Here is a 57,671-nt window from a genome sequence, read left to right on the forward strand (position 1 = left end):
TCTCCTCCAAAGTTGTCATAATGTACTACTTCCCTGTCTCCAGTATGTATGCAGTGTTTCTGGATATGCTAGTGAAAAGGAGGTGGGTCAATTGGCTAAAGACGTATTATGTGAAGTAACGAACTGTCATTTTTGGGAATCAGGTAATCAATGTGGAGCAGATGAAATCAAAGTGATTACACGAAAAGGTAGAAAAGCAAAAGACTCAGCCGAAACAGATTGTGGTACGTTCATTCCAAAAGGATAATTCACTGAGCAGCAGCCAGGTATTTATGCTTGGCTGCTGTTTAATTATTAGGCTAGACACTTATGTATCATTCCCCAGTTATTAACAGTTATTTCAACTTGAATGTAGCAGTACAGTGAGCAACTAATTCATCTTTCTCGTTGAATAATGTCCCTTCGACCAAAGCTGTAGATCGTGTTCTATTGATGACAGCAGCTTTTGAATAGACAGATTCCTGAACGACTGGCTTTAGAAATTGCGTTGCCATTTGTATCGTCATAACATCATTTGCACCCATCGAACGACAGAGCATTCCCATCGTCGTATCGAGAACGGACATATACATACCACCGTGAATGGTTCCGCGTACATTATCATAGTCTTGACGATAAGGTAAAAATAATTCCACATTGCCCGCTTCTAATTTTTGTGTTTGTAGACCTGCAAATTTCCAAAAAGGACTTGTCTCGAAATCTTGTCGAACTTGTTCCAAGTATTCCACTGTCGTATCGTTCATTTCATTACCTCCTAATGATGTAGTGATTGTTTTATATACCATATCGTAAAGATGTTCTGACGACAATTCAAAGCTTTTTGCCATCCGCAATAAAATTCCTGTTTTCTAATACTTTTCAGTAAAAAGTATATATTTTTTATACTTTTTCCTTTATAATGAAATCAATTTCATAAGTTTTTTAATTTAGGAAGAGTACCTGTGAGCATTATGCCAATCCAATCACCTGTTATGTAATGGAATAGAGACACTCTCTATTCTTATATCAACAAGCGAAACAGAGTAAAGGTCCCTCTCCAATCTGTCATGTTGGTATTATTTCATGTGGATTGGAGAGGGACTTTTTTATGCGTACAAGACTTTACACACTTTAGATAGAAAGGATGGATATTACGGTTGGAAAATAAGCTGAAGCTCTACGGCTTTAACAACCTCACCAAAACTCTTAGCTTCAACATTTACGATGTAAGCTATGCAAAAAGTAGAAGAGAGCAAAGTGAGTATATCGCCTATATAGATGAGCAATACAATTCGGAACGTTTAACGAAAATTCTCTACGATGTCACTGACATGATTGGGGCTCATGTATTGAATGTCAGTAAACAAGACTACGATCCGCAAGGTGCCAGTGTAACCTTGATGATTTCAGAGGAGAAATTCCCTGCATCACAAATTGATCCCTCTTGCAATCAAGGTGCGATTCCTATCATGCCCGATAAAGACTCCGTCGTCAGTCATTTAGACAAAAGCCACGTGACCGTCCATACGTATCCTGAGTATCATCCCGATAACTCCATTGCCACATTTCGTGTAGATATAGACGTGTCGACGTGTGGAGAAATTTCTCCATTGAACGCCCTCGACTACCTGATTGGAAGCTTTGATTCGGATATCATTACCGCAGATTATCGCGTACGTGGATTTACACGTTCAGTCGACGGAAAAAAACTCTTTATGGATCATGCGATCACATCAATCCAAGACTTCATTGACCAAAAAACATTGCAAATGTATGATGCGATCGATGTGAACGTTTACCAATCAAATATCTTCCATACGAAATTACTCATTAAAGAGATTGATTTGCAAGATTACTTATTCAACAAAGACGTTTCAGAAATACCGCCGAAAGAACGCCTTCTAATCTCTCATAATCTCCGCAAAGAGATGATTGAAATCTACAGCGGTTCCAATGTCTATGAAAGTGAGTGAGAAGAGACCATTGAAATTACCACAACATCGCGTTCCAATTATGGAAGCATTGCAGCAATATCAAGAAGCACGTGTCGTTCCTTTTGATGTACCCGGACACAAACATGGACGTGGCAATAAAGAACTTGCAGATTTCCTTGGGGAGACTTGCTTGCATCATGACGTGAATTCCATGAAGCCTCTCGATAATTTATGTCATCCTGTCTCTGTCATACATGAAGCTGAAGAATTGGCTGCAGATGCGTTTGGCGCGAAGCACGCCTTCTTGCTCGTAAATGGGACGACCTCTGCCGTACAAGCTATGGTTATGACGGCTTGTAAAGCAGGAGAGAAAATCATCATGCCACGAAATGTTCATCGCAGTGCAATCAACGCTTTGATCTTAAGTGGTGCTGTTCCCATCTATGTGAATCCTGGAGTCCAGGAAGACCTTGGCATTCCACTCGGCATGGCGGTAGATGAAGTAAAGAAAGCAATCGTGGATCACCCTGATGCCAAAGCAATTCTTATTAATAATCCAACTTATTACGGTATCTGCTCGAATCTGCAAGCCATTACTGATCTAGCACACGCACACGGTATGCTCGTGTTAGTGGATGAAGCACATGGTACACATTTTTATTTTAATGACAAATTGCCTGCTTCCGCGATGTCCGTCGGTGCGGATATGGCATCCATTAGTATGCATAAATCAGGTGGATCTTTAACGCAAAGTTCATTTTTATTAATTAATAATGAGGTAAGTGAAGGCTATACGCGACAAATTATTAACCTGACGCAGACTACGAGCGGATCTTATCTATTGATGTCGTCATTGGATATTTCACGTAAAAATCTCGCATTATACGGTCAGGAAATCTTCGATAAAGTGATTAAAATGGCGCAATATACTCGCGATGAAGTCAATCAGATCGGTGGCTATTACGCTTATTCCAAAGAGTTGATCAACGGTGATACAGTCTATGATTTCGATGAGTCCAAACTATCGATTCACACGCGACAAATGGGACTGGCCGGCATTGAAGTGTATGATATTTTACGTGATGAATACGATATCCAAATCGAGTTCGGAGACGTAGCGAATATCCTCGCCTATATTTCAGTCGGAGACCGCACGTTGGATCTTGAACGATTGGTTGCGGCACTAGCGGAAATCAATCGTCGTTATAAAAAGGATCCTAGTTCTTTATTTGACCATGAATATATCAATCCCGAAATTGTTCAGTCTCCTCAACAGGCATTTTACGCGGATAAGGAGATAGTATTGCTAGCTGAATCTGCTGGACGAGTCGCAAGTGAATTCGTCATGTGCTATCCACCTGGCATCCCTATTGTGGCACCTGGAGAACGAATCACAAATGAAATAATTGAATATATCGACTACTGCAAAGACAAAGGTTGTTTCCTAACTGGTACCGAAGATTCGAACGTGAATTATATTAACGTAGTAAAGGAGGACGTTTGATGAACCTATGGTTTACTGAAGATCATTCACCTCATACCCGCTTTTCCTTTCGCGTTGAAGAACATTTATATACTGCGACGAGTGAGTTCCAGAAAATCGATGTCTTTCAAACGACGGAGTTCGGTAGAATTTTGGCATTAGATGGCTATGTCATGGTGACGGAGAAAGACGAATTCATTTATCACGATATGATTGTTCACGTGCCAATGGCCACCAATCCTTCCATCCAGAAGGTATTGGTTATCGGTGCAGGTGATGGTGGCACTGTACGCGAATTGACGCGCTACCCTTCGATTAAACAAATCGATATGGTGGAGATTGATGAGCAGGTTGTGAAAGTATGCCAAAGGTTTTTACCGCAAACCGCAGCCCAACTGACGGATCCGCGCGTTACACTCTACTTTGAGGACGGTCTGAAATTCGTCCGTCAGCAAGAGAATGCCTATGATTTGATTATTGTTGATTCCACCGATCCATTCGGGCCTGGTGAAGGTCTCTTTACGAAAGAATTTTATGGCAATTGCTATAAAGCTTTGAACGAACAAGGCATTCTTGTGAACCAGCATGAAAGTCCCTTCTACGCTGAAGACGCGCGCGGTATGCAGCGAGCACATAAAAGTATTATGGGGTTCTTCCCCGTTTCTAAAGTCTATCAAGCACATATTCCAACCTATCCATCCGGGCACTGGCTGTTCGGTTTGGCTTCTAAGAAATATGACCCGATAGAAGATTTGGATGCCGATGCTTGGAATGCACTTGGTTTACAAACAAAATATTATAATACAAAACTGCATGTCGGCTCGTTCGCCTTGCCGAATTATGTTAAGGAGTTACTGATTCATGCTAAATAAAAATATAGAAACATTTTTAGGTTTCGATGCAGAATACGAGAATTCTTCATTCGTAATTTTCGGTGCTCCTTTCGATTCCACAACCTCTTTTCGTCCTGGCACGCGCTTTGCTAGTAAAGTGATGCGCAGTGAATCATTCGGTCTCGAGACATACAGTCCTTATCAAGAAGCCGATTTAACGGATTACTCATTATTCGACGGTGGCGATCTAGAACTGAGTTTTGGTAATACGGAACGTGCGCTGGAGCAAATTGAAGAGTTCACTTCACTTGTTCTGAAAGACGGAAAAGTCCCTTGCATGATTGGCGGCGAACATTTAGTGACCCTGGGCGCTGTACGTGCTGTTGCGGAAAAGTATCCAGACCTGCATGTTCTTCAATTCGATGCACATACCGATTTGCGCGAAGATTATTTGGATCAGCATCTGTCCCACGCCACGGTCATACGCAGAATTTGGGACTTGCTCGGCGATAATAAAATCTTTCAATACGGCATTCGTTCCGGTGATCGTCCTGAATTTGAATGGGCGGCTCAGCAGCATGTGTTCATGAATAAATTTAATTTTGATGGTCTTGAAAATACGGTTGAAAAACTACAAGGTAAACCCGTCTACTTGACGATTGATCTTGATGTACTGGATCCTTCCGTATTCCCTGGAACCGGTACACCGGAAGCGGGTGGCGTGAGCTTTATTGAATTGCTAAAAGCGATTTTGACAGTCAGCGGTTTGAATATCGTTGCCTGTGATATTAATGAGCTGTCCCCTGTCTATGATCAAAGCGGCGTATCGACCGCTGTTGCCTGTAAAGTGTTGCGTGAATTAACAATTGCAATAAATAAAAATAACGAAAATGGTGGTGTCTTTAATGAGTAAAGCATTAATTATTGGAGCAGGCGGCGTAGCAAGTGTCGTCGCGCATAAGTGTTGTGAGGTACCAGATGTATTTGAAGAAATCTGTATCGCAAGTCGTACAAAGTCTAAATGTGATGCGTTGAAAGAAAAGCTGGATGGCGGACGCACCAAAATCCAAACTGCACAAGTTGATGCGGATAATGTGCCCGAACTCGTTGCGTTAATCAATGAATTCAAACCGGACATCGTCATTAATGTCGCATTGCCTTATCAGGATTTGACAATCATGGATGCATGTCTCGAAACGAAAGTAGACTATCTGGATACTGCCAACTACGAGCCGCTTGATACAGCGAAATTCGAATATAAATGGCAGTGGGCTTATAAAGAAAAGTTTGAAGAAGCAGGTATTACAGCATTGCTCGGTAGCGGTTTCGACCCTGGCGTAACGGGTGTGTTCTCCGCTTACGCATTGAAGCATTACTTCGATGAAATCCATACGATTGATATCGTTGATGCGAACGCAGGCGACCATGGCTATCCATTTGCCACTAACTTTAACCCAGAAATAAACATCCGTGAAATCACAGCAAATGGACGCTACTACGAAAACGGAGAGTTCATCGAAACAGAACCACTCGAAGTGAAACGCGTCTATGATTTACCTGAAATCGGACCGAAAGACGTCTACTTGCTATACCATGAGGAACTTGAATCTTTAGCGAAAAATATTACCGGTGTAAATAAAATTCGTTTCTGGATGACGTTCTCCGAAAAGTATTTAATGCATCTACGTGTACTTGAAAATGTGGGTATGACGTCCATCGAACCGATTGAATTCGAAGGTCAACAAATCGTTCCGCTACAATTCCTAAAAGCTGTACTACCGGACCCCGCTTCTCTTGGACCGCGTACGAAAGGAAAAACGAATATCGGTTGTATCTACCAAGGTACGAAAGACGGCGAGCCCAAAACGTATTACGTTTACAATATTTGTGATCACCAGGAGTGCTATCGTGAAGTAGGATCACAAGCTATTTCCTATACAACAGGTGTACCGGCTATGATCGGTGCGATGATGATGTTAACAGGCAAGTGGAAAAAGCCAGGCGTCTTCAATATTGAAGAGTTCGATCCAGATCCATTCATGGATGCGCTGAATGAGTATGGTTTACCTTGGCACGAAGACTTCAATCCTACTTTGATAGACTGAGGAGAATAGTATGAACTTTGATGTACAAGCAGTCCCTTCACCTAGTTATGTTGTTGATGAAAAATTGCTAATTGCTAACTTAGAAAAACTGAAATCCGTTATCGATCAAACAGGATGCAAGATCCTACTTGCACAAAAAGGATTTTCGATGTTTGAAGTCTACCCGTTAATTGGACAGTATTTACATGGTGTTACTTCAAGTGGTCTATTTGAAGCGCGTCTAGGCTTTGAAGAAATGGGAAAAGAAGTACACACCTATGCACCTGCTTTCCACGAAGACGAGTTTGAGGAAATCCTTCACTACTCTGATCATTTGGTATTCAATTCATTTGCGCAATGGAAGCAGTTCAAGAGCCAAGTTCAGGAGCAGGAAAAACCCATTGAATGCGGAATCCGGATCAATCCTGAGTACTCGGAGATTGAAACTGACATGTACAACCCTTGCTTTTCGTACTCACGGTTTGGTGTCACATTAGAAAAATTTGAAGCAGACCAGCTGGACGGTATCACTGGCCTGCACTTCCATACGATGTGTGAACAGAACTCCGATACGTTATGGCGCACGATTCAAATTATTAATGAAGAATTTGGTCCTTATTTACAGAAGATGAAGTGGATTAATTTCGGTGGCGGTCATCATATTACACGTCCTGACTATGATATCGATACCTTAATCCGCTCTATTCGATTTATGCAGGATAAGTATCAACTTGATGTGTACTTGGAGCCAGGCGAAGCGGTTGCACTAAACACCGGCTTCCTCGTTGCCACTGTGCTCGATACAATGCATAATGGCATGCCAATTGCCATACTCGATACATCGGCTTCCTGCCATATGCCAGACGTTCTGGAGATGCCTTATCGTCCTGAGATTGTCGGAGCAGGCTTATCGGGTGAAAAAGCCCATACTTATCGGTTAGGCGGGCCAACCTGTCTTGCGGGTGATGTCATTGGCAATTATTCATTTGATCAGCCATTAAGACCTGGTGACCGTCTAGTGTTTTGCGACATGGCGCATTATTCGATGGTGAAGAACAATACGTTTAACGGAGTCAATCTGCCGTCTATCGTCCTCCATACTGCGAATAATGAGATCAACATTGTAAAACAATTTGGTTATGAAGATTTCAAGCAACGCCTATCTTGATAAAAGCCGATTCGCTATTTTTAAGCGAATCGGTTTTTATACTTATAACAAGAAAAATCCAATACCCATTATTAAGTAAGCTGAGAATAGCACAAGCCCTTCAAACCAATTGGACTCTCCATCTTGACAAATATTAACAACTAGTAATGTGGCAGTAATCATAGCAATCAATTCGGGCCACGTGAATACAAGCGGCATTGCGGTGGGCATCATTAATGAAATCAGCACAAGAACCGGAGCTACAAACATCGCCACCTGCAATGTAGAGCCTATCGCAATTTCCACCGATACATCCATTTTGTTCTTCATCGCCATCGTAATCGCAGATGAATGCTCTGCAGCGTTTCCAACAATTGCGACGATGATGACACCGATAAACAATTCTGACCAGCCAAATTTTTCACCTAGCGTACCAAATGTGTGCACGAGTTTTTCAGAAACAAACGCAACAGCTACCGTTGCAACTAAAAGTACCACTATGGACTTCTTCTTTGTCCACTCTGGTACTTCATCTGTCTCATGACTTTCAGAACCGAATACGCCACGGTGTGTAAATAATTTAAATACCAAACCTGCCAAGTAAATTAAGATCAGTATGATTGAAATCCCGACACTCAGGTTCAGTCCAGTTCTAGTATCCATCGTCATCGAGAAGACTTCGGGAATCACAAACGCCACGACAATCGCAAAAATTAATAATGCGGAATTAAATCGAGCGTCAAAAATATTGAAATTCTGTCTTTTATGCTTCAGGCCACCTGCGAAAAACGATAAACCTAGTACCAATAATAAGTTACCTAAAACAGAACCTGTCAACGACGCCAGTACGATCGCAATTAATCCGGCTTTTAACGTAAATATAGAAATAATAAGTTCTACCGCATTACCGAATGTTGCATTTAATAAACCACCAATCCGTGGTCCACTGACAATCGCTAAACTTTCTGTTGCTCTTCCGATGAATCCAGCTAGCGCAATAATACTGTAACAACATAGCGCAAACATCCATAAATCTGACCAATTCAAGAATGACGCTATAAATACTAGAGGCACGCCTGTAAACGCCATAATAGCAAATACTTTATTCAGTGTCTCCACCTCTTTTCATAATCAATTTGTTCTAATCTTTCCCTTATTCCATTGCAAATAAACTGGTTAATAAATGGTTGATCATTATAATATAAACGAATGAATCAACCAGCTTGTAAGCAAATGATCACCTAATTAGTAAAAAAAGATAGAGAGAAGTCTGTACATAAGACTTCTCTCTATCAATAGTAATTAGTAGGATCATTTCAGACATAATGAATAGCTTAACTCTTCATTTTCGGATCCAATGCATCACGTAAGCCGTCCCCCATTAAGTTAAAGCCTAATACAGTCAGCATAATGGCAAGTCCAGGGAAAATCATTGTCCATGGAGCATTTTGCAAATAATCCTTGGAGTCAGCTAACATCTTCCCCCATTCAGGATATGGAGCTTCTGCCCCTAATCCTAGGAACCCAAGTGCTGCTGCCTCAAGAATAGCTGTAGCAATCGCCAATGTTCCCTGCACGATGACAGGTGCCATCGAGTTAGGTAATATGTGCGAAAACAGAATTCTGAAGTCTTTCATGCCAATTGCCTTTGCCGCTGTAATATATTCATCTTCTTTAATACTCAGTACTTTGGATCGGATCAGGCGTCCGAAGTTTGGTACGTTAATGATTGCAATAGCAATTAACGCGTTACGTAAACTTGGTCCCAATACGGATACAATCGCAATTGCTAGTAAAATCGATGGGAAAGCAAGCATAATATCGAATATCCTCGAGATAATGGTATCGATCCAACGACCATAATAACCTGCAATGATGCCAAGGAAACTTCCCACTACAATTGAACCAACTACCGAGAAGAATCCAACAGATAATGAAATACGCGCACCATGAATAATGCGTGAGAAAATATCACGGCCGAAGTCATCCGTTCCAAACCAATACTCCGAAGAAGGAGGTTGCAGTCGATCTGTCATTAATTGTTCGTTGATGCCTTCTTTTGTGACAAGAGGACCGAATAGCGCAAGCAAGATAAAACCTATTACAATGACCGCGCCTACGACAGCCACTTTGCTCTTACGAAAACCTAACCAAGCTTCCCGCCAAGGCCCTGTTGTTTTTTCTAATTCTGCTTCTACTACTCCGTCTACCTTAGGCGTAAATTCTGACATGAACTGTTCCTCCTTCCTCAATCATACTTAATCCTCGGATCGATCAATCCATATAGTAAATCGACGATCAGATTAATCATGACAAAGATAAATGCCACGATGAGAATGCCTGATTGAATAACAGGATAATCTCTAAAGTTGATTGCATCGTAAATGTAGCGTCCAATTCCAGGCCAAGCAAAGATTGTTTCCGTTAGAATCGCTCCACCAAGTAGTAAGCCAATCTGTAGTCCAATAATTGTCAACACAGGAATGATCGCATTTTTTAATGCGTGCTTATAGACTACCCAGAACATTTTCTGACCTTTTGCTCGTGCTGTACGAATATAATCGGAACGCATTACTTCCAGCATACTCGAACGCGTCATTCGGGCGATAATGGCCATCGGAATGGTGGCAAGCGCTAGTCCAGGTAAGATCAAATGTTTAATGACTACCCATAATTGATCAAACCTACCTTGGATGAGCGTATCAATTATGTATAAATTGGTTATGGCGGATACAGGATCACGGACATTTTCACGTCCCGTTGTTGGTAACCATTGCAATTCAATTGCAAATGCCCACTGCCCCATTAACCCTAACCAGAAGATAGGCATAGAGACACCGATTAACGCCAATACCATTGCTGAATAATCAAACCAGGAGTTTTGGAACCAAGCAGAAATAATACCCGCGTTAATCCCTACAACGACCGCGATAATCATCGCAAATAATGCCAATTCTAATGTAGCTGCTAAATAAGGCCAAATTTCATCCGCCACTGGAAGGCGCGTACGCATGGATTCTCCTAAATCCCCTTTTAGAATACCACCAAGATAACTGAAGTATTGTGTATACCATGGTTGATCAAGACCCAGCTTGATCGTTAAAGCTTCCACCGCTTCTTTTGTAGCTTGTTGTCCTAAAATTACTTGTGCTGGATTACCAGGAATAGCTCGAATCAACATAAAAACTAAAAATGTCATACCAAGCAGGACAGGAATTAGCTGTAAAAGCCTCTTAATCGTATAGTTGAACAACTCTTTCACCCCTCCGGCTCTTATCATGTATTAATCAAAGAAAGGGAGAATACATGCTTCTCCCTCTTCTCCCATCATGCAATTTACGTAATACTTATTTGAATTCTACATTCGACAACAAATCAGAACCAGTAGGATGTGGAACGAATCCAGTTAGTTCTTTCGCTCCGCCTAACAATGGAATAGAGTGTGCAAGCGGAACCCAAGGTGCTTCTTCGTGAAGAATTTCCTGAGCTTGCTTATACAACTCGATACGCTTGTCTTCGTCTACTTCTGTTTGCGCTTCAAGGAATAACTTATGTGTTTCGTCGTTCTTGAAGTACGTGTAGTTATTACTTCCGATATTGTCTTCATCTAACAATACGTATAGGAAGTTGTCTGCGTCACCATTGTCGCCAGTCCAACCTAGCATGAATGCATCTGCTTCTCCCTTGCTTGCTTTATCGAGGTAAGTTGCCCATTCATAAGAAACGATTTTTGCTTTAATACCTACGTCCGCCAAGTTACTTTGAATCGCTTCTGCTACTTTTGTGCCGTCTGGCATGTATGGACGTGGAACCGGCATAGCCCATAGCTCCATTTCGAATCCATCTTCAAGACCTGCTTCTTTCAATAGTTCTTTCGCTTTTTCAGGATCGTATGCATAATCTTCTACATCATCGTTATAACCTGAAATTGATGAAGGCATAGCATTTTTCGCGACTTCTGCGCGCCCTTCAAAGAATGAATCAATGATTGACTGTTTATCGATAGCATAGTTCATTGCCTGACGTACTTCTTTTTTATCAAACGGCTCACGAGTGACCGTTAAACCAAGGTATCCTACGTTCATAGAAGGACGCTCGAATAACTGTAATGCATCATGGTCTTCAATTTTCACTCCATCAGCTGGATTGATTCCATCTGCTAAGTCAATTTCACCAGAAAGTAAAGCATTCAGACGAGCAGAGTTATTAGGAATTGCTTGGAAAATAACGCGATCTAATTTCGGTAACCCTTCTTGCCAGTACTCTTCATTCTTTTCAATCGTAATAGTTTCATTTGGCTTCCACTCTACAAATTTGAAGGGACCTGTTCCTACTGGGTTTCGCTCATATTCATCATCGCCCTTTTCAAACGCCTCAGGACTAGAAATAGCGAACATACTCATAGCAAGATTTTTTAAGAAAGGCGCTTGTGGACGCTTCAATGTAATAATCACTGTAGAATCTCCATCTGCTTTAACAGACTCAATTACATGATCTTCATCATCTTTAAATCCACCGAACATAGAATTGTAGTATGGGAATGTGTCTGCATCTCCATTAGCCCAACGCTCAAAGTTCTTTACGACTGCCTCCGCATTAAAATCGGTGCCATCATGGAATTTCACACCTTCTTCTAATTGGAATGTATACGTCAATCCGTCTTCACTTGTGTCATACTCTTTAGCAAGTCCAGGTTGAACCGTCGTATCCTGCTCCCCAAAGTTTAATAATGTTTCAAATAAATTCACCGTTACTTTAAATGTTTCTCCTTCTGTCACACGGGATGGGTCAAGAGATGTTGAATCTCCACCTCGTCCAAATACTAATGTTTTGTTTTCACTGCCGCCTTGATCCGCAGCATCTTTGTCCTTGTCGCCACTGCCTTCTTTGTCATCGCCGCCTGAACAAGCTGCCAGTGCAGTCGATAAGACAAGAAGCATGATCAACGCGAACGACCACAGTTTCCCTTTTCTCATACAGATCCCTCCAATTGGTTTTTTCTTTCTATATCATCGTTGCCTTCCGCAGTATAAAGATGGCAAGCAACAGAATGACCAGTTTTCTCCTCTGCTAATAGAGGGGTTACTTTCGTACATACATCCATTTTGAAGGGACAGCGAGTATGGAATGCACAACCGCTTGGCGGATTCGCCGGACTTGGCATATCCCCTTCAATAATGATTTGTTCTTTTTTATAATTGGGATCCGGTACAGGTACTGCAGACAATAACGCCTGTGTGTAAGGATGCAGTGGATTTGCGTAAAGCTCTTCACTTTCTGTAATCTCCACAATTTTTCCCAAGTACATTACTGCCACTCGATCACTGATATGGCGTACAACACCGAGATCATGCGCAATAAAGATATACGTCAAGTGGAATTCTTTTTGTAAATCTTGCATTAAGTTCAATACTTGCGCCTGAATAGATACGTCAAGTGCAGACACTGGTTCATCTGCAATAATCAACTTGGGGTTCGTCATCAATGCACGGGCTATACCAATTCGCTGACGCTGACCCCCACTGAATTGGTGAGGATAACGTTTTGCGTGGTATTCACTCAAGCCGACAATCTTTAGAAACTCTACAACTTTTTTGCGACGCTCCTTTGCATTGCCACCACCATGCACGATTAATGGCTCTTCTAAAATCTTGCCGATTGTATGACGTGGATTCAATGAAGCATACGGATCTTGGAAGACCATTTGGATATCTCGACGAACTGCTCGAATTTCAGTAGCAGAGAGTTGCGTCAAGTCTTTCCCCTGAAATTCCACGACACCCTCTGTAGGTTCTAGCAATTGCATAATGGTCCGTCCTGTCGTCGATTTCCCACAACCACTTTCTCCTACGATTCCAAGCGTCTCTCCTTCATTTACATGAAAGGTCACATCATCGATTGCTTTGACATGACCAACTGTTTTACCAATTAGCCCTTTGCGTATCGGAAAGTATTTTTTCAACCCCTCAACTTTTAGCAGTGGTTTGCTCATTAGTACTCGTCACTCCTTGTTGTTCGTCATATAAGAAGCATCTCGTTTGGTGGTTTTCGGAGTTCCGGTACAATTCTGGTGTTTCTACCCAGCATCTAGAGAAAGCGCTTTCACATCTCGCGGCAAATCTACAACCTTTTTCTATAGAACCTGGTTTCGGTACATTGCCTGGAATCGAATAAAGACGATCTTTTTTATCCCGCATATCCGGAACAGATTGGATCAATCCTCGTGTATAAGGATGACAAGGATTTTCAAAAATCACTTCGGTTGATGCTTCTTCGATAACCTGACCTGAATACATAACGACAACGCGTTCACAAGTTTCAGCCACAACTCCTAAATCATGTGTGATGAGTAAAATCGCTGTATTCATACGCTCATTCAACTCACGCATCAACTTGAGGATTTGTGCTTGAATCGTTACATCGAGTGCTGTTGTCGGTTCATCCGCAATGAGTACTTTTGGATCGCATACAAGTGCCATGGCAATCATGACACGCTGTCGCATACCACCGGATAATTGGTGAGGATATTCTCTCATAATTTCTTCAGAGCGAGGTAGTCCGACTAATTTCAACATTTCAGTCGCTCGTTCCCTGATTTGCTTTTTCGACCATTTTTTCTGATGAAGCGAAATGGCTTCAGACATCTGATTGCCTATTGTGAAGAGCGGGTTCAATGAAGTCATAGGCTCTTGAAAAATCATTGCGACATCATTCCCACGAATCTCCCTCATTTCCTTCTCCGTTTTTTTTAGGAGATCTTGACCTTCAAACAGGATTTCACCACCAGTAATTTTTCCAGGCGGACTTGGCACTAACTGCATAATAGATAAAGAGGTGACACTCTTTCCGCAGCCTGATTCTCCAACGACCCCCAAAACTTCGCCTTCTCTCACATAAAAGTCCACATGATCTACTGCCGGAATTTCTCCTGAATCCGTGAAAAAGGTCGTTTGCAAATCTTTAACTTCAAGTAATTTCTTTCTTTCGTTCATTTGCTCACCTTTTTCTTTTCTGAAATAACTAATTAATCATTATTATACTTTTATTCTGATTAAACGCAAGATGCTTTTTTGATAAAGTAATATAGTAAGAGAATTTTGTTGAAAACAAAAGAAGTGCAATAGGTTATGTCCTACCTACGCACTTCTTAAATGAATGAAATCTGTTTGAATATTATATTTATTCTTCCAACTGTATAATTATTTCATTCGCCAAATGACTTTTCCTTCCACAAAATCTGGGGCTTGTAAACCTAATAATTCATATACACTAGGTGCAATATCTGTCATTGTAATTCTTTTGCTGATTTGACCTGGTGGGATCATAGGGCCCGATGCATATAAAACCGGCCGTAATGTCGAACGTTCAGGATTTCCACCATGACTCCCTAATTCCTGCGTTGGTTCAACAGCAATTTCTGCATCTTTCCCCATCAAAAATCCTGGAGCAGCGGATAAAAACACATCTCCGCTATTATTATTATTTAAAGTAGCGTATCCCTCCTGGTCCTCTGTCCAAACAGTTTCGTATGGATACACTTCGGAATTCTTCTCGCCATATAAAACAGACGAGCTCGGATACATGTAGACCTTATCAAGTTTCTCATTTTTACTAGTAAGCCAACGTAAAATGGGATGTGCAAATTTTTCGGGGCCTTGGGAAAGACCAGTAAAAACGGCCTTATCTGTAAAGATCGATACGACTTCCTTCTTCACTTGTTCATATTCTTCTTCCTTCACGATTCCTTTTTTCTCTCTGCCCTTCAAATTTACATAAACATGAGCAATCGTTCCACTCGCTTCTGCATAAGCTTTTGTTTTAGATGCATCTATATTTCCCTCTTGATCTTTTACAAGTAGTCCTGCCTTTTCCAGTTCTTTATTCGGTGAAAGCCTTGTATGAATTGGTTCCAATCCATGATCTGACACAATTAGTACGTGATCATTGGGGTTTAAATTGTTTTTAATTCGACCGATTGCACGATCTGCTTGGTCAAATGCCCAGCTCACATATTCCTCTTTTTCTACTACATTTGCTAATTGATATCCAGGTTGAGAAGGTTCTCTTAATAGGAATTCATGTAGTTCAGTGTCTACTACAGGATAATGGTAAAATAATAAGTCAGGCTGATAGTTCTCTTTAATATAAAAACTGACATCTGTCACCCAGTTTGTGAATCGTTCGCCTACTTGTTCATATTCTTCTCGTGTAATATCTCCATTTTTAAACGCCTCTATTTCATCAGCTGCTGGATAAAATCCAAATTCAGATTGTATTTCTTCTGCAAATTTTCCGGGTCCTCTGTATAATCCACCCATTACAGTACCTTGAAACAACTGAAGTTCTTCTTTGTTCTCAGGATTTCTCTTTAGTTTCACGTAAAACCCTGCACTATCAAAGTTATGTAAGTGCAACGCGACAGCAATCCAATCATCGGGTGATACTTCTTCGCCCATATCTTTTCTATCCATAGACATATAATATTTTGGCTCTTTTTCATCTGTTCGCAAAATATATAAGTTTTTAGCAGGTGATTTTTTTATATCCAATGATATAACTGCCTCTTCTACTTGTATTGATCCTGCGTTTATTTGTTCAACGCGTTCATCATGTACTTCCGAAAACTTTAGGTTATGAAGCATCGAATCTGCTAAGGTCCCACCTGAATAGACAGCATAAGTAGCAGCAGATGCGTTTTCAGGATTCGAGTCAGGAAAAGAGACGGTTGCTGTGACTTTCCCTTGATTTCTTGCCTCTTTCCATATAGGCGTAACACCCAACGTCTGCGCAAAACCACTTTGGTCTTCTTTTACTTTCTCCCCTGATGAATGAAAATAATTACTGACAATACCTGTCTTTGAAGGTCCAGCACCCGTAGACATTGCTGCATGGGATGGTGCAGTCAATGATGGTGTAACTGTAACAAAATCTGTAGCATAAGCTGCCTGTTGCTGAAACTTTTCTAAGTTCGGCATGATTCCTTTGCTTATATAACGTTTTGCATCTTCATATCCCAAGCCGTCAAATGACACGACGCTAATTGTGCCTGTTTTTTCAGCAGCTTTACTAGCTGAATGATTAGTAGTGATAGTCATACTACATAAAATACTAATTACTATGAACATACTTATTCGCTTAAACATATTGTCACCCCTCGCTTTATAGACCTATTCCCTTCATGGAAATAAGGTAAACTTGCTAACTATAAAGCCAAAAATCTTTCTCTTTCACTTCTAATTTAAAGCAGAACGTTACTAGTCCTTTAGTTCTATTTATTATTTATTTTTCAAAAATCTCTTGCATTTTTATTGTTTCTTTATTAATGTTGCCTTAAGGAAACATTATTTCCTTAGGGAAACTTTTAAAGTTTCTCATCGTTTCTTTGGAGGTGAAAATTTGAAGCCATTTGTTCTTCCAGATTTGCCTTATGCAGTAGACGGTCTTGAACCGTATATCGATGCGCGTACATTGGAAATCCACCATGGCAAACATCATCAGACGTACGTCAATAACTTGAATGCGGCGTTAGAACATCATGAAGAGTTACAATCTCAATCTCTTGAATCTATATTGACTGATCTCAGTCAGGTACCTGAGGAGATTCGCACTGCCGTTCAAAATAACGGTGGTGGACATTACTGTCATAGCTTATTTTGGGAATCCATGACGCCAAAAAGTAAAGGAGAACCATCCGCAGACATTAAGAGGGAAATCGATAAGTATTTTACTACATTCGATAACTTTCAAGACGTCTTGTCGAAAGCGGCAATTAGTCGCTTTGGTAGCGGGTACGGCTGGTTAGTACTTTCTGATGGTGAGTTAGAAGTCATGAGCACGCCAAACCAAGATACACCATTAAAGGATGGAAAAACTCCATTACTAGTCATTGATGTATGGGAACACGCTTATTACTTGGCATACCAGAACCGCCGCCCCGAATTTGTGCAAAATTGGTGGCACACTGTGGACTGGGACATTGTGAATGAGCGTTTCATTCAAGCTGTTAAAACAGCGGCAAATTAATTTTTCTTTTTTCCTTATCTCCAGTTTTACCCTACATTCCAAAATTAGGGCTGCCGAACCGCGGAAACGGATCAGGCAGCCCACCTTTTTATCTTCATTAAAAAATCTCCCGCCACGTATATACCGTCTGGAAGATTTTCACGAATTTATGTTTGCGACAAAGACTTTCCTACTGGACTACCTTCAAGCCAAGCCAAACTATTGTCGAACAACTCATCTTCAAATGAATAACTCGAAAATGTATGATCTGCTTTGTCGATATACTGTTCAAACACTTGCTTAGTATCTACGCGTTTATTGAGTGAATTTGCGTATCGCACTGCATGTTCTTTCGGAATTTGCTCGTCTGCCTTTGCATGAATAATATGAGCGGGCCCTGTAAATGAGCGAGCCGCTTCTATAGGCTGATGCTTTTTCAAATCTTTCAAGAATGTTTGGCTGATCATAAATCCGTGGTAATCATAACTGCCCTTTCTCGTAATTTCATGAACCGCTTTCGGTCCGAGAATCCCAGTAATGTCTTCGTATGGCATACCTACCGGTGACCAGAGAATTAATTGCTTAATTCGGGTATCGCTTGCTGCTGTAAGTGATGCAACAGCTCCTCCCATACTATGCCCAACCAATGTAATGCGACGTTGATCTATTCCTCGGACGGAGCCTAGATAAGTTACTACATCCCGCACTTCATTCAATTGATTCGTTAACGTTACCTCCGCATAATCCCCATCACTTTCACCACAACCACTAAAATCAAAACGGAATACCCCATATCCACGCTCAGTAAAATATCGTGCAGCTTTAACAAACAGACGGTGCTCTCCTACTTTACTGCCTACGAATCCATGAACAAACAGTAGTAATGGTATATCTTCTTTTTTATAATGAGGCAGATGCAGTGCACCAGATAAATGATGTTCTCCAGAACGAATCGTGATCATCTTTTGCATTTCATCCCCACTCCTGTCAAAAATATATTATTCCAACATGTTTAATGGGTATTATACAATGTAGATAGATCTAAGTCAACTCAATCCATTGGTAACTCTTATTCTTATATAGAAAAAAGACTCCCCATTAGGAAGTCTAAGTAGTGTATGAAAGTGAGTGATTGGTGAGGAGTTTTGGGATTTCCCCTTCCAGAGAGGACGCGTTCCAGGAGGGTACCGTTCCCCTTTGCTCCACTACATTACTTCACAATCCCGAGCGTATTCAAGAACACCACAATAATAGTCAACGGCACTACCCACTTCATTAAAAAACGCCATAGCGAATAGAAACCTTTGAATTGCGTATTATACTGCGTAAACTCATCACGCACTAAAATCTGATCCATCTTGTGGACAATGAATAACGCAATCAGTAAACTTCCTGCGGGAAGCAAAATATTACTAACCAGATAATCTGTCGCATCAAAAACACTCTTATCGAATATCAACAATCCTGATAATGTACTAGAAGACAAGGCAGAAGGAATTGCGGCAATGAATACCACCGCACCAATCAACCAAGTAACAGACTTTCGCGTCCGCTTGCCACTCGCTGTCATCGCTGCCACAATGATCTCGTACAAACTAAACGAAGACGTCAATGTCGCAAACAAGAATAAAATCAGAAATAACGCCAAGAAAACTTGCCCGAGCGGGAGTTGTGAAAAGACTGCTGGTAACACCATGAATAGTAATTCAGGTCCTGCAGCAGGTTCTTGCCCGAACGCGAAGACCGCTGGGAAAATAGCTAATCCAGCTAGTAATGAAACAAATAAATTCATTCCCACTACGGAACTTGCAGAAGAAGTCAAACTGACGTCTTTCTTCAGATATGAACTGTACGTTACCATACAAGAAAACCCGACAGCCAATGAAAAGAATGACTGTCCAAGTGCATACAACACCGATTCTCTTGTAATACTAGAGAAATCAGGCTTCAAGAAGAACGACACGCCTTCCATCGCACCGGGCAACGTCAATGATCGAACAACTAAAATGATGAAAAATACAAATAATAAAGGCATCATATATTTATTCGCTTTTTCAATACCGTTTTGTACACCAGAAGATACGATCAATATGTTAATGATTGTAAATAATAGCAGACCAATTAACGTCGTGATTGGTGAACCTACAATTGAGCCAAATTGTTCCGAATAGGAAGCACCTTCACTAATAACCTTGCCACCAATAGATAATCCGCTATATACGAATACCCAGCCACCTACTACACTGTAGAAGGAGAGTAAAAGAAAACACCCAGCGACACCGAGCTTACCAATCCACGGCCATGCACTCGCTGGCGCTAGCTTTTTGTATGCACTGATTGCTTCTTTACCTGAACCACGCCCGATAATAAATTCAGAAACCAACATAGGTAACCCAATCAAAATCGTAAATACTACAAATAGCAGGAAAAACGCACCGCCACCGCTCATCCCCGTAACGTACGGAAATTTCCATATTGCTCCAAGGCCAATTGCTGCGCCTGCGGAAGACATAATAAATCCAAGCTTTGAAGACCATTGTTCTTTTCGTCGTTCCATCATTTCACCCATTTTCTTTACTTCTACTTATTACAGTTATACTGTACTGCTTCAGCAGAAACAAGGGAAAAATGATTTTCGTCTTCAGATTCTTTTGGATGATTTGTCTGCTTCCGTCTACTATTTTCACTAAAAAGAGCTGTAGCTAGACGTTCACAATTATGGTCATCAAAATAGTCGATGTACGCTGACGCTTTGTTAAAAAATGGATTTCCAAATCTTTTTTCTTTAATGAGAGTATCGAGATAATATACTACCTCTTCTTTATTACGTGCCTTATAGCCGAATAGATCAGTATCCAGATTCAGATAAGAGCCCCGGTTAGCTAAGAACTCCTGCTGATCAAACGTATAAAAGATGATTGGTTTATTCATATATAAGAAGTCCCAGCAAATACTGGAGTAATCTGTTATGAGCATATCTGCATCACGAAGTTCCTCCATAATCAGTATTTCATCAAAGCTGAAAAACGTAATCCGTTCATTGATTATGCCGTTTTCTCTGAAATACTTTTCATAACGCTTCATAAATGGATGTAGAATAACTCTAACTTCAAGCTTTTCATCCTGTATAATCATTTGAAACTTCTCACTCTTCAAAAGTCCCACTGTCGATAGAAAATACGTACTATCCAGAAACTCTTCTTCAGTCAAATCGAACAGCCACTCTCTCCAAGTGAACATCAGCAGAAGACGTTTCATTTCAGATGAAGGATGATCAGGAGTCAGACGATCAAAACGCGCCATCCCCGTTATAACCAGCTTATCATCAGGAATGCCCCATTCATTTCTTTTGATATCGTATTCGTATTCAGAAGCACAATTAAAATAATTACATCTTTCTAACAATGGAACATCTTCTTTTTGGATTAAAATCTTTTTGAAACATTCAATACCATGACTGATATGCAGCATCACAGTTTTTTTGTTTAAAAAAATGAATTTATCCATACCTGGCGCTAAATCATAGATGATTGAATGACCATGAACAGAGTAGCTTGCACGAAAGAACAATAAATAATTCCGGAAACTGCCAAGCGGCACAGCCTTCGGAATCTGGTGGTTTTTTACGTAATCGTATTGAGGATCATACATCCAGTAAATCTCCATTTGATCTGAGAAATGATCTGTAGCATAGCGATGAAATACCGCAGCGTTATCCTCGTATTTCTCTCCTAGATTTCCACCCACTAAAAGTATCGTCTTAGAGTCTTTTCTATAGAATAGTTTCACTGTAATATAAGCCAGTAAAATTTTTACATATATCCAACCTGTCTTCCATACTCCATCTTGTTTTAACCGCATATACTCACCTCCAGTAATCTGTCTATTTCCCTATCTTTCTTCATTATAAACCAATTTATGTTTCTCCTAGAGACTTTTAGGGTAAAAGATTATACCTAAGAAAGTGAAAAGAATAGAAGGGAGAAAATAGACATGATAAGAAAAGTATTGTTTATTTCTGATCATGGTGATCCGTTGGCGCCCTTAGGAAGTGAGCAAGCTGGCGGACAAAACAACTATGTCAGACAGCTGGCTTTAGCGTTAGAGAAAGAGGGGTACGCGGTGGACGTTGCAACACATTGGAATAGTATGGACACCCCTGAAATTGAATATTTTGGTACTTCCTGCCGAGTCATACGGTTCGCTGCAGGAAAGCATAAATTTGTGCCGAAAAATGAAATGTATCGTCTGATTCCTGAATTTTTTGATGAAATGTCAAAGGTACTTAATTTCAATAATTATGATGTCGTGCATACTCATTATTGGTTGTCGGGTCTCATCGGTTCGTTTATTAAGCAAAAATGGAATGTTCCATGGGTGCACACGAATCATTCACTGGGTATCGCGAAAAAGAAAGCGACTGGTAACTCGGAAGCTTTGCGCCTTCTCACTGAAAAAATGATTTTAACTTCAGCAGATCTAGTTGTGGTCACTACTCAATCGGAACGACAGTTGATTCGTGAATTTATAACCAATCCGGCGCCTATGAAAATCATTCCAATCGGTGTCGATGATGCATTTCAGTCAAATAGGCCTAAAACTACCACTTCGCCATATTTTGCGTTTGCAGGCAGATTGCAAACGTCAAAAGGTATATATACCCTTCTTAAAGCATTCGATTTACTGATTAGAGATAATCCTGAGATGGGCCACACTAAGTTGATTATTGCTGGAGGCAGTGATTCTTGTATTTCTTCTAAGAATCATTTACCGAAAAGCCGAAAGCTCCGTGCGGCAATTGAAGGTTTTGAGCATAGAGTGAAATTCCTAGGTCCACAAAACCAACGACAGCTGGCCCAATTATTCACGAATTCTGTAGCCACTATTGTTCCATCTCATTACGAATCATTTGGAATGGTCGCTGCAGAGGCACAAGCATGTGGTAGTCCTGTCATTGCTTCAAGTGTTGGTGGACTACAAGACATTGTCAAAGACGGTATGACTGGACTCCACGTGAAGCACAAAAACCCTAGACAGCTAGCACAGGCTATGTCGACATTATTGAATAACCCGCATCTGACAAAAAAACTTGGACGAAAAGCCGCCTCTTATGCACGGCAGGAATTTAACTGGAGTGTCCTGGCTCACAAAATGATCGAATTATATAAAGGAGTTTCCAATGAAACAAAAATCCTATCTACTAGTGACTGATCTGGATAACACGTTAGTCGGTGATCCAGAAGCATTGAAAAGTTTATTCACATTTTATGAAGAGAGAGATTTCAACCCTGGGTTGATTTACGTAACAGGAAGACATTTGCATTCAGCATTTTCGCTCATAGAACGAGAAAAACTGCCGTTTCCTGATATTCTTATCACCGATGTAGGGACAGCTATTTACCATGCCCCCGATTGGTCTGAAGACAAGACGTGGGCGGCTTGGGTAAGTGAAACATGGCTGCCTGAAGATATTTTATCACTTACTAAAAATATACCGGCAATTGTACAACAGAAACTGCCACATCAAAAACGCATATCTTATACAGTGCATTCTGGACAGCCGCATATAGTAGATGCCATTCAATCCACGTTAGATACTCATAACATTCCATGTCACTTCGTATATAGCTCGGGCCGTGATGTGGACATTCTCCCTGAACGTAGCGGAAAAGGAAAAGCTGTAGAATATGTCCTTCGCGAATATGCTAAAAAGGACGTGCGTCTTTTACTAGCAGGTGATTCAGGTAATGACGCCGAAATGCTATCTCTTGGATATCCGGCCGTCATTGTAGGTAACGCACAGGCAGAGCTTTCCAAGCTGCCTTCCCACACGCTCTTATACCGGGCAAAGGGATATTATGCAGATGCGATAAAAGAAGCCTGGAATTACTTCTACCCGACAGTTCAAAAATAAAAACCAATTGGAACGAGACCAATTGGTTTTTATTTTGCAGATTTTTCATCGATCAACTGGTGATATGCCTGTAGATCACGTTGATAAAGTCTATGATAGGAAGCCATGCTATGTTTTCGTATTGCATTAAAGTCGGTTGCATGAACCAATGTATACTTTTCGTTCAGCTCAGACGCATTGTCCCAAGCGGTTATTTCAAAAGCCAAGTTCATTTCATCTTCTTCAATCAGCATTTTCAGTAGAGCAGGCGTACGGAAAATTTCTTCCTTACTATAACTCTTTTTCATAGTGAAGATTTCAATAGTTCTTGCTAACGAGGCTTCTAACGCTGGCAAATCGATAGCGTGACCTAATTCATGCATCGTAATGGTTTTAATGTAGTCTTCAAATAGGCAAATCGTTTCAATCTCTCCGTAAGCAATTTTTAGCCTCTCCATGTCATATCCAATATATTTCCCTATAAAATTATAACTCATATTGATTCCATCGTGAACTTCACAGAGTTCCTCTTTCATATTCACAGTTTTCATGACTTCATTTATGCATTGAGGCACGTTTAAAGACAAAACCTGTTCATTCATTCTCATTCATCCCTATTTCATATATATTTTTTATGCCCCTCTTTATTGCTAAGCATATTATACTACGCCTAATACTATCAATCAATGCCGAACTATGAGCAATTACCCACTTAATCATATATTTAATTACTGATTTCACTCTTTAGACAAAATAACTATATTTCCATAAAAAAATACTCTTGAATCGTGAAGTCGATTCAAGAGTATTTTTCATTTTATCTTTTATTTTATTAATTTTTCATATCAACATACCGCTCACTGATTATGATCGCGCTGCCGCGCTCGTGCTTCGCCGCCTTTACGACCCGCTTCTTCACGGCTCATTTTTCCATTACTGTTGTTGCTGTAATTGTTCGAGTTGCCTGAGTTGTTTGAGTCATTCTGTTCGGCTCTCGCTTCTCCGCCTTTACGGCCAATTTCTTCGTAAAATTCTTTGTCATGGTTATCAGAGGTAGCCTCTCCACCTTTGCGACCGATTTCTTCGTAGAATTCCTTGTCATGGTTTTCAGCGGTAGCTTCTCCGCCTTTGCGGCCGATTTCTTCGTAGAATTCTTGATCATGATTTTTAGAGGTAGTTTCGCCACCTTTACGTCCCGCTTCCTCAAGACTCATTTTGTTGTCATTGTTGTTACGATTGTTTCGGTTAGCCATTGTACAATTCCTCCTATACATTGATCATTTGTAGCTATTTCTTCTATTTCAATTAGTTTTTCATAGTACAATATGGTTACTAGTTATTATCGCGTTGTCGTGCTCGTGCTTCGCCGCCTTTGCGACCCGCTTCTTCACGGCTCATTTTTCCATTATTATTGTTCGAGTTGCCTGAGTTGTTTGAGTCATTCTGTTCGGCTCTCGCTTCTCCGCCTTTACGGCCGATTTCTTCGTAGAATTCTTGATCATGATTTTTAGAGGTAGCTTCTCCACCTTTACGTCCCGCTTCTTCAACACTCATTTTGTTGTTATTGTTGTCACGATTGTTTTGGTTAGCCATTGTAAAATTCCTCCTATGCATTAATCATTTTAGCTCGTCGACAAGCTTATTAGATATATTCCCAGCAAATAGTAGTTTAAACAACAAAAATGTATGTAACGCTATATTTGTAGAAAAGCATTAGTTAATTCCTTTTTTTACCTAAAATACAGCCATAAACTCTCAACTTGGTTTTATTAAAATACACAATTCCTTAGAAATCATATCAAACCATTTTACTCCTAAGTTATTTACCATAATAAAGTTTGTATAATTTTCGTTTATTTAAGCCAACTTACAAAGAACTTCTTAGTAGAAAGGAGCCTGACCAATGGGACGCGATGAACATAGTAAAGGCAGCAACGCCTCTGGTTCTTTACCTCAAACACCAAAAAACCAGAAGATCGCTGCACGTGATATGAAGGAAGAAACTGCTCGTGAATTTGCTGAACTACGCAAAAGTGCTGCTTCATCAAAAAAACGTAAATCTTGAGTACCGTGCCATCGTATGATCTCATCAGAAAAGCCAGAGAAGATTCATTCTTCTCTGGCTTTTCTTGCTGTATTTAAATTCAAGTGGCTTTCGGAACTTTCAACTGCTTCTATTGATTGAAATCAGACAGATGATTGTTTGTCATTATGTTGACTGGCACGGGCTTCTCCGCCTTTGCGGCCAATTTTCTCGTAGAAATGTTTATCATGCTTTTCGGAAGTCGCTTTTCCACCTTTACTTCCAATTTCTTTATAAAATTCACTGCTATGCTTTTGAGCAGTAGCTTCTCCGCCTTTACGACCGATATTCTTATAGAATTCTTTGTCATGCTTTTTAGAGGTAGCCTGCCCACCCTTACGTCCTGCTTCCTCTAATGTCATTTTCTTTTCCTGTTCTGTAGTTTGCCGGTTAGCCATATATATTCATCCTCCTACTTTTCGTTTAATGTAGCTTAATGAATATATTCCCAGTTTGTAGCTTGCTAAACACACGCTCCTTTCAATTTCCAAGAGGATCTTGCTCATCGATTAGTTTTTCTAGCAGTTCATCCCACTCTTCTGTCAACGTGTTCCACACTCTCGTGAAGTAATTATTTTCTGTACGATTCCATATGTAAAACTCCACGCACGGAATTAGTTGGGTTTCGATCTCCTGAGGTGGTTCCATAGTGTTAATGACTTCCTGAAAAGCACCTTCGGTAATCCCTGCTCTAGCGGATAGAAGTGCAGTACGCATTTGTTCTTCGTCGATTGTCTCTGCTTTTTTCGTTTGGTTCTTCGTTAATCGGAACGCTTTTACTTTTTTTGTAAACATATTCTCGGGTTGTTGACACAGGATGGCATCATGGCATCCACTATAATAAAACTTCATTTCTCGTTTCTTTGGAGGGTGTTCATAAATTCCAGATTGCAATTGTGAGACTCCGGTCTTCGTCAACACATAGCTACCTACACGTAATTCAATCATTTGAGCCCTCTGCATTTTAAGAAATATATTCTCAACAAATAATGGCTCGACGGCCAGGAACTCCGCAATCATTTTTGATTCGGATACTTCAATTTTTTGTATCGTCAATAAAATCATTTTCATCAAGATATCCATTGTAGTTCGCTGAGTAGTGGTATATCGGATATTGATTAGTTCAACCGGCAATCCCCAGCTATCTGATTGTTGTATTTCGATGTCTGGCTGTTGTTGAAGTTCTTGTTGCAACCTATTTCGAAGCGAATCCATTTGCTCAGCCTCCTGAGATTTGTTTTATTTTGCGTAATCCACCCTGATGTTCTACGACTTCACGCAATTGTTTATACATCTCTTTTGTAGAGGCATTCTTTGTCTTGATGGTGAACATTTCAGAACTTCCGACGATTATAAGCAATTCTCGAGCACGTGATAACGCTACATTTAGACGGCGATAGTCTTTTGCGAATCCAATGTCACCATTCTTCTCCCCATGGTTTCTAACGAAGCTCAATATGATGATATCCATTTCCATACCTTGGAACTTATCTACGGAACCTGTACGATAATGCAATTGTTTCGGTCGGATCTCCTGTTGGATTAGTCGATCAATTCGCTTTACCTGTTCACCGTAAAAACTGATTACACCGACGCTCTTCTTTTCGTCTGGCTTCATTCGGCCATCTTTTTTAGCTTTTTCTGTCGCGTGTTCAATATCTATCAATAGATCTTGAATGATGGTTAGTTCCGCTTCATTGAAACGACTTGTCCCGCCTTTGACTTGGTCTTCGAAAAACGAAGGGATATTGGGTGTGTCGAGCCATAACAAATGGTCTTTCCTAGTAATTTTACTACTTTCAAGTAAATGATCTCGTGCTTCGTCTGAATTAGAAAGCCCGCATTGTAATTGGTAGTCACCATCTTTATAAAATGGTGCGATTGTTTCCATGATTTTTTCATGCATGCGGTACTGAATACTGAGCATCGTTTTGTTTTGCTTAGGCAACGTACGGAATAGCCGTTCAAATAATGACTCATTGAGTAGTTTTTTCATTTCACGTTGTACTTCAGGATCTTTTTGCTGATCTACCAGTTCATCCATCGTTTCTTGTCCTACTAGCGGCGGTAATTGATGATGGTCTCCCACTAAAATAACTTTTTTACCTTTAAGCATGGGCAATAGTAATTCTGGCGGTGTTGCTTTTGACACTTCATCGATAATGACTACATCGAAGACGGGGTATTCTTCCATGAATTTTTTGGAAGCTGATGCGACGCATGTCGTGCCGATTACATTCGCATGATCGATATAAAGCTTACGGATTTCATCCAAGTCATAATCGTTAGCATCACGCAGTAATTCTTCCCATTGCGCTTGCAGTTCTTGCAGGACTGGAAGCTGCTCCTGTTCTTTTACTACTTCTGCTAATTGGGGTTCAGCTTGCGCAAGCACCATTTCTACTTTCTCCAATTGCTCTTTTATATCTGGTTTCAATTGAACTGCGAGCTCTTCTATTTCCTGCTGTCGTTTCTGTTGTTCTTCTTGTAACTGCAAAGTTTTCTGTTCTACAGCTAGAGCTTCATTTTTTTCTTGTTCAAGCTGTTGTTTTGCTTGAGAACACTTTAATTCTGAAGTAGTTATGGACGCTGTTAATTGTGTTACATTTTTTATTTGTTGTCGGCCCTCCAAGATCTTCGTTTCTAGCTCATTCATTTCCTGTGTGAGTTGATTTTCCTCCCACTCTTTTTCAGGCGGCTCATTGGTTTCTAACCATTCTTTAATCTGCTTCTCCAATTCTACTTGCTTAGATTGCAGATGTTGCATCTGCTCTTCTTTTCGTTGTATATTGGCTTGTATTTCTTGAAGTGCTTGTTGTAAGAATCTCAGAATTTCGTGTTTCACTTCTGCAAATACTTCCTTTACAGAGTGGACTTTCTGTTGCTGAAGATCTATTCCTTTTGCACGAACGATCTCTTCTTTACCGTAAAACAATGACATACCTTGTGCTATCTTCTGGAGCACTTCTGTTTTGGCGGATGAAATTCCTTTGTTTTGCAGCACTTTTTTCGTTGTTGGATTGATTAGAAATTTCCCCAGGCGGTCAATCATTTCATGCATTTCTTGAATGGTTTTGAAATTATCGGTTGAGTGCTTCGTAATGGTCTCTATTGGGTAACGGTGTGTTTGCAATAGGGAAAGAGTTTTTTTGATAGCTGTTTGAAAACGTTCATGCAGTTCTTTCCATTCTTGAAATTCGTAGGAGTACTCTCCACTTTCAATTGACTTGATGATTCGCTGTAAATCGTTATTTCGCAATGTAATATGAATAGGGATTTCAATCTGGTTTGTAGCAAGCGTCATCTGGATATCTTTCATTTTGGTCTGAGACAGTACATCACGATGTGTAGCTTGTAGTATTTGTTCGCTGTCAGGAAGTGTCTTGTATTCCTCCATAATCTCTCGTTGCGCTTCCTTATTGCTCTGCAACTCTGCTAGCGAATGGATATATATTTGTGTCTGTCTTACTAGACGCTGCTCTTTTAACCATTCTTCTATTTGGGCTGACAACTCTTCTTTACTCGACTCTGAATTTAGCTGTTTCCGTAACTCTGCGATTTCTTTCATGCGTTGTGCAAGGTCTATTTCAGTTTGCTCAATTCCCTGTTGCTTTTGAGAAAGCCGACGTACAGATTGGTCAAGCAGGGATTTCTGAGAAAAGTATGTAGACTTTAGTTTTTTTAATTTCTCCTGCATAATATTTTGCATGTGTAGTTGCTCAGTTAAAGTGATTTTCCGTTCTGTGTTCTGTTGAATTTGTTCAGTTAATTGATCTGCACGTTTTTGCAATTCAGTATCTTTTCTTCGATAAATAGCACGTGTCGCTTTCACGGTTTCTATTGTTTCATTTCTCCAATGCAACGCTACATTTTCTTCCATGAAGCGCTTGCCCTCTTCTTCGATACTTTCTGAACGTCCATAACGTAAAATACGCGTCGCTGGATCTGTCAGTAATCGACCGAGTGCGTTATCTACCGCTAGATTTGATTGAGAAGCAACGAGTGTCCGCAAGCCCGCTTTGACGTTTTGATAGCATATCTCAGAGATTACTGTTGTTTTCCCTGTACCAGGCGGACCTTGGACTACAAATAAATCATGCGCTTTCATCGCACCGGAAACTGCCTCTTGCTGGTATTCATTCAAATTATTATGGAACTCCAGTTGTGGCTGTTTATTAGTAATTTGCACGACAGGCCGCTCTTCAAATAAAATCTTTTCCAAATTTGCATTTGCGGCTAGACCATCTTGTAAGTCTTTGAAACCTTTACGTAAACGACGAATTTGACTTAATTCTGCAAAGTTCGTCAGCACCAGACTTTTATTACGTGTTGGTAACCACTGTTCCGATCGCGCTTTCTTTTGAAAACGTTGATTTAGTTCTACAACAATAATCTTTTGACCTTTCTGTGCATCGACGATTTGACCGATTTCAGCAGAAAGTTCATCCACCTTCACACTAAACCCACGGAGTTGCTTCCAGTTTTTCGTTTGCAAATCTTTACACTGTAGACGTACCTTTGTAAAATCACTAGTGAAACTGGCTTGGCTAAATGTACAGGCGATATCCGCTACGTCCGCATTTTTCTCCGCAATTTGTAGATAGCCTTCCCAACTTTCAATTCTTTTCTTTACGTATTCTGAACGTTCTTCCGCGATCGGTAATTGGCGTAACTTCGTATAGAACTCGATTGGCAACGCTACTCCTGCGCGATGTAACCTAAACTTAATCGCCGTATGTAACCGCCGATTTGTCTGAACAGGTTCTCTTGCGCCTCTTACATGAAAGCCGGTTGCTAGCAGACCATCTGGTTTCAATACACATTCCATAACTGCCACACGTTGTTGAACTTCTTTGGCAAATCTTTTATTGGTTTTCGGATCAAAAAACAACGCATAGGATTGGTTCCCCATACGATTCTCCGGTTTCTTTTCAATATGTATATCAAAGACAGACTCTGAAGATACGAAGGCTTCTTCACTTAAAAACCACTGTTCCAAACCTTTTCGTGCATTTTTCGTTATTTCTAAACTGCAAAGAATCATTTCTATATTTTGTAGCGCACTCATATTCGTACATTCTTTTCAATATAGGGTCTTACTTCAGCAAGTATATTTGTCATGCTTCTCCCTGTTATTCCCTTGTTCAAAGCTCTCACCTCAGTTCTCTATTATAGATCATAAGCGCATATACCGCGAGTAAGAAAAATCTTGAAAAAACTTTTAAAATTAATTTTAAAAAGATGTTTAAGAATGGTTTGCATGGGTATACTAATAGTACAAGGCAAACTGAAGGAGCTAGTCAGGGAAGTAAACTGCTAGATCTGGAAGAGATGCACAGCCTTGGCGGAAAATTTTTCTTTACTGGCAAGTGGTACACTCGGTTTGGGAATCTGCTTTTAAGGTTCCAACAGGAAGACAGGTTTACCAGGTAATGCGAAAGAAGTTTTTTGTGTAAGTGCACGTGAAATACCTGCTTCAAAGAAGTTAAGCAGTGTAAGATGTAAGACGCATACTACGAGGGTACAATATCGTCAGTATGGAGTAATCGCAACATAAAATTTTCCGCATAGCAAGAGAAGAACAGTCAGTGATTGAGAGTTTTCGATCACTGACTGTTTTTTAGTTCATCTCTCTATAAAATGAATTGTTTAGTATGAATGAGATTTGGGAAAACAAGATCTAAGAGACGATAACGAGGAGGGTCACTTTATGAAAAAAGGAATGGCTTTAACTGCGATCGGTTTAGGTGCGGCCTATTTAATGCGTAACAAAGATGCCCGAAACAAATTATCTCGCCAATTCGATGAGTTCAATGACACACCTATGCGCGGTGATCGAAAAGATCACAATCAAAAATCCGAATCGAATAAAGGGTTACTAGGTAGATTTTTAAATTAAAAATATTCAATTGCAAAGGAGTAAATTTGAATGAGTGAAGAGAAAAATGTATTTACAGAAAAAGACCGCAAGAAAGCAAAGGGTGGTTATATGGACAACCCTGAGAATTTAAAAACCGATAAAGAAAGTATTTATGATATGCATGAAGATATGCAGACGGTAGATGCTATTCCATTAGAAGATGTTCGTATGGAAGAAGAAGAAGAGAGAAATCATCGTGAGACAAAAGATCGTTCATCAAGCGAAGAAAAATACGATAATAATTAAACGGTATTCACTCCGCAATATTTCACTTGTATACAATAAAAAACGACGCCCTACTTATATATGGGCGTCGTTTTTTACGTCATCCTCAATAATGCCTCAGAACCGATCATGCCAGCGGAAATACCATATTGCTCAGCCTCAAGTGTAACAGATTCTAAAGGTGCTGCGAGCAATTGCTCAATCGTTTTTACTCCAACAGCACGACCCGCAACTATTTTGCGGTCTGCTAGCACACTATTTAGTAATCCCACATCAAGTGCACCACACATAATATACCCTTTGTCATTTGAAACTGTAAGTAACGTTGTTTTCGGTAATCTTACCGTGACTGCTTGAAATGACTTTCCATCAATAGATATGCTTTGGTGTTCAATCAAGACACCCACCCCTTTCTTTATCAGCTTATGATAAAGAAAGCAAAATGTGCAAAATAAAAAACATCTACGCATGGACTGCGTGAAATGTTTACTCGTTGATGCTAAATTGTTGAAGCTGGACTTCTTCTGCGAATCCATTTAACTGTGCTGTAAAGGATTTTCCTTTCAGACAGGCTATTTCCGGCCGTTTACGTATGAGTCGGTCATATACGTCACGGTGAATAATCAAATCACCCCCCACACTCTGTTGCTGGATACGAGCTGCTTTGTTAACAGTACTACCGAAATAATCTAATAGATCATTAGCATTCACTGCAATTACTGAGCCAGTATGGAAACCTACTTTAATTTGCACAAGTTGTGTTAAGTTTTTATTTAACTGACCTATCCCTTGCTGTATAGCTAGCGCCGCATCGAACGCGTCATGTTCACTAGTAAAAGCACCCATTACCGAGTCGCCTATCGTTTTGACAATAGTCCCTCTATGTTCTCTTATACAACGCGACAAATAGTCAAAATGCTTCTGAACATCCGAGTAGGCTTTTGCGTCCCCAATCTCTTCATATAGCCGAGTGGAATCTTTTAAGTCAGTGAATAAAATAGACATATGGCCGACTCCAATTTGAAGCCCCGGTGCTAATACTTCTGTTCCGAGTAAATCTCGAAACAACTGAAGTGATGTCACTTCCCTCGCAGTCAGTGCGTCATCATCCCAGTCTTTCTTCTCGAAAACTACAACAATTTCTTTAGTCGTATCATTAACAATAGTGAAACGTTTTGCGTTAGGAATTTCCCTTTGTAGGAAGCCTTCGGCAGAATAGGTAATTTCAGCCTTTTCGACTCTTTCATTCGCCATATCGATTATATGATTATACTTCAGGACTCGACACCTAAGTACCTCATTGAATTTAGGCCAATCAATTATTTTGTGTTCTCCTGGTGCAACTCTAAATTGCGCCAGTACATGGGGTGTTTCGACTGGCCCATTTATACAATATATATTCTGATCAACTTTTCGAATGGCAGCATTCACATGAAATTTCATCTCTACGTAACGGTCAAAATCCAATTCAAAATCTATTCCACATAATTCACAATGTACTTTGTCAGTCAGTTGTTTTAATGCAGCAGTCTTCCCCTTAGGTACACGACAATTCGGACACATCATGCTCCAGTCATAATCAAGCAGACCTACTGCATTGGCGAATAAAAATAATTCAACAGTAGCAAATCGGTCGAACTGATGGATCCTAGCCCAGCGGTATGGTTGCATTTCAGATACTTCATCATCAGAACCTGTGCGAATAGTATATTCTAAGGCATCTATCATGTCAGTGCGAGGATACGATTCTTTCAATAAAGAAATAGCATGAGTAAGGCTTGTACTTTCCAGTTCTATTTTTTTCTCTCCAAGAGGTTTTCTTGTACCTTGTGCTCTCTCATATTCCAGTGCGTATGTAATCATTTTGCGTAGTTGAGGATAAACAGTAGCTTGTAGTGCAATTCTTCCCAGCAGGTTCTTGCAAATGAAGTCACCTTCCAAATAGATCTTCGTTACATTCTCAGATATATGCGCCATTCGAATAGTCCAGAAAACGGATTGAAAAGGTCCTTCTATATATTGACGCTCAAGCGAATAATGAGAGTATTGCACCCATTCACATACATGTTCTTTCCATTTTAATGACATTATATTCAACACCTTAGCATCTGCCCATCGAATAATTCTTTCTTCTTCTTCTGAAAACTGCGCAAAATTGACAGGAAATATGCCTGCAAATTTATTTAATTCATTTGTATTGGCTAATAATTCCCACGTGACGTTTAGTGGTAAGTTCACAAGTTGTTCTTCACGAAAGGTTAATACTTTCTTCATATCGCTTCTTCACTTCCATCTACAAACTCATCACGGATTAAGATAAATCGATCTAAATTTTCTATAAATATATCAACAAGTCGTCCTTCAAATTGTTTATTACGTTCTTCTTTCATATAAGCCGTAATTTTTTCTAGTGGCCAAGCCTTCTTGTACACTCGATCACTTCCTAAGGCATCAAATACGTCTGCGATTGCAGTAATACGGCCGTATATATGAATGTCTTCCGCTTGTTTACCTTCTGGATAACCTTGGCCATCCCATCGTTCATGATGCTCATTGGCAATAATGGCAGCGATTTGCAGTAACTCACGCTTTGACTTATTGAAAACATTATGACCGATTGTTGTATGTTGTTTCATCAATTCGAATTCCTTTTCACTCAGTTTCCCTGGCTTCAATAAGATACTATCTGGAATTGCGACTTTTCCAATATCATGCATCGGCGAAGCATATTTCAATTTCAGCGCCTCGGCTTCCGGGATTCCAGAAAGACACGCCAACAAATATGAATATTTCGCTACCCGCTTGACATGAAAGCCCGTTTCTTGAGATCGACTTTCCCCTATTTCACCCATTCGGACAATAATCTCTTTCTGTGTTTCAACTAGTTCATTACGTAAAATGAATGCTTCAAGTGATTTTCCTGTAAAGTTAGCAGCAATCTTTAAAACTTCTAAATCATCAATTGAAAAGATTTGCGTATCTGTCTGCTTATTGATGGCTTGAAAGGCGCCAATAATTTCTCCCTCAGTATTATGAAACGGAATACAGATAACAGAAGTAGTAGAATAACCCGTTTCTATATCGACTGTACGATTAAACCGCTGATCCGCGTACGCGTCTTCAATTAGTAATGCGTCCCCCGTCTTGACGCAATGACCAACAAAACCGCTATCTTCCGGTATACTAACCTTTTGAACTCCGTGGCCACCTACTGTCCATAGTATCTTTTCGTTTGCTTCATGTAACCAAACCGTACAGCGATCCGCCGCTACAAGTTCTTTTCCTAAATCTGCAAGATTCATAACCATCTTTTTTATATTGGTCTCAACTGTTATTTTTGTCATATATTCAAATATAACCGCTAATAAGCGATCCGAATTTGTGCCCGATGTTTTAAAGCTAGTAAATAAGTTTGATGAAGTCGGCACACTTAATGCCCCCTTTATAAAATAGATTTTCTACCTTTTTCCTTTGTGTGTTAATATTAGCATGTTAAAAGAACAAAATATAGTTACTTCGTTATACATTTCCTATTAAGGGGGAACCGAATGAACCTTTTTACTTACTTACTTATCGGTCATTTAGTCGGGGATTATTTATTGCAAAATACTTGGATGGCTATGAATAAAGCGAATAAATGGATTCCTTTATTGACACATTGTTTAGTTTATACGCTCACGATTTTTGCGGCTATTCTCGTTAGCGGATTTCAGGTTTCATGGCTTGCCATTATTCTCATATATGTTAGTCATGTTTTTTTAGATAAACGATTTTTCGTCTGCTGGTGGGTTCGAACAATTATGGGTGTTAAAAATCCTGAAGGCAATTGGCTGATGATCGTAACTGATCAAACATTCCACATACTGGTTTTAGGTTCTATTGTGCATTTATTTTACTAGTTGAATAGAACTGTTTTTTCAATGCGTCATTTTTCCAACTTATATTTATCATTAAATCAAGAACTTAAGTCTTATAATTCTTTCAAAAAATAGAAAAAACTCTTGTAATCTTGTTTTGCCAGCTTTATTATAAAAAAATGTTGCGAAGATGATTCGTACCAAGCAATCATAAGGAGTGTGGTCTGATGGGAAGCATTACAAGAGAAGATATTTATCAATTCGTGGAAGAAAACAATGTAAATTTCATTCGTCTTCAATTTACCGATATTTTTGGCATGATAAAGAATGTAGAAATTCCGATCAGCCAGCTCGAAAAGGCGCTAGACAATAAAATGATGTTTGACGGATCTTCTATTGAAGGTTTTGTACGGATTGAAGAATCAGACATGTATTTAGTACCTGACTTAGATACATGGATGGTATTTCCATGGCCTTCAGGTACAGGAAGAGTAGCACGCCTAATCTGCGACGTCTACTTGGCGAATGGTGAACCTTTTTCTGGAGATCCTCGAGGAAATTTAAAACGCATCGTTGAAGAAATGAAAGAGCTTGGATTCTCTGATTTTAACTTAGGACCTGAACCAGAATTCTTTCTTTTTAAACTTGACGCAAATAAACAACCGACAATGGAGCTAAACGACCATGGTGACTATTTTGATTTGGCCCCCATTGATCTAGGTGAAAATTGTCGTCGTGATATTGTCTTGGAACTTGAAGAATTAGGATTTGAAGTGGAAGCTTCCCATCATGAGGCAGCGCCAGGACAACATGAAATTGATTTTAAATATGCTGATGTATTAACGGCATGCGATCATATCCAAACCTTTAAACTAGTCGTTAAGACGATCGCTCGCAAACACGGCTTACATGCCACATTCATGCCTAAGCCATTATACGGAGTGAGCGGCTCGGGCATGCATTGCAATGTTTCTCTATTTAAAGATGGCAAAAACATCTTTTTTGACGAAGGTGGCGAACGCCAGTTAAGTGAAACTGCTTATCATTTCATGGCTGGTGTGCTAGATCATGTACGCGGCTTCACCGCCATCACGAATCCGACAGTCAATTCTTACAAACGTTTAGTACCTGGCTATGAAGCGCCTTGTTATGTCGCTTGGTCCGCACAGAATCGTAGTCCATTGATCCGCATCCCTGCATCACGTGGAATGAGCACACGTGTTGAAGTACGTTCCGTCGATTCATCGGCAAATCCCTACTTGGCGTTGGCTGTTATTTTAAAAGCGGGTCTCGATGGCATCAAGCGTAAACTAACTCCCCCAGCCCCTGTTGATCGTAATATATATGAGATGAAAGCAGATGAGCTTGCGGAAAATAGCATTGGTTTATTACCAACAGATCTTGACCATGCGCTCATCGCCTTATCAGAAGATTTGATTATACAAGACGCACTCGGTTCACATATTTATGCGAACTTCAGTGAAGCAAAACATCAAGAATGGGAAAGCTACCGAATTACAGTGCATCCGTGGGAGCTTGAAAGGTATATGAAGATGTATTAATAGGTCTTCACAATAATAGAATGTACAATAAAGTAAACGGCTGAAAATACAGCCGTTTTTTTTGATAAAAAGATTTTTTAGAATTTATTCTATTGTCGAATTATCTCAGTCGATTTACTATAGGAAGATAAGGAGGTTTTACTATGATTACGATTTGGTTTAATGCACTCTTCTATACGATGCAAAATGAAGGAGATACAATAGATGCCTTACTGACAAAAGACGGAAAAATAGTAGCTACCGGATCATATGATAAGTTAAAAAATCAAGCCGAAGAACAAATAGACTTGCAGGGGGCATTTGTTTATCCAGGTTTTATCGATAACCATATGCACATAATCGGACAAGGTGAAAAGCTATTACGCCTTGATTTATCAAACACTACTTCATCAGAGGACATGATGGAGTTACTTCTGAATGCGTATAAGGACTTGCCTAACGATGAATGGTTTATCGGAGAGGGCTGGGATGAGAATAATTTTCCTGACAAGAAAATCTTTACACGCTATGAGTTGGATACTGTAACAGATTCACCTATGTTATTAAAACGCACTTGCTGGCATGCAGCAATCGTGAATTCAAGGGCCCTCGAACTGGCTGGCATTACAAGAGATACGCCTGATCCTGATGATGGTGTCATTGAACGCGATCATACCGGAGAGCCAACGGGGTTATTGAAAGAAGGCGCTATGCAGCGAGTGCTTGAACTATTGCCAAATCCAACACTGGCTTATGTAACGAAAGCATTGGAAACTTCTGTTGACCACCTCCTATCTGTTGGTTTGACAGGCGTTGTGACAGATGACTTAGGTTACTACGGTCATTATCAGACGCCATTAAAAGCCTTCAATAACGTACTAGGCGGTGATCGAAAATTCCGTGCTCACTTACTACGTCATTTTAGCGTGTTTTCTGATTTGATGGAAGATCATCCATTCTATAATGTACCGTGGATAGAACCTGGTGAGATGAAGTTCTTCATTGATGGTGCTTTGGGCGGCAGTACAGCGCTGTTAAGTGAGCCTTATTCTGATGAACCCAATAATGTAGGAACTACTGTATTAACTGATGAAGAGCTCGAGGACCACGTCAAAATGGCAAGGCACTATGGAGAAGCTGTTGCTATACATGTGATTGGGGATCTGGCAGTAGAAAAAGCATTAGATATCATTGAAAGACATCCTGCCCCTACAGGTAAAAAAGACCGGTTAATACATGTCATCTTATTGCGTGAGGACTTAGTGGAGCGTATGCAAAAGCTCCCGATTGTTTTAGATATTCAGCCTGCTTTCGTCCCTTCCGATTTTCCTTGGGTTGGAGATCGACTCGGCAAGGACCGGCTTGACTGGGCGTATGCTTGGAAGAAACTTCTAACTAAAGGGTTTATATGTGGCGGTGGGTCAGATGCGCCAATTGAAGACCCGAATCCATTGCTTGGAATACACGCCGCAATCACAAGGAGATTGAGTATTGAACAGCATGAAGGGTATTTGCCAGAAGAAAAGCTGAGTCGCTATGAGGCAGTACAATTATTTACTTCTGGTGCAGCAGCTACTATAGGTAAAGCTGATTCACGAGGAAAGATTTCCGTTGGATTTGATGCGGACTTTACTGTATTACAAGAAGATCTTTTCTCCGTGGAAGTGGATCGAATAGCTGAAATACAAGTAGAGAAGACTGTAGTTGCTGGTGAAGTGATGTATACAGCGAATACATGATAACTGTTTAGTAAGTAGCGAAAAGGGAAAGCTTTCTAAAAGGAGGTTTTACTTTGGAGTTGCTAAAAGTACAGAGTGAACTAGATTGGAAGAAGCTAACGCGTAATGTGCTGATACCCGTTGTTGGTGGATCGATTATCGGGTATTTTGCCAACCGTAATACACAAGAACAGTATGCTAAATTGGACAAACCTTCATTTTCTCCTCCCGGGGCTATATTCCCGATTGCTTGGACGACTCTATACACGATGATGGGTGTAGCGAATTACCGTGTAGAAATGAAGCAGGATACAAATAAAAACGATTCCGCCATCTCCTTATATGACGTTCAATTAGGTCTCAATTTTCTTTGGTCTTTCTTATTCTTTAAGTGGAATTTGCGAGGTACCGCACTGGTCGAGATGTCGATTATGTTAGGTGCCATTGCTATGACAGCGTATGAATTCAATCAGACCGATCATACCGCAGGTGCATTGATGGTCCCTTATATCGGATGGGTCATGTTCGCACTAACATTGAATTATTCTACGTGGAAATTAAATAAGTAAAACAGAAAAATGTCCCAGCCACTTCCGGCAGGGACATTTTTCATTGTTAATTATATCGGTTTTGATTGTAATTCATACGCTCTGCAGTTTTATAGGCATCGTACATTCCCCAAATCCATACAATAGGATACGTAATGAAGCCGATCACTACAAACATAAGTAACCCGTTAATTGCTTGCAAGATAATAAGCAAAATCCCTTTAAGGATTTGTCCGTTATAAATTTGACCGACGCCAGTCCAGAAAAAACTTAGCACGGCGGCAATACCTGGATGCTTAAACATGTCATCTCCCCTTCCTGGCTATTACGTCTATCTTACATTATGCAGAAAGGGAATGACAAGGTGTTTGCTATATGTCTTTTTAGAAACGATCCTTATCTAACGGGTCTCCCTTGATGTCTACGTCACCTTCTTTGTCGAAGTGTACTTCCTCACGTTTTACTGTATCGTGAATCGTTTCATTCTCTACAACTTCACGCTTCTTGAGAACAACTTCTTCTGTGACAACTGGCTTCTTAGTCACTTCTACTTGTTCTTCGGTAATCGGAATACGAATTGTTTCGTCATCTTCTTTGAACGCTGCGTTATTACCATAGCGGTCGTTCACACTAGCTTCACCATCTACAATAGGTCTACGTTCAATGGTGACTTCGTCATGTGAAACACTGACATCTACTGATCTAGGTTCTTCCACGACTTCTTTCTCTACATGAATTTCTCCACGTTGTGTCGCATGCTTATCTACTTGAAGTCGTTCCTCATGTAGACGTAAACGTTCTTCTTCCGTGTCGGTATCAGTTAAACTAGGATCATTTGTATGAAGTGCAGGGTCTACTTCGTGATCCTGATGATTTACTGTTTGATCAGGTAGTGTCTGACTCATTCTGAATGCAGGGTCTCCTCCATTCAATTCTTGATCTGTAATGCTCAGACCATTTGCTCCAAGATTGACGTCCGTACTTTTCCCGTCCCTGCCATAGAACTCCATATTATCCTTGTAGTGGCGGCTAGCTTCACCCGAATCCACATAAAGCAACATGCCACCTTGTTCAATGTCGCGATAGTACTTCATTGTATCTTCTTTTCCAAAGTCTAGATTTTCGACCATGCGGCGTACGTGATCTTCCCCTGACACGAACCCCATGAAGCGATCCCACCATGAATCATCTGCGGATTTAATTTCTGCGTCTGAACGACTTCTAACCATAGTGAGCTGGTCATCATTTTTTACAACTACATAAATATCATCTTCAGGCCAACCTTCTTTTTTCAGCTCATCCAGACGGTTCACTAACTCTGTTTCATTAAAGTACATCCCAATATATCTATTCTTACTCATATAAATCTCCTCCTATTATAATAGTTAAATATTTTAACGCTGTGTTGATACTTTTACCCGGGATACGTAAATCAGAAACCTTTTCGCTGTTTTTTTATTCCCTGTATAAATATTTGCTAGTTAGGAATGCTAATTAAAAGGAGTGATTTCATGCTGGAATTAGATACACCGATTGAAGGCAAACTAGCGTGCTTTGGAACTTTACGGGATAAAGTGGATCAGCACGGATATCATTTTGGCGGAGGCTGGGATTATCATAAAGGCAGTTTTGATTCCATTCTTCATAGAGAAGCCGGAGAAACCATTTACTTACGTGTTCCCTTTGAAGTTCATGACGGTGAACTTGACGATTTCAACACCTTTATAAAATTTAAAAAACCTTATGTGATCAAACATGTGGTCAATACAGGACTGGATCCCGACTCAAGTTCTTTAATAAGTGGTTCGTTCAATCAATTCCAAGAACCGTTGGATCGAGATGCTAAAATTCGTGATAAAAGTCGTTGGGAAATTGCTGGTGAACTGGCAATAGAAGAAATACTGCAGTACTTGGAATGAGAAAGAGGATCTTCTAGCTTTGGCAGAAGATCCTCTTCGTTATTCTGTTATATTTTGTACTTTTTCATCCATTTCATCTGAACTCAACACTCTTTTTGGGAACGTCTCGAAAACGGGTTCAAGTTCACTCATTAATTCTTCTAATTCAGCTCCAGTATAGAAAAGTGATTCGAAGTATTTCGCATTTCCAGCCGACTCCACTACTATCCGTAGACGTTGCAAAGGCTCCTTGCCTGCAAGGTCTTCATCCGTCATGATTACTTCTTCTCCTGCATAATCCGCTTGCTGGATCCAAGATGTTCCCGATTCATGCGACCTTTCAGCAAACGCCAATAGTTCTTCTGTATTCATCGTCTGTTGTTTCATGCAAACCCCTCACTTTACCTGTTTTACATAGTGTTCCCTGTTGGTCATAGTTAAAACCATTCAGCTACTTGCCTCATTTTCAAAGTACAGTTCCTTATGCAGACCGCAACCCGGATTAAAATCCGCCATACACGAAGGACATTGATAGTCGCTTTGCAAGTACTCGGTAATAGTGAGTTCGTGTCCGCAACTACCGCACAGTATGGCTTTTTTGTTAGACTGACTAGCCGGCCAGACAGCATGATGTCCGCAACCTGTTTCTTCATGACATAGGTGACATGGGTAGTATATTTTACAGCAATAAAACTTGATCGCAATTCGATCATTTTCTGTCGAGTAATGAACACAGCGCGTTTCATCATCCACAAGTAATCCCTGAACTTCTTGACTGTATTTCTTCATTTTGCCCACTCCTCTGTATGTACATCATAAGAGTAAAAAACTGTATAAGGCAATTGATAATAGATATCCGAAATAAAGTAATAGGTTGCGGTGTTGAGCTTGGACTAACTAAATAGAAGGACATCTCCAACAACCGTATGTTTACGACTGTAGAGACATCCTATGATTACATATCCTTATGAGTAAAAGGACATTTTCCAGTTAGTGGCACACAATCGTCTCCGATGAAAAATTGTTTCCATTCATTATGTGTTGGATCGCCGTAGTGACTTATATCCGGATGCTTGGGCAGATCATCCCATACCTCCACACGTTCACGAACTTTTTCACGTGAATTGATGCCGCCTTTTTCAGTGCCTGTCAGACCTTTGAAAATTTTTCGTGGCTGGAAACCAATGACCATAGCGTTCCCTAGATCACGAGTCTTCCGTTGTTTATACGCAGGTGCATTGCCAAAAGCGAAAATGGGCTCGCCATGAAAGTGGAAATCCCATAAATAATGATCTGGGTCCCGTGGAGCGTCAGCCGGCCATTCTTCGGTATCTTCTATATGTACGTACTGCAAAATATCCCAAAATTGCTGACGATACTCTTCTATTGATCCTTCCTTCTCAAAGGGTTCCACAAACACAAATAACCCGTGTCGTTTATGCTTTGGATTGTTAAATAGTGTCAAAAACTCTTCCAATGCTTGAGGTAAATTTGACCAGTCCTCTTGAGAAATATAGGCATAGCGTAATTCACCTTTGTTTTCACCAGCCATTCCAAAATAACAAGGAAATGTTTTATCGGTCACAGTATTATGAAACGTTTGGTATTCTCTAAGAAGCCATTCCGGTAAATCATCACGTTGTGCAAAGTCTTCCTTTGTCAATAAAGCATTTGATGTTTGAATCAACGTTTTATATCCCCTTCCGAATTTCTATACTGTTTATCCGCTACCCTGTCTTTAGCATAATGAAACATACGATACATATGAGAAAACGATTTTTATACTACATATACATATCTTCATAAGTAATCTATATAGCATGTAGGTTACTTATGAAGAAGTGATTTATTATCCATTGAGCTCTAGTTCTTCTATTCCGCTTCCATCTTGATTCATTCGATATAGGTGGTAATCAGGCTTGCGTGAACCAAATTCACGATCTACCATAAAGTAAATTTTATCGTCAGGACCAACTGCAGGCTTTGATGTAGACTCTTTTAATGTCGTCAGCTGTTCCGTTTGATGCGTTTTCCAATTAAACGTAAATAACTCATATTCGTAAATTCCGTTCGTTCCAGTTCCAGCTACTGCCTGATAAATAATACTTTGTTGTTCAGGTAACAAGATAAAATCATACACATCCTCTGCTTGAACAGGGTTGCTGATGACTGACTTTTTATCCGGTGTGTCTAGAGGTATTTCAAATATCCTCTCTTTACTTGCGAACACTTCTTCAGCCGTTTCGTTGTATGTGTCATCATTTGTTTGTACATAAACAGAATTCTTTTCAGCAGAAACTTGTAGTGAGCCCATACTATATTTCTTCATATCTGTATGTTTTGTATGAATACCTTTCATTAAATCAAAGCTATACACATCGAAATCATGAGGATGTTTTGAAGCAATAGGTGAATAATTTGTATAGGTACTCGCCTCAATATAAAACAACTTCTCAGGATATTTTGGATCAAACGCCATCTCCGTGATTAGACTATCAGATGTGTGTACTACCTGATCTATAAGTGAACCCAAATCGATTACATGGATATCTGAACCAATATGATTCTCAAGGTCTTTATTCCGTACAATATAAGCAAGGTGTGTACCATCTTCCGAGAATGTTATATCAGCGATTTCTTTCTCAACAGATAATTGAACGAGATTCTGTTGACTATCCAGGTTGATTGTCGCTTGCCCTTTGTGATAAGAAACATAAGCAATTTCATTTTTGGTTGATATCGCAAAGATATCAGTCATTCCTTCTTGTTTTTGATTCTCATCTTTATTGAACAATACACCTAGCATGATAAACACCGCTGTTAACTGTGCGATGGAACTTAGTATGAATACTAGCGACTTTTTCATAGGTCAACCTCCCTTATATTCATAAAGTCCAAATCATAATCACCGCTATAATCCATAGAAATTGTAAAGCTGTAACACTATACGTCCATTTCTTGCGTCCAGTTGCCAATAAATGAAGTTGTATCGTATAGGTGATCGCCCACATGACTAACGGAATCGTGAATAATAGCAAAGTAGGTTTTATTTCTTCGGCAAATATTAAAAATGCCCATAGCAAGAACAAAGATAAAGCCATTACTATGAGACCGATTGTAATATTTATAAAATGTATTCTCCTGGCATCTTTTTCAAGTGTTTGTTTAGAGGAAGGAAAATCATAAATGGTAGTACGGTAAACTAGAACAATCGAAAACAATAGTATTGCGTAAGAAAATATAGTTAATGGAATCGAGTAAGCGGTTTCTAAATCCATTGCTAATAAACTTCCATAGATTGATAACAAGGCATGGCCGATCAGTAACCCATTTACCGTTAGACGGCGATGCAATGCTGTGATAGGATGCAGCGTTAGGGTCAAGATTGCTGCACTAATAAGTACCGCCAAACAAAGCCAAGTGATTTCAGCATGACCTCTTGTGAACAGCTGAAGCAAGTAGGTGCTGTAAATGAAAAGTAAAGATGCACTTGCAAGACTGAGCATCATCTCTCGTCGATATGGATACAGCGCGTGCTGAAGTTGCTTACCCACTTCTTTCTCATCACCGAAATTCGCCATCGCCAATTCCATCGCCTTCTCATGTGAGAATCCTTGTTTTTGCAAATCCTCATAAGCACAATACAAATGACTAAGTAATTCCTCAGTCAAATCCTTTCGTTCTTCCGCATTACCGTCTGTTTGTTTTACCACCTTACTAATGAAACGCTCAAATACTTTTTTCATATTAAACCATCCGAACTTTTATGGACAAGCGCATTCATCCACTCCCAATTTTCTTGTTTTGTTTCTAATGCCACGCTACCTTCATCAGTTAGATGATAATATTTTCTACGGCCACTTTCACTTTCTTGCCAATACGATTTTACCCAACCTTTTTTCTCCAATCGTTTTAAAGCTGCATATAACGTTCCTTCACTCATTTCATACGTATCATTACTTAACTCTTTTAACACCTTCACAATTTCATAGCCATATAAATCGCGTTGGGCGATTAGTGACAATAAAATCAGATCAATACTGCCCTTCATCATTTCCTGATCCATCTCACTCACCTCTTTAATGCATAGTAACACGGTGTACATCGCATTGCAATGTATTAAAAAACACCTCATCGACTCTACTCGACAAGGTGTTCTCTCACTGTAAAGGTTTAGAATTTCCCTGTAATTCGTCAATCGTCTGCATAACCAATGTGACGGCTTGACTCAAAGCACTTCCACCGCCAAGTGCCGCTGCTACACCGACCGCTTCCAACACTTCTGGAACTGTACAACCTGCATCCATGCAAGCTTTCGTGTGGAAAATAATACAATACTCACTATGGGCATAAACACTTACAGCAAGTGCGATCAGCTGCTTATATTTTTGACTGATTTCTCCTTCTTCAAAACTAATTTCTGTAAACGCATGGAATGATTTCATTAATTTCGGCAATTGTTCACTCATTGCACCCATACCGGTTTTATAATCTGCCAGTACTGCATCTGTAAATGTATAGTCTTCCATATAGATCGCCTCCCGTTATAGCAATAGTATGTCCGATTCTTTGTTTGCTATGCAGTGATAAGGGATATGATATAAGCAATTACATATCTAGGAGGTTCATCATGAAAATTGTCATAACAGGAGATACACATATTCCTGGTAGAGGAAGTGTTTTGCCTGCACGTTTACTAAACGAATGTATTACGGCTGATTTAATTGTACATACGGGTGATTGGAAATCACCTGACGTAGTACAGAGGCTTTCTGAATTTGCGGAAGTAAAAGGTGTTTCTGGAAATGTGGATGGAGAGGATATAAAAGGACAGTTTCCATTGCAGCAGATCATTCAAGCAGGAGACGTAAAGATCGGCTTAGTACATGGACATGGAGAAAACAAAACGACGGAAAAGCGTGCAATTGAAGCATTTGAAGGAGAACCACTAGATGTCATTATCTTCGGGCACTCCCATATTCCAATGCTCCGTTACATGGATAAAACTTTGTTGCTGAACCCCGGTTCCCCGACAGACAAGCGGAAAATGCCTCATTATTCATTCGCTATCTTACATATCGGGGATGAGATTCGTTCAGAATTAATATTCTTCAATGATAAAACATAACCTACAAAATGATTAGAACGTCCAGCCGCGTTTATATTGAACAGGAGATTCGATTTCAACACCTAGCTCTTTAGCTGCTGTATACGCCCAATAAGGATCACGTAATAGTTCGCGAGCAAGTAATACGATATCAGCACGATCATTTTGGAGAACTTCTTCCGCTTGTAGCGCGGATGTAATCAATCCTACCGCACCTGTTGCAATAGTTGCCTGCTGACGAATTGTATCCGCAAACGGCACTTGATAGCCTGGGAAAGGATGGATTGTAGCTGGTACTACACCACCGGAGCTCACGTCGACTAAATCAACACCTTGTTCTTTCATCCAACCCGCCATTTCTGCATACTGTGAAGGATTCATGCCACCTTCTTGATAATCTTCTGCTGAGATTCTGACGAATAACGGACCGTCCCAAACAGACCGGATGGCATCAATCACTTGTCCAAGTATACGGTAACGATTTTCTGCTGATCCACCGTATTGATCGTCACGATGATTACATAACGGTGTTAAAAACTCATTTAGTAAGTATCCATGTGCGCCATGAATTTCAATTACATCAAAACCAGCTTGCTTTGAACGGATAGCTCCTTGTTTAAAAGCTTCAATCGTTTCTTCGATATCAGTAATTGTCATTTCCGTCGGCGTTTTATATTGTTCACTATATGCAATGGGGCTTGGAGCATGAATAGTTCCGTCCACTGTCGCTTTTCTGCCTGCATGTGCTAATTGGATACCGGTACGGGCACCGTGCTGTTTCATCAAGCGAACGATTTCAGTTAGACCTTCTAGATGCTCATCTGACCAGATTCCTAAATCCTCACTTGAGATTCTTCCTTGCGGCTGAACGGCTGTGGCTTCAACGATAATTAGGCCGACTTGTCCAACTGCGCGAGTCGTATAATGTGTTTTATGCCAGTCTTCTACTTTACCATCTTGATTATGTGAAGAATACATACACATCGGTGCCATTGCGATCCGATTTTTAAATTCGACGCCACGTATAGTATAAGGACTAAATAATTTTGCCATGAATAATTCCTCCTCCAATAGTTGCTAGGAAAAGTATAGCAAATCTATATGTTTTTTTAATGTTTAAGGATTTTAAACCAACTTTATGAAACATCTGGTAGCACTCTCACGTATAGTAGACTATATAAAAGGAGGTCTTCACATGAAGCCACTCATTTCGGTATGGACACAACCTAAGCAAACGATTCGGTATGTTCTCGAATATAAAACATGGAATTATAGTTTTTTCATCTTATTCCTTACTTCTGTTAGCGTCGGTTTGACATCATTTGCTGAAACGGACCTATTACCTGATCTATCATTGCCTCTAATTATCCTGCTTAGTATACTATCGTCATTCATCGGGACTATTATCAGCCTGTTCATTAGTTCCGCTCTCTACACATGGGTAGGTAAATGGCTTGGAGGCACAGGGAATTTCAAGGATATGGTGCAAATGTCACCGATCGCTTCGATTCCGATGATCTGGATGATGCCGATTAACTTGCTACTAGTCATTATTTTCGGTAAGAATTTATTTGTTGATATGATGAACAACGCAGATGCTGCTGTATTTGGAACTTTATCTATTGTATTATTATTGACAAACTTACTCACACTAGCATTAGGCATTTTCGGTACTGTGATTCTGTCTAAAGGTATCGGGATTGTCCATCACTTTTCTTCTTGGCGTGGATTTGGTACGATTCTAATTGTGACTGGCTTATTTTTAGCATTACTGATTCCCTTTCTACTCTTCTTGATATTTGTTCTACTTGCTTACTAAATTCCATATAAAAAAACTGAAGACAGTACCATTTCTGGATTTGTCTTCAGTCTGTTGCAAAGCCTAACGAGCTTTGCATATTTTATTTATTGACCATTTTCATGAATTCCCTCATTAAACCTGGAAGATCAGGCCAAGCATGTCCTGACACTAGATTTCCTTCTGTATGAAGATCTTTTTCAATATATGTGGCACCCGCTGCTGTAACGTCTGGCTTACATGCGATATAGGCCGTATATTCTCTGCCTTTCATTAGATCTGGAATGACGGACAATACTTGTGCAGCATGGCAAACTGCCGCCACTGGTTTATTTTCTTCAAAAAAGTGCCGTACAATAGCTGGTAAGAATTCGTCTAGACGAATATACTCTGGTGCGCGTCCACCTGGAATAATGAGCGCATCGTAGTCTGCAGGATGGACATCTTTGAAGGCAATATGCGAATCCAGTCCATACGCTGGTTTTTCCACATATGTTTCCATTCCATCAATGAAGTCATGGGTAACGGTATATAATTTCTTTACTGCTGGTGAAGCAATAGTCGTGTCAAATCCTTCTTCCAAACAACGATAATACGGGTAGAAAATTTCCAATGCTTCCACGGCATCTCCGCCAAGAATCAATACTTTTTTACTCATATGCAGATCCACTCCCTTTTCTGAATTGTATTACTACTTTACTTCATTCGACAATTTGACATGGAATCCTTTTTCTTTCAATGAAATACTCTTCTTCATGTATGGTTATCTCGAATGAAACCATATTATGACGAGGAGGGATTTCTATGGATCAAGATATACGTCATTTGTTTCATAAAGGAACAATCAACGAGGAAATGGGACTGGAGTTTGAAGCCACTGCCGAAGAAGCTTTACGCGCTCGGAAAAATGCAAGTGGTAAAGAGTATCGCGATGCTTTGAAAGAAGTCTATCGTGCAACAGAAGATAAAAGAAAATAATTCGTAAAAAAGCCCGACAATGAGCACTGTTGGGCTTTTTTACATCTCACTATACGTGTTCCCTTTCCTTCTGCGTATCATATATTGCTCAATCATGATCGCGAGAATCGTTCCTGTAATTAATCCGTTAGATAAGGTTGAAGCTACCACGGCAGGAAGTTGCGACAGACTTTCTGCTGGGACGAACATTGTACCTATACCTACCATCAATCCAAATGCTACGGCTTGGCGCGCACGTTCTTTTTCTGGATCCGCATCGAGTTCATTGAATGCCATCGACACCATTTTCGTAAAGATTGCGAAAGTCACAGCGTATGCAACGGGTGCAGGCAAAGCCGCAAATATGGCCATGACACTTGGAAATAACGTGATACACACTAAGAGCGTGCTACCCATAATAAATGGTTTAATGGACGGCATACGTGTCGTGCCTACAAACCCAGCAGAACCTGATATCGGTACGGATCCAATAGCAGAAAAGGCTCCTGCGATCATATGAATGAATCCTGAGGCATATGCTCCTTGGCGTAAGCGATCGGTCGGGTTGATTTGAAAAGATTGCTTCAATAAATGTTCCATGACACGAATCGATGCAAGCATATTGGCTACTAATAATAATGTGATAAAGATCGCTGTCACGAGAACGCCACTGTCCCATACAGGCTTTCCATAGACGAACATTTCCGGTAGTTGGATTAACTGATCGGACACTTTTGCAATAGTTGGTGTTTTACCTAGGATTAAGAAAATTCCCCAGCCAAGTACAATTGAAATCAATATCGCATATTTAGATATGAACGGGCGTTTGTTAGCCATTGCAATAAATGTGATCAATAACACTAGGAAACTTCCAAGTAAAATGACTGGGTCCAGGTAGTCTCCTGCTTTTTCGACCCCCAACATTCCTTTCACAAAAGTTCCGCTTAATTGTAGGATTAACAGCATTAAATAAGTGAATGTGATCGCAGGTGTGAAGAGCACTTTCATTTTTGTAATAACTCCCGTGGCCGCCAGGATAATGAATAGCACTCCACTGTACAACATCCCACTTTGTAATGCCTGTAAAGCGTCTGTCGACGTTGAATAAAAAATGCCGACCATTCCGGCATAGACTACATAGATCCCCCACCATAAGCCAGCGGGTCCTTCATTGATTGGCATTCGGTGCCCGAAAAATGCTTGAATTAAACTGGCGATGCCTAGGACGAATATAGTCCGTTGCATGAATAGAGAGGTGGCTACTGCATCCATGCCAAAAACGTGCGCAATCGCGATAGGCGCTGCAATAGATGATGCGATGAGAAAGACGGTCCATTGTATGCCGCCTGCTAAATGTTTCATTGAACGATTCCTCCGATAATGCTGTGCAAATTAGAATCCGTCTAGTATACCATGTGAAAGATGTTTTTAGTTTTTTATCAGTAGTTTACTGATTCTGTTTCCTATTCATTTTAACGTAGCTTAGCGAGTTCAAAGCAAGCCACTCATTATTTATAGTCACGGCACTACCTCGCGCAACGCAAAAGGACTATCGCAAGAAGCTGTGAAACCACCGCTTCATGAATAGTCCTTAGCCGCTTCCAATTACTTCGCTTTCGGTTGCAATGTCAGTACATGTCCGTCAGGTATTTCTTGTGTCATGAGTGTCTCGTGGTAGTACCCTTTTGCCCAGTCCTCTGCTTGGTCATGGAACCATTTGGATTTTAGGTGTCCGCTTTGACCCGGTCCGACGACATGATATGTTTTGGTTAAGTCGTCCAGATCAGCAACGAAACGCCACGAGGCACCGTGGTTGACGGAGCCGTCATCTTTGAAGGCAGCTGCTTGTACGGTAATAGTAGATCCACCAATTGGTTGTTTTTCGGGATTTAATAGTTTTTCAAATACCGGTGAGGCACTTGCTAGTGGGTGAGGGAATGTCAGTTGGTGATAGTTGCCCCATGCCCATTTTTGTTGCTTGTCACCAAAGTCATTGGCAATTTTTTTCATTGCATTGCCGAATGATTCATACACCCATTGATCGATACCTTGCTTTTCTTCTAACCAGACGCTTTCTTCTCCGTTATAGCCTTTACGAAGCAATTCATCTGTAATTTGGTTTTTTCCTGGCATTAATTCATAGACATCCGTAGGCATTTGATCTCGGAACATGTCAATTTGCAATTGTTTCATCCACTTGTGAAAAATTAACGGAGCACTGCTATCTTTTGAATCAACTTGATCCCATTGTTTCAACGTTGCCAACACTTCTTTGTAGTCACCTGATTGGTCTTGTTTCTCTACTGATTGAATCATCGAATCAAGGAATTCTGCTGCATAGAGGTTTTTTTGATCCATTTGCAGTTTCATCATATCCTCCACTGTGAAGTGATCTCCTTCTCGCAGCACTTCTGCAATCCGTTCAAAGCGGTATGGCTGTGCCCAAAACTTTGTGATGTGATATGGATAATTTTCATCCACTACTTCATTATTCGCGGTGGCGATGAAACCTTCCTCAGGATTCACTACACGCGGCAGTTCATCGTATGGAATATAGCCTTCCCAACCATAGTCGGAAGAATCTCCTGGCACTGCCAATTGTGCGTCACCTTGTTTACGGATGGGAATGCGACCGTTCGCTTTATATGCAATCGTACCGTCCGTCGAAGCAAAGACGAAGTTCTGTGCAGGTGCGTGAAATTTCTCTAATGCTTTTTCAAAGCTATCCCAATCTGATGATTTATTCATCTCCATAATGGCTTCCAGTTCAAGAGTCGGCTCAAGTGCCGTCCACTGCATAGAGAACAACGCATTCGGATCTTGATCTTTGTACATTACGTCTGAAATGATAGGACCGTGTTTCGTGACGATGACTTCATATGGAATATCATCAGCACCTTTCACTTTGATCGTCTCATTACGTACTTCTGCTTGCTCCCACTTGCCGTCATAACGGAATTGGGCTTTTTTACTTGGATGTGGGACCTCAATGTAAAGATCTTGCACATCCGGTCCAACATTCGTGACTCCCCAGGCGATATCTTCATTATTACCTAAGATGATTCCTGGAATCCCTGCAAAGATTACTCCCTCTACATTTTGTTCAGGAGATTGTAGATGCATTTGGTACCAAATAGAAGGCGTGCTTAGACCTAAATGAGGGTCATCAGCCAGTAATGGTTTACCAGAAGCTGTTTTTTCCCCTGATACTACCCAATTATTACTACCATTGAATTCAGGTGGGGAGAGTCCCGGTAGAAAACGTCCCGCCACCTCTACTTCATGTTCTTTATTAGCCGTCATAATGGACTCTGCATTTTTCGGATACATCAGGAATAAATCTTTCACTTTCTCTTCTGGAAATGCATTAATTGCCCAGTGGCGGAATGCTTGCGGTTGCCATCTACCTCCTAAGTCATAAGCCATATATTTCCCAATAGTTAATGAATCTACTGGTGTCCATTCTTCAGGCTCATATCCAAGCAGCGCAAATTCATAGGACAATTTCTTTTCAGATGTAGCTTCTTCAATGAATGCATTGACCCCTTCTGCATACCAGCCAAGCACTTTTTTAGCATGTTCTCCATAGCCTTCATATGAAGCTTCCGCTGCATTTCGCAGACTGAAAGTACGGAATAACTTATCCGTATCGACAGCCTTGTCACCGATGACTTCAGCTAGACGACCACTTGCCTGCCTGCGTGCTAAATCCATTTGAAATAAACGGTCTTGTGCTTGCACATAACCTTGCGCTCGATACAGGTCTTCATCCGAAGCGGCATGGATATGCGGCACTCCCTTGCGATCACGTGTCACAACTACTTCTTGATCAACGAATGAGACTTGATGTTCTCCTGCTATCAGTGGTTTTGATTTTGATATGTAAGCGTTTGCAAATATAGCAATTAGAACCACAACAATTGATAGTATACTAAGTGCCCACAGCGTAATTTTCCTGCCTCTTCCCATGTTAATCCCCCTTTAGAACTTAGTATACTATTAATATTCTGAAATTACTTTAATTATTAATCTTTAGTAGGGTCACATGATAATCGACGGGAAATAAAGTAGGGTGGCGCGTCTCAGACTGATGCTTTAATCCGCCTTCACTATGTAAATATTTTGTCGCGCTCTAAGGAACCAAAACAAAAAGAGAATGCCCCTACCTCTGGGGCATCCTCTTATGGTATTACTTAACGGGATTCGAAGATTTTTTGGATGACTTGATTATTGTTCGATTTTCCAAAGTTTTTATGAATACAGCTTTCGGGTTTTTCACGCAAGATAGACGCAAAGCTTTTGGCCAGTTCCGCTTCCCCTGCCACATGCACTTCTTTCCATCCGCGCTTCTTCTTCATGTTGCCGACCACAGCACCCATGTCTTTATAAAAACGATCTAAATTCTCTTTTAATCGATGATCAAATTTGTCTGTATGTCCTCCTACTCCCCGCTGTATAGAAGACTTGATCATCTTTTGTTCTTTCCAAACGTCAAGACCCGAATCAAATTCATACACTGTTTCGTCATGGACTCTACCCATTGCAGTATCCAAAATCCGGACATTGCTGTAACTTGGGAGTATAATTCCCGCTTCTGGATATGCTTGTAACATATACTCCAATTCATTCGTCATCGCTTGATTTTCCCAATGAAAGCTCGTCTTAACTGCCACTTGAACATAATGAACAGACCAAACTTCAGGATCAGCTGCTGCAAAAATGATAACACCCTTCGCCAAATCATTTTGCTTATCTTCAACTTCCTTCATCACACGGTCTTTCACGGAACGAAATGCAGTCAATTCTTTTTCATCTCCAGATGCGACGAGATATTCATCAAGTCTTTTTAATCCTGATTTCAAATGAATTCTCCACGCTGCTTGCTGTTGGTCAGGATCAGCAGGATTCGTGTTTAAGTATACGGACAGCACACATCGATCATCACAGTGAAATGCTTTCAACTTTTTCAACTCTTCACTAATACCCATCCAATCATCCTCCTTATTCCCTCAGCTGTAGCATGCCCGCTGAAATGAATATTACAAGGGAATAAAAGCTGTGAATTTTTTCAAGTATTAAGACCATGCTTTATCAAAAATGCCCAGTTTGCAAAAAACGTGCAGTTAATTCAGCTACTTCTTTCTGATGATGGATTTCTTTATGTCCATATGGCAAAGCGATAAAATCAGATAGTCCCGGATAATAAACTGAATCCAATTCTACCCGTCCATCATTTGCGCCTTGAATTAACTTTCCAAGCCATAAATGATTGCGTGTCCCTGCGATTGCACCAATTGAATAGCTAGTTATGTCCGGCAAATTCAGCTGCTCAATATACGTTGCGTTTAACGACCGTAATGTTCTATAGCACTCAGTATATCCCGCAATTTTCCCTGCCACGTGCGCAAGTCGACTTCCTCGATTAGGCGTGGCAATTTGCACACAGTGGCCAATTGAATCCATCCATTGTGTTTCCTGTAATACTTTTCGAATAAGTAGACCACCTGTACTGTGGCCTACTAGATGGATGGGTGTTTTTTTGTGTGATACCATTTCGGATAAAACTTCTTCCACAAGAAAAAATGATTGACCAAATTCATGATAAGTGAACGATAAGTCGAGTGATCTGCAATGAAAGCCATGCTGTTCTAAATAGGTAAACAATGTCTGCATATCACGTGAGCTTTTATTGAAACCATGAAGCAAAAGAACCTGTTCATCCATGCGATCACTCCTTTTTCGTTAATTAGCTAATTGATTTTCTTGATAAGTTCCTTTGTTTGTTGATTCAACTCTTCCACATCGACTTGCTTTCGTGGAATATCCTCCACTTCATACTGTTGCTTCAGCAATAATATACGTTCGACACTTTGATTGATTCGTTGTTCTGTAATGACTCCTTCATTGACTGCCTTTTGTAAGGCAGTGAGTATTTCGTCTACTGGCGTATATTTATGCCCAACGAGTAAAATGTCTCCACTCGCTACAATAGATTGGATTGCCGCCTCTCCAATCGAATAGTTCTTTTCGATAGCTCCCATGACCAAGTCATCTGTAATAACTACACCGTCAAACTGTAATTCATCACGCAATAGGTCTTGAATAATTATTTTTGAAAATGATGCAGGTGTTTTCGGATCATATGCTTCTACAAGTAAATGCCCGACCATTACCGCATGTACGCCACCTTCAATCGCTTGTTTAAAGGGAAGTAGTTCTACATTCTTTAATCGTTCCTTATTATGTGTAATCACGGGCAAATCAATATGTGAGTCTACACTTGTATCACCATGTCCCGGAAAGTGCTTGACGACAGGTATGACATGTTGCGACGCCATACCATTCGCTTGCTGGATCCCTGCTTTGCTAACTAGCTGTGCATCCGCACTATACGAACGGTCGCCAATCACTGGGTTCTTCGGATTACTATCTACGTCAAGTACGGGTGCAAAATCCATATTCAATCCCAACGCACTCATTTTGCGACCAATTAACTCTCCAATATCATATGCATATTTTCCGTTTGCGGCATTCCCAACCTTACGATTAGATGGAGTTTTTACGAGCTCTTTTGGCAGTCGAGTAACTCGTCCACCTTCCTCGTCTACACTAATGAATAAGGGCGTTTTTGCATTCGCATTCGCTTGTTTTAACTCATTAATCAAGTTAAGCGACTGCGAAACAGAAACGAAATTACGATTAAATAAAATGATGCCGCCGACATGCCTTTCTTGGATAAATGTCTTTGCTGCTGAATCCAGTTGCGGACCTTGCACACCCATCATAATCAACTGACCAAGCTTTTCATCTAGTTGCATTTCCTGTAACACAGCCTGAACTTCTACACTCGGCTTATGAAGAACAGCAATTTCTACGATGGACGCATGGTTGTCTGAAGAAGAAAATAGCAAAGTTAATTGGTATTCGTCATTCAAATCATAAACAAAGATTGTCTGCTCATTCACTTGTCTCAGTCTATCTGGATCTCCTAGTATTGCCTTTGTTTGCAACTGCGTTACCTCATTAAGCTTTGATTCCACTGCACGCAATTTATAGACTAAATTATTCTCTGTCAAGTGAAGCTTCAGCTGCTCTTTTTCATAAATCGCATAGCTTTCCTTCCTACTGTGTTCTATCTTATCTGCCTCCCCTACTTGATCTTTGACTTGCTGATAAGTAGTTTCTCCTACTTGCCATTGTTGATTGGGTAGATTTCCTTTTTCAGCTGCATCGTGGACTGCAATTAATGCTTGTTTGTTCTGCTTATTTCGTATTTCTGTTTGTTTGGATTCTTCATTCTGTTCGTTCTCTTGATTTGAACACCCTGTTGCTATTACAAAAAGTGCAACGACGAGGAGTAACAGTAAGATTCTAGATACTTTTCGCATAATTCCACCTCTGCTTTTAATCATACTACCATTTTTCAGACACCTATTGATATCGTCAGCTGCCGCATAAAACTTCGACTTTTGTCTATCCTAGTCGATAGGAGGTGGACGAACATGACAAATAAAAATAATAAAAAAACCATGAATGAACGGACACACAACCCGTTGGGCACGTATCAAAATAAAAACAAAGAAGCCAGCAATAGCAATAACCAGCATCCAGAAGGCCATTCACCAGAAGAATTTTCTGCAGAGTTTGGATCTAGACCTAAAAATAAGAAGCTAAAATAAAACAACTGCCGTATTCTGATCTTCAGAATGACGGCAGTTGTTTTATTTTATCCTACTTCATTTACCTTGAAATAACGTCTTCCATACCAGTTCCCTACCTTATTGTACACGGAGGCAAGTACTTGCTGAAATAGCATACCGAAAACGACCGGCATGACGACTTTCGCTGGGAAGAACGTAGTCGCAATCACGACTCCTGTTGCAATATTTCGCATGCCGCCCACATACATGAATGTCGTAGCAATCACAGGGTCCTTCCAGAGTACATGTGCAATCCATAAGGCAGCTGCATAGCCTGTCATCGCGATGAATAGTACGAGGGCAATAACGCCAACCAGTTCCAGAGAAACTTTCCGTACATAAGGCGCTACTGCACTGCCATTAATCGCAACAATCGCAAACAGACTTAGTTTAGAGAAAGGTGCTAAACGTGGGCCCCAAATCTTTTGAACGTGCCCCTTTGACAGTTCATTCAATGTAATCCCAAGTATGGTAGGTAGTACAATCATCCAAAGTAAATTAATAATTAATGACATTGTATCGATTGTTACACTTTCTCCCACAACGACATAAAGAATTGCCGGTAAAATGATAGGTGCTAATAATGTATCAATTAATATGATAGATAAGCATAAAGGCAGATTACCCTTGGAAATGGTTACCCAAATCACACTCGTAACGCCCGTTGGAATAGCAACCGCCAACACAAAACCTACCGTAAGTAAATGATCATCGAAAAATACCGTAGATAAAAAATAAGCCCATGTAGGCATTACTAGATGCAGAAAAGCAATACTTACGAGTACTACGGCCGGATATTTCCTTACCATACGTACTTCTTTGACATTCATACCAAGACTGCCTACGAACGTCATAAATGCAAACAACCAAGAAACGATAAATAATAACTGCTCCCCTACTTGATGAAACAATACGCCCATCACTAAGCTAAAGGGGGTTAAGATGGCAATCCATCGTTGGAAAA

The 57,671-nt window shown here is 40.3% G+C and carries 58 protein-coding genes and 1 pseudogene (1 of these 59 only partly in view); 22 read left to right on the plus strand and 37 right to left on the minus strand.

Annotated features, from left to right (window positions below; translation table 11 throughout):
• Positions 1-91: 91 nt before the first annotated feature.
• On the plus strand, positions 92-247 hold the full coding sequence (locus CSV61_RS12610; RefSeq protein WP_099639490.1) for a DUF1540 domain-containing protein: 156 nt from the start codon (positions 92-94) through the stop codon (positions 245-247).
• Between the two features lie 88 nt (positions 248-335).
• Here CSV61_RS12610 and CSV61_RS12615 read toward each other — a convergent pair whose 3' ends face one another.
• Entirely contained in the window at positions 336-743 is a 408-nt protein-coding gene (locus CSV61_RS12615) for a PaaI family thioesterase (protein WP_083035923.1), read from the minus strand.
• Positions 744-1,136: 393 nt separating this feature from the next.
• On the opposite strand from CSV61_RS12615, the gene speD reads away from it, so the two are divergent.
• The 6 genes from speD to nspC are packed head-to-tail and all read left to right on the plus strand — an operon-like array spanning position 1,137 to position 7,481.
• Positions 1,137-1,952: an adenosylmethionine decarboxylase gene (gene speD, locus CSV61_RS12620; protein ID WP_199173633.1), complete on the plus strand. Its 816-nt coding sequence runs from the start codon at positions 1,137-1,139 to the stop codon at positions 1,950-1,952.
• On the plus strand, positions 1,933-3,417 hold the full coding sequence (locus CSV61_RS12625; protein ID WP_099639492.1) for an aminotransferase class I/II-fold pyridoxal phosphate-dependent enzyme: 1,485 nt from the start codon (positions 1,933-1,935) through the stop codon (positions 3,415-3,417). The genes speD and CSV61_RS12625 overlap by 20 nt, the downstream gene beginning before the upstream one ends.
• Entirely contained in the window at positions 3,417-4,268 is an 852-nt protein-coding gene (gene speE / locus CSV61_RS12630) for a polyamine aminopropyltransferase (RefSeq protein ID WP_099639493.1), read from the plus strand. Before CSV61_RS12625 ends, speE begins: the two co-directional genes overlap by 1 nt.
• Entirely contained in the window at positions 4,258-5,142 is an 885-nt protein-coding gene (gene speB / locus CSV61_RS12635) for an agmatinase (protein ID WP_099639494.1), read from the plus strand. Before speE ends, speB begins: the two co-directional genes overlap by 11 nt.
• On the plus strand, positions 5,135-6,334 hold the full coding sequence (locus tag CSV61_RS12640) for a saccharopine dehydrogenase family protein (protein ID WP_083033701.1): 1,200 nt from the start codon (positions 5,135-5,137) through the stop codon (positions 6,332-6,334). The genes speB and CSV61_RS12640 overlap by 8 nt, the downstream gene beginning before the upstream one ends.
• Before the next feature lie 10 nt (positions 6,335-6,344).
• A complete protein-coding gene (gene nspC / locus CSV61_RS12645) occupies positions 6,345-7,481 on the plus strand; it encodes a carboxynorspermidine decarboxylase (protein WP_099639495.1) in 1,137 nt (378 codons plus the stop codon).
• 42 nt (positions 7,482-7,523) lie between these two features.
• On the opposite strand, the gene cax is transcribed toward nspC, so the two are convergent.
• The 7 genes from cax to CSV61_RS12680 all read right to left on the minus strand — a co-directional run bounded on the left by cax (position 7,524) and on the right by CSV61_RS12680 (position 16,603).
• Positions 7,524-8,570 (minus strand): calcium/proton exchanger, encoded by a 1,047-nt coding sequence (cax, locus tag CSV61_RS12650; protein ID WP_233193605.1) that lies wholly within the window; start codon positions 8,568-8,570, stop codon positions 7,524-7,526.
• 224 nt (positions 8,571-8,794) lie between these two features.
• Complete coding sequence (gene nikC, locus CSV61_RS12655) at positions 8,795-9,691, minus strand: nickel transporter permease (protein ID WP_083033709.1); 897 nt, start codon at positions 9,689-9,691, stop codon at positions 8,795-8,797.
• Positions 9,692-9,708: 17 nt separating this feature from the next.
• Positions 9,709-10,740 (minus strand): ABC transporter permease, encoded by a 1,032-nt coding sequence (locus CSV61_RS12660; RefSeq protein ID WP_369824377.1) that lies wholly within the window; start codon positions 10,738-10,740, stop codon positions 9,709-9,711.
• Between the two features lie 67 nt (positions 10,741-10,807).
• The gene (locus CSV61_RS12665; protein ID WP_099639497.1) at positions 10,808-12,436 is read right to left on the minus strand and encodes an ABC transporter substrate-binding protein; all 1,629 of its coding nucleotides are present in this window, start codon (positions 12,434-12,436) and stop codon (positions 10,808-10,810) included.
• A complete protein-coding gene (locus CSV61_RS12670) occupies positions 12,433-13,452 on the minus strand; it encodes an ABC transporter ATP-binding protein (protein WP_099639498.1) in 1,020 nt (339 codons plus the stop codon). The genes CSV61_RS12665 and CSV61_RS12670 overlap by 4 nt, the downstream gene beginning before the upstream one ends.
• Positions 13,427-14,452 carry an ABC transporter ATP-binding protein gene (locus tag CSV61_RS12675; RefSeq protein ID WP_099639499.1) on the minus strand — a complete coding sequence of 342 codons (1,026 nt, stop codon included), beginning with the start codon at positions 14,450-14,452 and terminating at the stop codon, positions 13,427-13,429. The genes CSV61_RS12670 and CSV61_RS12675 overlap by 26 nt, the downstream gene beginning before the upstream one ends.
• A gap of 207 nt (positions 14,453-14,659) precedes the next feature.
• Positions 14,660-16,603 carry an alkaline phosphatase family protein gene (locus CSV61_RS12680; protein WP_099639500.1) on the minus strand — a complete coding sequence of 648 codons (1,944 nt, stop codon included), beginning with the start codon at positions 16,601-16,603 and terminating at the stop codon, positions 14,660-14,662.
• 253 nt (positions 16,604-16,856) lie between these two features.
• Here CSV61_RS12680 and CSV61_RS12685 point away from each other — a divergent pair, with 253 nt between their 5' ends.
• On the plus strand, positions 16,857-17,483 hold the full coding sequence (locus CSV61_RS12685) for a superoxide dismutase (RefSeq protein WP_099639501.1): 627 nt from the start codon (positions 16,857-16,859) through the stop codon (positions 17,481-17,483).
• A gap of 146 nt (positions 17,484-17,629) precedes the next feature.
• Here the strand turns inward: CSV61_RS12685 and CSV61_RS12690 are convergent, their stop codons facing one another.
• The 3 genes from CSV61_RS12690 to CSV61_RS12700 form a co-directional block, all read right to left on the minus strand.
• Positions 17,630-18,433, minus strand: a complete 804-nt coding sequence (locus CSV61_RS12690; protein WP_099639502.1) for an alpha/beta hydrolase — start codon at positions 18,431-18,433, stop codon at positions 17,630-17,632.
• Positions 18,434-18,672: 239 nt separating this feature from the next.
• On the minus strand, positions 18,673-20,019 hold the full coding sequence (locus CSV61_RS12695; RefSeq protein ID WP_099639545.1) for a sodium-dependent transporter: 1,347 nt from the start codon (positions 20,017-20,019) through the stop codon (positions 18,673-18,675).
• Positions 20,020-20,042: 23 nt separating this feature from the next.
• Entirely contained in the window at positions 20,043-21,323 is a 1,281-nt protein-coding gene (locus tag CSV61_RS12700) for a CDP-glycerol glycerophosphotransferase family protein (RefSeq protein ID WP_099639503.1), read from the minus strand.
• A 132-nt stretch (positions 21,324-21,455) separates the two neighbouring features.
• On the opposite strand from CSV61_RS12700, the gene CSV61_RS12705 reads away from it, so the two are divergent.
• Both CSV61_RS12705 and CSV61_RS12710 read left to right on the plus strand, forming a co-directional pair.
• Complete coding sequence (locus CSV61_RS12705) at positions 21,456-22,673, plus strand: glycosyltransferase (protein ID WP_099639504.1); 1,218 nt, start codon at positions 21,456-21,458, stop codon at positions 22,671-22,673.
• Complete coding sequence (locus CSV61_RS12710) at positions 22,642-23,376, plus strand: HAD-IIB family hydrolase (RefSeq protein ID WP_099639505.1); 735 nt, start codon at positions 22,642-22,644, stop codon at positions 23,374-23,376. The genes CSV61_RS12705 and CSV61_RS12710 overlap by 32 nt, the downstream gene beginning before the upstream one ends.
• A 29-nt stretch (positions 23,377-23,405) precedes the next feature.
• Here the strand turns inward: CSV61_RS12710 and CSV61_RS12715 are convergent, their stop codons facing one another.
• From CSV61_RS12715 to CSV61_RS17365, 3 genes and pseudogenes are all read right to left on the minus strand, one after another.
• Positions 23,406-23,957, minus strand: coding sequence for an integrase (locus CSV61_RS12715; protein WP_099639506.1), 552 nt, complete (start codon positions 23,955-23,957; stop codon positions 23,406-23,408).
• Between the two features lie 255 nt (positions 23,958-24,212).
• Entirely contained in the window at positions 24,213-24,608 is a 396-nt protein-coding gene (locus CSV61_RS12720; RefSeq protein WP_099639507.1) for a KGG domain-containing protein, read from the minus strand.
• A 198-nt stretch (positions 24,609-24,806) separates the two neighbouring features.
• Positions 24,807-24,948: pseudogene (locus tag CSV61_RS17365) on the minus strand (KGG domain-containing protein); the annotation flags it as partial.
• A gap of 310 nt (positions 24,949-25,258) precedes the next feature.
• On the opposite strand from CSV61_RS17365, the gene CSV61_RS16980 reads away from it, so the two are divergent.
• Positions 25,259-25,420, plus strand: coding sequence for a hypothetical protein (locus tag CSV61_RS16980; RefSeq protein WP_167693390.1), 162 nt, complete (start codon positions 25,259-25,261; stop codon positions 25,418-25,420).
• Between the two features lie 122 nt (positions 25,421-25,542).
• Here the strand turns inward: CSV61_RS16980 and CSV61_RS12730 are convergent, their stop codons facing one another.
• The 3 genes from CSV61_RS12730 to CSV61_RS12740 form a co-directional block, all read right to left on the minus strand.
• The gene (locus CSV61_RS12730) at positions 25,543-25,836 is read right to left on the minus strand and encodes a KGG domain-containing protein (RefSeq protein WP_099639509.1); all 294 of its coding nucleotides are present in this window, start codon (positions 25,834-25,836) and stop codon (positions 25,543-25,545) included.
• A gap of 82 nt (positions 25,837-25,918) precedes the next feature.
• Complete coding sequence (locus CSV61_RS12735; RefSeq protein ID WP_099639510.1) at positions 25,919-26,653, minus strand: hypothetical protein; 735 nt, start codon at positions 26,651-26,653, stop codon at positions 25,919-25,921.
• 4 nt (positions 26,654-26,657) lie between these two features.
• A complete protein-coding gene (locus CSV61_RS12740) occupies positions 26,658-30,506 on the minus strand; it encodes an AAA domain-containing protein (RefSeq protein ID WP_099639511.1) in 3,849 nt (1,282 codons plus the stop codon).
• Positions 30,507-31,148: 642 nt separating this feature from the next.
• On the opposite strand from CSV61_RS12740, the gene CSV61_RS12745 reads away from it, so the two are divergent.
• Together CSV61_RS12745 and CSV61_RS12750 are read left to right on the plus strand one after the other, a co-directional pair.
• Positions 31,149-31,337 carry a hypothetical protein gene (locus tag CSV61_RS12745; protein WP_099639512.1) on the plus strand — a complete coding sequence of 63 codons (189 nt, stop codon included), beginning with the start codon at positions 31,149-31,151 and terminating at the stop codon, positions 31,335-31,337.
• A gap of 30 nt (positions 31,338-31,367) precedes the next feature.
• Positions 31,368-31,604 carry a hypothetical protein gene (locus CSV61_RS12750; protein ID WP_099639513.1) on the plus strand — a complete coding sequence of 79 codons (237 nt, stop codon included), beginning with the start codon at positions 31,368-31,370 and terminating at the stop codon, positions 31,602-31,604.
• 74 nt (positions 31,605-31,678) lie between these two features.
• On the opposite strand, the gene CSV61_RS12755 is transcribed toward CSV61_RS12750, so the two are convergent.
• The 3 genes from CSV61_RS12755 to CSV61_RS12765 all read right to left on the minus strand — a co-directional run bounded on the left by CSV61_RS12755 (position 31,679) and on the right by CSV61_RS12765 (position 35,011).
• On the minus strand, positions 31,679-31,981 hold the full coding sequence (locus CSV61_RS12755) for a YunC family protein (protein WP_233193603.1): 303 nt from the start codon (positions 31,979-31,981) through the stop codon (positions 31,679-31,681).
• A gap of 88 nt (positions 31,982-32,069) precedes the next feature.
• Positions 32,070-33,857, minus strand: coding sequence for an adenylate/guanylate cyclase domain-containing protein (locus tag CSV61_RS12760; RefSeq protein WP_099639515.1), 1,788 nt, complete (start codon positions 33,855-33,857; stop codon positions 32,070-32,072).
• Entirely contained in the window at positions 33,854-35,011 is a 1,158-nt protein-coding gene (locus tag CSV61_RS12765) for an HD domain-containing phosphohydrolase (RefSeq protein ID WP_233193604.1), read from the minus strand. The genes CSV61_RS12760 and CSV61_RS12765 overlap by 4 nt, the downstream gene beginning before the upstream one ends.
• Before the next feature lie 120 nt (positions 35,012-35,131).
• On the opposite strand from CSV61_RS12765, the gene CSV61_RS12770 reads away from it, so the two are divergent.
• The 4 genes from CSV61_RS12770 to CSV61_RS12785 all read left to right on the plus strand — a co-directional run bounded on the left by CSV61_RS12770 (position 35,132) and on the right by CSV61_RS12785 (position 39,268).
• On the plus strand, positions 35,132-35,482 hold the full coding sequence (locus tag CSV61_RS12770; protein WP_099639516.1) for a DUF3307 domain-containing protein: 351 nt from the start codon (positions 35,132-35,134) through the stop codon (positions 35,480-35,482).
• 185 nt (positions 35,483-35,667) lie between these two features.
• Positions 35,668-37,002 (plus strand): type I glutamate--ammonia ligase, encoded by a 1,335-nt coding sequence (gene glnA / locus CSV61_RS12775; protein ID WP_099639517.1) that lies wholly within the window; start codon positions 35,668-35,670, stop codon positions 37,000-37,002.
• A gap of 143 nt (positions 37,003-37,145) precedes the next feature.
• Positions 37,146-38,720 carry an amidohydrolase gene (locus CSV61_RS12780; protein WP_099639518.1) on the plus strand — a complete coding sequence of 525 codons (1,575 nt, stop codon included), beginning with the start codon at positions 37,146-37,148 and terminating at the stop codon, positions 38,718-38,720.
• 53 nt (positions 38,721-38,773) lie between these two features.
• Entirely contained in the window at positions 38,774-39,268 is a 495-nt protein-coding gene (locus tag CSV61_RS12785; protein ID WP_099639519.1) for a TspO/MBR family protein, read from the plus strand.
• A gap of 46 nt (positions 39,269-39,314) precedes the next feature.
• Here the strand turns inward: CSV61_RS12785 and CSV61_RS12790 are convergent, their stop codons facing one another.
• On the minus strand, positions 39,315-39,551 hold the full coding sequence (locus CSV61_RS12790; RefSeq protein ID WP_083033774.1) for a hypothetical protein: 237 nt from the start codon (positions 39,549-39,551) through the stop codon (positions 39,315-39,317).
• Positions 39,552-39,630: 79 nt separating this feature from the next.
• Positions 39,631-40,608, minus strand: a complete 978-nt coding sequence (locus CSV61_RS12795) for a YsnF/AvaK domain-containing protein (RefSeq protein WP_099639520.1) — start codon at positions 40,606-40,608, stop codon at positions 39,631-39,633.
• A gap of 150 nt (positions 40,609-40,758) precedes the next feature.
• Between CSV61_RS12795 and CSV61_RS12800 the strand changes: the two genes are divergently transcribed.
• Positions 40,759-41,166, plus strand: a complete 408-nt coding sequence (locus CSV61_RS12800; RefSeq protein WP_099639521.1) for a YugN family protein — start codon at positions 40,759-40,761, stop codon at positions 41,164-41,166.
• A 39-nt stretch (positions 41,167-41,205) separates the two neighbouring features.
• On the opposite strand, the gene CSV61_RS12805 is transcribed toward CSV61_RS12800, so the two are convergent.
• The 7 genes from CSV61_RS12805 to CSV61_RS12835 all read right to left on the minus strand — a co-directional run bounded on the left by CSV61_RS12805 (position 41,206) and on the right by CSV61_RS12835 (position 45,674).
• Positions 41,206-41,532 carry a hypothetical protein gene (locus CSV61_RS12805; RefSeq protein WP_083033781.1) on the minus strand — a complete coding sequence of 109 codons (327 nt, stop codon included), beginning with the start codon at positions 41,530-41,532 and terminating at the stop codon, positions 41,206-41,208.
• Positions 41,533-41,592: 60 nt separating this feature from the next.
• Entirely contained in the window at positions 41,593-41,934 is a 342-nt protein-coding gene (locus CSV61_RS12810) for a CHY zinc finger protein (RefSeq protein ID WP_099639522.1), read from the minus strand.
• Between the two features lie 166 nt (positions 41,935-42,100).
• Positions 42,101-42,832: a YqcI/YcgG family protein gene (locus CSV61_RS12815; RefSeq protein ID WP_083033785.1), complete on the minus strand. Its 732-nt coding sequence runs from the start codon at positions 42,830-42,832 to the stop codon at positions 42,101-42,103.
• 162 nt (positions 42,833-42,994) lie between these two features.
• Positions 42,995-44,011 carry a TolB-like translocation protein gene (locus CSV61_RS12820; protein WP_099639523.1) on the minus strand — a complete coding sequence of 339 codons (1,017 nt, stop codon included), beginning with the start codon at positions 44,009-44,011 and terminating at the stop codon, positions 42,995-42,997.
• Positions 44,012-44,030: 19 nt separating this feature from the next.
• Positions 44,031-44,891, minus strand: coding sequence for a permease prefix domain 1-containing protein (locus tag CSV61_RS12825; protein ID WP_099639524.1), 861 nt, complete (start codon positions 44,889-44,891; stop codon positions 44,031-44,033).
• Entirely contained in the window at positions 44,888-45,211 is a 324-nt protein-coding gene (locus CSV61_RS12830) for a PadR family transcriptional regulator (RefSeq protein WP_083033790.1), read from the minus strand. The genes CSV61_RS12825 and CSV61_RS12830 overlap by 4 nt, the downstream gene beginning before the upstream one ends.
• Positions 45,212-45,305: 94 nt before the next feature.
• Entirely contained in the window at positions 45,306-45,674 is a 369-nt protein-coding gene (locus CSV61_RS12835; protein ID WP_099639525.1) for a carboxymuconolactone decarboxylase family protein, read from the minus strand.
• A 101-nt stretch (positions 45,675-45,775) separates the two neighbouring features.
• Here CSV61_RS12835 and CSV61_RS12840 point away from each other — a divergent pair, with 101 nt between their 5' ends.
• Entirely contained in the window at positions 45,776-46,273 is a 498-nt protein-coding gene (locus tag CSV61_RS12840) for a metallophosphoesterase family protein (RefSeq protein ID WP_099639526.1), read from the plus strand.
• A 12-nt stretch (positions 46,274-46,285) separates the two neighbouring features.
• On the opposite strand, the gene namA is transcribed toward CSV61_RS12840, so the two are convergent.
• Positions 46,286-47,305, minus strand: coding sequence for an NADPH dehydrogenase NamA (gene namA, locus CSV61_RS12845; protein ID WP_099639527.1), 1,020 nt, complete (start codon positions 47,303-47,305; stop codon positions 46,286-46,288).
• Between the two features lie 142 nt (positions 47,306-47,447).
• Here namA and CSV61_RS12850 point away from each other — a divergent pair, with 142 nt between their 5' ends.
• Entirely contained in the window at positions 47,448-48,071 is a 624-nt protein-coding gene (locus CSV61_RS12850) for a Yip1 family protein (RefSeq protein WP_158233853.1), read from the plus strand.
• A gap of 82 nt (positions 48,072-48,153) precedes the next feature.
• Here the strand turns inward: CSV61_RS12850 and CSV61_RS12855 are convergent, their stop codons facing one another.
• Positions 48,154-48,708 carry a DJ-1/PfpI family protein gene (locus CSV61_RS12855; RefSeq protein WP_099639529.1) on the minus strand — a complete coding sequence of 185 codons (555 nt, stop codon included), beginning with the start codon at positions 48,706-48,708 and terminating at the stop codon, positions 48,154-48,156.
• A gap of 146 nt (positions 48,709-48,854) precedes the next feature.
• Here CSV61_RS12855 and CSV61_RS16865 point away from each other — a divergent pair, with 146 nt between their 5' ends.
• Positions 48,855-49,028 (plus strand): hypothetical protein, encoded by a 174-nt coding sequence (locus CSV61_RS16865; protein ID WP_156890537.1) that lies wholly within the window; start codon positions 48,855-48,857, stop codon positions 49,026-49,028.
• 39 nt (positions 49,029-49,067) lie between these two features.
• Here the strand turns inward: CSV61_RS16865 and CSV61_RS12860 are convergent, their stop codons facing one another.
• From CSV61_RS12860 to nagZ, 5 genes are all read right to left on the minus strand, one after another.
• Complete coding sequence (locus CSV61_RS12860; RefSeq protein WP_099639530.1) at positions 49,068-50,369, minus strand: purine/pyrimidine permease; 1,302 nt, start codon at positions 50,367-50,369, stop codon at positions 49,068-49,070.
• Positions 50,370-50,612: 243 nt separating this feature from the next.
• Positions 50,613-52,976 carry a penicillin acylase family protein gene (locus CSV61_RS12865; RefSeq protein WP_099639531.1) on the minus strand — a complete coding sequence of 788 codons (2,364 nt, stop codon included), beginning with the start codon at positions 52,974-52,976 and terminating at the stop codon, positions 50,613-50,615.
• A gap of 224 nt (positions 52,977-53,200) precedes the next feature.
• Positions 53,201-53,995: a VLRF1 family aeRF1-type release factor gene (locus CSV61_RS12870; RefSeq protein WP_099639532.1), complete on the minus strand. Its 795-nt coding sequence runs from the start codon at positions 53,993-53,995 to the stop codon at positions 53,201-53,203.
• A 103-nt stretch (positions 53,996-54,098) separates the two neighbouring features.
• The gene (locus CSV61_RS12875) at positions 54,099-54,731 is read right to left on the minus strand and encodes a lipase family alpha/beta hydrolase (protein WP_099639533.1); all 633 of its coding nucleotides are present in this window, start codon (positions 54,729-54,731) and stop codon (positions 54,099-54,101) included.
• Between the two features lie 26 nt (positions 54,732-54,757).
• Positions 54,758-56,395, minus strand: a complete 1,638-nt coding sequence (nagZ, locus tag CSV61_RS12880; RefSeq protein ID WP_158233854.1) for a beta-N-acetylhexosaminidase — start codon at positions 56,393-56,395, stop codon at positions 54,758-54,760.
• A 114-nt stretch (positions 56,396-56,509) separates the two neighbouring features.
• On the opposite strand from nagZ, the gene CSV61_RS16985 reads away from it, so the two are divergent.
• A complete protein-coding gene (locus CSV61_RS16985; RefSeq protein WP_199173634.1) occupies positions 56,510-56,686 on the plus strand; it encodes a hypothetical protein in 177 nt (58 codons plus the stop codon).
• A gap of 47 nt (positions 56,687-56,733) precedes the next feature.
• Here the strand turns inward: CSV61_RS16985 and CSV61_RS12885 are convergent, their stop codons facing one another.
• A protein-coding gene (locus tag CSV61_RS12885) for a bile acid:sodium symporter family protein (protein ID WP_099639535.1) crosses the window boundary here: on the minus strand, positions 56,734-57,671 show its 3' portion. It continues 22 nt past the right edge of the window; 938 of the gene's 960 nt are visible here — the last part of the coding sequence; its start codon lies off the right edge, out of view; it ends in the stop codon at positions 56,734-56,736.

Origin of the sequence: Sporosarcina sp. P3, from assembly GCF_002743415.1 — a bacterium.
GTDB classification, from domain to species: Bacteria; Bacillota; Bacilli; order Bacillales_A; family Planococcaceae; genus Sporosarcina; species Sporosarcina ureae_A.

Bases quoted from the DNA above. Each gene is read 5' to 3' on its own strand.
- speE (WP_099639493.1), top strand. From the start codon at position 3,417: ATGAACCTATGGTTTACTGAAGATCATTCACCTCATACCCGCTTTTCC.
- CSV61_RS12695 (WP_099639545.1), bottom strand. From the start codon at position 20,019: ATGGAACGACGAAAAGAACAATGGTCTTCAAAGCTTGGATTTATTATG.
- CSV61_RS12770 (WP_099639516.1), top strand. From the start codon at position 35,132: ATGAACCTTTTTACTTACTTACTTATCGGTCATTTAGTCGGGGATTAT.
- CSV61_RS12625 (WP_099639492.1), top strand. From the start codon at position 1,933: ATGTCTATGAAAGTGAGTGAGAAGAGACCATTGAAATTACCACAACAT.
- CSV61_RS12730 (WP_099639509.1), bottom strand. From the start codon at position 25,836: ATGGCTAACCGGCAAACTACAGAACAGGAAAAGAAAATGACATTAGAG.
- CSV61_RS12750 (WP_099639513.1), top strand. From the start codon at position 31,368: ATGAGTGAAGAGAAAAATGTATTTACAGAAAAAGACCGCAAGAAAGCA.
- CSV61_RS12790 (WP_083033774.1), bottom strand. From the start codon at position 39,551: ATGTTTAAGCATCCAGGTATTGCCGCCGTGCTAAGTTTTTTCTGGACT.
- CSV61_RS12865 (WP_099639531.1), bottom strand. From the start codon at position 52,976: ATGGGAAGAGGCAGGAAAATTACGCTGTGGGCACTTAGTATACTATCA.
- CSV61_RS12665 (WP_099639497.1), bottom strand. From the start codon at position 12,436: ATGAGAAAAGGGAAACTGTGGTCGTTCGCGTTGATCATGCTTCTTGTC.
- CSV61_RS12850 (WP_158233853.1), top strand. From the start codon at position 47,448: ATGAAGCCACTCATTTCGGTATGGACACAACCTAAGCAAACGATTCGG.
- CSV61_RS12780 (WP_099639518.1), top strand. From the start codon at position 37,146: ATGATTACGATTTGGTTTAATGCACTCTTCTATACGATGCAAAATGAA.
- CSV61_RS12690 (WP_099639502.1), bottom strand. From the start codon at position 18,433: ATGCAAAAGATGATCACGATTCGTTCTGGAGAACATCATTTATCTGGT.
- CSV61_RS12735 (WP_099639510.1), bottom strand. From the start codon at position 26,653: ATGGATTCGCTTCGAAATAGGTTGCAACAAGAACTTCAACAACAGCCA.
- CSV61_RS12810 (WP_099639522.1), bottom strand. From the start codon at position 41,934: ATGAAGAAATACAGTCAAGAAGTTCAGGGATTACTTGTGGATGATGAA.
- CSV61_RS12870 (WP_099639532.1), bottom strand. From the start codon at position 53,995: ATGGGTATTAGTGAAGAGTTGAAAAAGTTGAAAGCATTTCACTGTGAT.
- CSV61_RS12640 (WP_083033701.1), top strand. From the start codon at position 5,135: ATGAGTAAAGCATTAATTATTGGAGCAGGCGGCGTAGCAAGTGTCGTC.
- CSV61_RS12745 (WP_099639512.1), top strand. From the start codon at position 31,149: ATGAAAAAAGGAATGGCTTTAACTGCGATCGGTTTAGGTGCGGCCTAT.
- CSV61_RS12800 (WP_099639521.1), top strand. From the start codon at position 40,759: ATGCTGGAATTAGATACACCGATTGAAGGCAAACTAGCGTGCTTTGGA.
- namA (WP_099639527.1), bottom strand. From the start codon at position 47,305: ATGGCAAAATTATTTAGTCCTTATACTATACGTGGCGTCGAATTTAAA.
- CSV61_RS12820 (WP_099639523.1), bottom strand. From the start codon at position 44,011: ATGAAAAAGTCGCTAGTATTCATACTAAGTTCCATCGCACAGTTAACA.
- CSV61_RS12660 (WP_369824377.1), bottom strand. From the start codon at position 10,740: ATGATAAGAGCCGGAGGGGTGAAAGAGTTGTTCAACTATACGATTAAG.
- CSV61_RS12710 (WP_099639505.1), top strand. From the start codon at position 22,642: ATGAAACAAAAATCCTATCTACTAGTGACTGATCTGGATAACACGTTA.
- CSV61_RS12805 (WP_083033781.1), bottom strand. From the start codon at position 41,532: ATGAAACAACAGACGATGAATACAGAAGAACTATTGGCGTTTGCTGAA.
- CSV61_RS12840 (WP_099639526.1), top strand. From the start codon at position 45,776: ATGAAAATTGTCATAACAGGAGATACACATATTCCTGGTAGAGGAAGT.
- CSV61_RS12615 (WP_083035923.1), bottom strand. From the start codon at position 743: ATGAACGATACGACAGTGGAATACTTGGAACAAGTTCGACAAGATTTC.
- CSV61_RS16980 (WP_167693390.1), top strand. From the start codon at position 25,259: ATGGGACGCGATGAACATAGTAAAGGCAGCAACGCCTCTGGTTCTTTA.
- nspC (WP_099639495.1), top strand. From the start codon at position 6,345: ATGAACTTTGATGTACAAGCAGTCCCTTCACCTAGTTATGTTGTTGAT.
- CSV61_RS16865 (WP_156890537.1), top strand. From the start codon at position 48,855: ATGGATCAAGATATACGTCATTTGTTTCATAAAGGAACAATCAACGAG.
- nikC (WP_083033709.1), bottom strand. From the start codon at position 9,691: ATGTCAGAATTTACGCCTAAGGTAGACGGAGTAGTAGAAGCAGAATTA.
- speB (WP_099639494.1), top strand. From the start codon at position 4,258: ATGCTAAATAAAAATATAGAAACATTTTTAGGTTTCGATGCAGAATAC.
- CSV61_RS12875 (WP_099639533.1), bottom strand. From the start codon at position 54,731: ATGGATGAACAGGTTCTTTTGCTTCATGGTTTCAATAAAAGCTCACGT.
- CSV61_RS12715 (WP_099639506.1), bottom strand. From the start codon at position 23,957: ATGAATGAACAGGTTTTGTCTTTAAACGTGCCTCAATGCATAAATGAA.
- CSV61_RS12675 (WP_099639499.1), bottom strand. From the start codon at position 14,452: ATGAACGAAAGAAAGAAATTACTTGAAGTTAAAGATTTGCAAACGACC.
- CSV61_RS12670 (WP_099639498.1), bottom strand. From the start codon at position 13,452: ATGAGCAAACCACTGCTAAAAGTTGAGGGGTTGAAAAAATACTTTCCG.
- CSV61_RS12720 (WP_099639507.1), bottom strand. From the start codon at position 24,608: ATGGCTAACCGAAACAATCGTAACAACAATGACAACAAAATGAGTCTT.
- CSV61_RS12835 (WP_099639525.1), bottom strand. From the start codon at position 45,674: ATGGAAGACTATACATTTACAGATGCAGTACTGGCAGATTATAAAACC.
- CSV61_RS12740 (WP_099639511.1), bottom strand. From the start codon at position 30,506: ATGAGTGCGCTACAAAATATAGAAATGATTCTTTGCAGTTTAGAAATA.
- nagZ (WP_158233854.1), bottom strand. From the start codon at position 56,395: ATGCGAAAAGTATCTAGAATCTTACTGTTACTCCTCGTCGTTGCACTT.
- CSV61_RS12830 (WP_083033790.1), bottom strand. From the start codon at position 45,211: ATGGATCAGGAAATGATGAAGGGCAGTATTGATCTGATTTTATTGTCA.
- CSV61_RS12760 (WP_099639515.1), bottom strand. From the start codon at position 33,857: ATGAAGAAAGTATTAACCTTTCGTGAAGAACAACTTGTGAACTTACCA.
- CSV61_RS12795 (WP_099639520.1), bottom strand. From the start codon at position 40,608: ATGAGTAAGAATAGATATATTGGGATGTACTTTAATGAAACAGAGTTA.
- CSV61_RS12700 (WP_099639503.1), bottom strand. From the start codon at position 21,323: ATGCGGTTAAAACAAGATGGAGTATGGAAGACAGGTTGGATATATGTA.
- CSV61_RS12860 (WP_099639530.1), bottom strand. From the start codon at position 50,369: ATGAAACATTTAGCAGGCGGCATACAATGGACCGTCTTTCTCATCGCA.
- CSV61_RS12705 (WP_099639504.1), top strand. From the start codon at position 21,456: ATGATAAGAAAAGTATTGTTTATTTCTGATCATGGTGATCCGTTGGCG.
- CSV61_RS12680 (WP_099639500.1), bottom strand. From the start codon at position 16,603: ATGTTTAAGCGAATAAGTATGTTCATAGTAATTAGTATTTTATGTAGT.
- CSV61_RS16985 (WP_199173634.1), top strand. From the start codon at position 56,510: ATGACAAATAAAAATAATAAAAAAACCATGAATGAACGGACACACAAC.
- CSV61_RS12855 (WP_099639529.1), bottom strand. From the start codon at position 48,708: ATGAGTAAAAAAGTATTGATTCTTGGCGGAGATGCCGTGGAAGCATTG.
- CSV61_RS12825 (WP_099639524.1), bottom strand. From the start codon at position 44,891: ATGAAAAAAGTATTTGAGCGTTTCATTAGTAAGGTGGTAAAACAAACA.
- glnA (WP_099639517.1), top strand. From the start codon at position 35,668: ATGGGAAGCATTACAAGAGAAGATATTTATCAATTCGTGGAAGAAAAC.